Raw genomic sequence first — 56,311 nt, 5'->3', positions numbered from 1 at the left:
GAATTCACGTTTGAGCTCGAGCCCTGCCACAAAGAAGAAAATCGCCAGCAGGCCGTCAGCGGCCCAGGTGGCCAGGCTCAGATTCAGATGGAGCGCTTCGGGCCCGAAGCGGACGTTGCGCAGCGTCTCATATGCGTCCCCCCAGGGGGAGTTGGCAAAGATGATCGCCGCCATCGCGCCGACCAGCAGCAACACCCCGCCGACGGTCTCCTTGCGAAGGATGGCGCCGATCCTGCGCGCCTCGCCCCAGGAGCCCCGATCAAGCAGGGCCGGCTTATGTGGCGAGGCAGGGTTCGTCATGCGGCGCTCCAGGCTTTCCGGGTACAGATCGGCCATTGCCGACCAGGCTTCCCGGCGCACCCCAGGTCACTCTACTAACACGTCGGTGGCATCTGTCGATCGGAGCCCCAACAAACCCAGGCGCCTGGCCGGCCCTCGGGAAGCACGTCGGCAGCCCTGCTCGCGGCGATCCACCCACGACCGCCCTTCGGAGTGAACAACGGCTCCGGTACGGCGGGCTCGATCAGCACGAGCGATCCGTCGGCCAGGCCGAGGATCCGCTCCGGTGCCATGCCGGCCACGCATAGCAACCACTCTGACTCGCAGACCAGCCCCTGCCGGTGCCCGAACTCACCGGCATTTCCGCCTGCCAAGATCCCTGAGCGGTGCTCATAGCAGCACGCAGATGGCGTTCCGCTTGCCTGCATAGCCACCGAGCTGTGAGCCGGCGTGCCATCGTTCGCAACGGTGAGCGAATTGTCGGGAGTTCACCTGACATCGGCGTGGCACGGTCTTCTCTAGCCTGGGTACGGCTTTGGGGCCGTTGTTGCCGAATGCGGGAAAGCGGGCGGCACCGGCTGTTGTCGGCTGTGGCAAGGCGCTCGCCGGGCGGGCCCCCACCGGCCATCAGCGGGGGAATCCTGATATCAACCGGAAAGGGACATATCGATGTTCAAGGTTAGAGGCGGCACGTCGTTGGCCAAGATCTGTGTCACGGCCGCGATCGTGGCGGTGGCGAGCGCGGCGATGCCGGCGGCTCAGGCTGCGTCCGCACCGGCGCGATCCACCGGCGCCCCGACCAAGGCCACCGGCGTCTCCAGTTACAAGCAGTACAGCGGCTCGCTGGGAACCCTGCAGCTGCGCACCGGAACGTACGCGGGTCATAAGTACTACTGGGCCCGAGTCACCAGCCCGAGCAGCACCATGAACTCGAAGTACAACATCAACCTCATCGTCAGGGGCCCCAACGGCTACAAAAAGGTCGAGACCAAGGACATCAGCGGCACCAGCTACACCGCCGCCTACTCCATCAAGCGCGGCTACACCTACTACGCCTGCTACACCAAGAAGACCAACGCCGTCGCGGAGAAGTGCTTGAGCACGACTGCCTGACCGCGGCGGGGCTCTCGCGGCCGAGGCGGTGGATCAGACCTCCACGTGGTGCCGCGAGCTGAGCGACCGTCAGCCTGCCATGAAGGCCGCCGTTCCTCACGCAGGAGGGGCGGCGGGCCGCAGGCCGGCTCTCAGGACGGCGCCGCCCCGTCCCCGCCCGCCGGCGACATCCGCCCGCACACCGGGCCGCCGCGCCCGCCCGGGCTACGACCGCGCCCGCGTCCTGCTGGACAAGTACGCTCACCGGCCTGGGCTATGAGAACCTCAGCCCGGCCCTGCGTCACCCGGTCAAGAAGGTGTCGTGACCGGACTCACACCCGCTGACCCGCTCGTTCCCGGGGACAGGCGGCAGGGTCATCTGACGATCTGGAGCAGGGCCTGGTTCCGCGCCTTCGCCGGCTCGGCGAGCCGCTGCAGTTCCCGGCCGGTCGAGTCGAGCACGACCAGGGTGTTGTGCGTGCGGCCGCGGACGCGGACCACGAGACGGCCGTCGGGGAGGTAGAACGCACCCATCTTCGTCCCCTTGACCGGGATGGGGACCCGCTTGCCCGTGACGGTGTCGACGATCGTCGGGGTGGACCCGATCGGCCAGACGTAGTCGCCTTCCGGGTCATTCCCCGAAAACGTGTGCACAACGACCTTCCTGGCGTCCGGCGACAGGCTGTGCACGTGGTTCGCGTACTTGATGCCCTTGACCCGGACCGACCGCCCGGTCTTGATGTCGAAAATGAAGACGCCGTCGCCGGCCGCCCCCGCGAGGTGGCGTCCGTCCGCGGACCAGGCGAGGTGGCAGGCGCCAAGCGGTACGCCGACCTTGCGTACGCCCGTGCCGTTCGCGTTCATGACCATGAGAGGTGTCCCGGTCTTGGCGTTGGCGTGCTTGCCGAAGAAGGCGACCCTGGTGGAGTCCGGGGACCAGACCGGGGTGAAGCAGGGGAAGTTGGCGGCGATTCCCTTGGCCACGACCTTCGACGTGCTCCCGTCCCCGATGTGGAGCTTGCCCTTCGGCAGGCGGTCCAGCGTGACCCAGGCGAGCTTCGTGCCGTCGGGCGAGGCGGCGACCTGGAAGGTGAGATCCGGTGCGCTGCCGAGCTTGATGAACCCCTTGCCCGGTTCGTAGCGGCTGATCGGATAGCCCTTGCCGTAGCTCAGGTAGACGGCGACACCTGCGAGCGGCTTCGGCGTCGCGCTCACGGACCTGGTGGCCGTCGTGGTGCCGGCGGCGGCCGCGGAGGGGAGGACGGCGAGGCCGGCGATCGCGGTGACGGCCAGACCGAGTGCGGTGCGCTTCATGGTGAACTCCTGGGTGCGTTGCTTCCCGGCGTGATCGGCGCCGGGAATGATCGCGCCCAGTGAAAGGTCGGCCGCTTGCACGTCCCTTGATTACGACATATCGGGGCGCTGCAATCGGCCTGCAGGGGCGGCCGTGCACGGCCCTGACCAAGAGTTTCGTTGCCGTGGTCCGGCACGCCCACGCCCCCTCGTCCATGCCGGTGCCGCTCTCGGGGCGGCACCTCTTCGCATTACGTGACGGTCGGCCGTTCGCCCGTGAATTCATGAGGTCGGCGGTAATCGCCGATCAAGAGGTCTGCAAGGGGTCCGTCTCAGACTGCGTCTGTCCCACCGCAGACGAAAGGACCCCTGCCATGGACATCCCTCGCGCCTCGGCCCGCGTCACGCTCGCCGTCGCCATCTCGGTCGTGACCGTCCCGGTAGCCGGCTTGACGATCGGGGCCGGCACCGTGCAGGCGGCCCCGGCGCAGTGGCGGGTCGTCAAGGGCGCGGCCCTCGGGCCGAACGGCAGTGCCCTGCTGGACGTGACGGCGACCGGGGCCCGGGACGCGTGGGCCGTCGGGTACGGCTGCGGGCGGGAGAAGGCCGTGAGCTGCCCCGCCGTCGCACGGTGGAACGGCACCCAGTGGAAGAGTGCGACCATGCCCGCCTATCGGCCGCCGGCCGGGTACGACTCGGACGTCCACCATTTCGACGCCGTCAGCGCGACCTCCCCCGACGACGTGTGGACGGTCGGCAACGGCCTCAACGTACGGGTCGGGCACTGGAACGGCAGGAGTTGGAGCATGTACCGGCCGTTCGGCAAGACCGGGAACAGAAGGCTGTCCGACGTCGAGGTCGGCCGGGGGCGGGTGTGGTTCGCCGGGAGTCTCGACGAGACCGGTGACCGTGCGGTCGTCCTGAGCTGGAGCGGCCGCGCCGGGTTCGTCAGGGAGTACACCCACAAGGGCTCGCTCGCCGCGCTGTCGGCCCGCCGCGGGACGGGTGAGGTCTGGGCGGTGGGCGCGCAGAAGACCGGACCGTTGGTCGTACGAGGGACCGAGCGGGGCGGTCGGGTCCGCTGGGAGGAGAGCCGGACCCCGGCGATTCCCGAGGGGAAGCTCAACCAGGTGCGGGCGATCGGCGCCGACGACGTCTGGGCGGTCGGTCAGATCGGCAATCCGTACGACTGGAGTGACTTCAAGCCGCTCGCGCTGCACTTCGACGGCAAGTCGTGGCGCCAGGTGCCCCTCCCGGTGGCGAAGGGCCGCATCACCGGCCTCACCGCCGACGCCTCCGGAAACATCTGGGTGAGCGGCGTCGACCTCTCCCACCCGAAGCAGGTCCTCTTCATGCGGTATGTGCAGGGCGCCTGGACCACGTCGTACGGCCCCAAGCTGAGGCTTCCGGTGCGGCACGCGACGATCAGCGGGATCCCCGGTTCGAGCGGCATGTGGGCGGTCGGCCGAATGATGGGCGACAGCGAGGACTCGGAAAAGGACTTCATCCTCCGGTACGGCTGACGCCGCCCCACCGGGGTCACCTCGCGGCTGCTCAGGGCGACTTGCGGTACGCCGCCTCTAGCGTACGACGATCGCCGGTGTTTTCCTCCTGGCGGCAATCGCTGCGGTCGTCTCGTTCAGGCACATGCACGAGCTTTGCCTGCGCCACGGTGAGGATCACCTGGCAGCGGTGCTCATCCCGCTCGCGCGACGGCCTGATCGTCCGTCGCCTCGATGTCCATCCCCCTGGCCAACCGATACGGCTCGCGCGGCGGCCTCCTGGCCTGGGACCTGCTCGTGGTCGGCAGCTTCGCCGGCCTCGGAGCGGACGTCTCCATTGCGGAACTCAGCCTGATCGGCCGAATCATCGCCGCGTGGCCGTGGTTTGATGAATGCGGTGGTGCCCACGGTCGAGGCGATAGCCCCTGTAGGCCGTGATCTCCGCTGGAGATCAGCGTGCGAAGTTTCAAGATGGGTTTGGCACCTGGTAATCCCCAGCGGGCGCCGGCGATGTCGAGGCGGTAGCCGAACGGGTAACGTCAGGCTCCTTCGATGACATCTCGCAGGTCTCCCGCCTGATCGCGGTTCTGATCGCGTGTTGACCGGGGTGGTGGGGGAAAACGGTGCGGGGAAGTCCACGCTGCTGAAGATCCTCGTTGGGGAGCTGCGCCCGACGCGCGGCACGATCCGGCACAGCGGCCGGGTCGGGTACTGCCCGCAGCAGGTGGTGCTCAATGACGCGCTGACCGTGCGGCAGCACCTTGCTTTCTTTCAGGCTCCCGGTTGCGCGGCGGCGGATGGTCAGGGGGCCACCAGGGGCCGGATCGGCAGGTAGTGCGCCCCGTCATGGCGAGTGCCTGGGGCATCGGCGCAGGCGGACGTGCGGCAGGCGCGGGTGACGGCCGCGGGGTGCGCTGCCTGAGATACGGGGGGTGGGGCGTGCGGAGCTGCGCGGAATGCTGCTCATCCAGGCGGGTAGCGGCGGGGTGTGCGTATCACGCCGCACGTGTGCTAGGTTAGACACAGTTGCAGTTGTGGTACCCATAATGAACTTGTGTGCACCTGACGGTATGTAGCCTCAGGTGCATTTTTGTTTGCCGGTCTTCTCCGGGTGTGGGCCTATCGCGGCAACGCGGAATTCGTGACAGTGCGGATTTCGGCTACACCTATCAAGAGGAGATCGACATGGCTTCTGGCACCGTGAAGTGGTTCAACGCGGAAAAGGGCTTCGGCTTCATCGAGCAGGACGGCGGCGGCGCCGACGTCTTCGCACACTACTCCAACATCATCTCTCAGGGCGGCTACCGCGAGCTGCACGAGGGCCAGAAGGTGGCCTTCGATGTCACCCAGGGCCAGAAGGGCCCTCAGGCCGAGAACATCGTTGCCGCCTGACAGAATAGCGCCACGTATCAGGGCTCACACCTTCACAGGTGCGGGCCCTGATTCGTTTCCGGCTGCTGCATCACTGCCGCACGAGAATCGACGGCCCGGGATGTCGACCACAGCCGCGCAGCTCTTGATACCGGTGATCGACAGCGTATGAAGCGTCATCACACCTGGTAGGAGGTACGTCATCCGGGAGATATGAGGCCGGTGACAAAAAGCGCGACCAAGCGCGACCACGTCGCCACGCTGCACGCCAAGACCCGGTCAGCTTCACGCTGCCGGGCCTTCTCTCTACCGGTGTTAGTGTCCGGCCGGGCGGTCGCGCGCGTTGTTGATGCGCAGTGCCTCGGCGAGCTGGTCTTCCAAGGTGATGATCCGGCAGGCGGCTTCCACAGGAGTGCCCTGATCGACGAGTTCCCTGGCGCGTGCGGCCAGCCGCAGCTGGTAGCGGGAGTAGCGGCGATGGCCGCCGCTGGAGCGTTTCGGCTCGATCAGTTTCACGGCGCCCAGAGCTCGCAGGAACGCGGGGCTGACACCGAGCATCTCCGCGGCCGCGCCCATGCTGTAGGCGGGGTAGTCCTCATCGTCGAACCGATCCTCGAACCGGTCTTCGGCCCTGGATCCAGCTTTGGACCCGGTCGTGTCCGCATTCCTGCCGTGAGCGAGCGTGTCACCTTCGGCGGCCGAGTGAGGTTGATCCATGCATTCCTTTCCATCACGAGCACAGGGGGCCCCGGCACCTGTCGTGCCGGGGCCCCGAAGAGTTCAACACCATCTACCGGCCATATCCGGCCGGCTCACTGTTTTCCGCATCCGCCGTACTGAGCGGCGGTGATGCGGGGATCGCGGATGCGTGACCGTAGACCACCTTCCTATCTGTGGAGCTGCGGTACCCGAGCGGCGAGACTCAGCCGGCAACGGGCGATCCTGATGGCGTCAAACACTCCCTTCATTTCTTTCCCGGACCCCTGTCCGGCTTCACCTGCGGCAGCGCGTCCACGATCAGGGCCTAACCACTGCGCCGGCCCGTCACGTCCGACCTTCTGCCATCAACTTCCAACTTCATCTTGCTCCGGGCAGTTCATCGTGGTGCCAGTACTTCCGCTGCCCGGCCGAACCGTTCCTTACGATGTGAGAAACACTAGCCCCAGCGGCCTCAATTGTCTACTGCGGCGAACATAGATTTTCGGGGGTCGCCGGTTCCTCGTCGGAAGGCGTGCCGTGGTCCACCTGCGGCTTGTCTGCGGAGAGTTCCGCAGGCGTCGGCTGCCGTACGGTGTGGGCCCGCCGGACGTCGGGGTAGGCGGTGGCCAGCAGCCGGAACGAGGTCGAGGACTCGGCCGTTTCGCGGTACGGGGATGCGGGTCTACTCTTGCGAGGCTTCGGCCAGGAGTGCCGCAGCGGCTTGGGGTCCATGAGGTTCGACCAGATCACCTCGCCCGACGCGAAATCGCGGCGAGGCATGACATCGGGATACCAGCTGTCGCGATCGCAGCCGGGCACCGCGTCGAGGATGGCGGCCTGATTGGCGATGGTCACTTGGCCGATGACGCGGACGCCTACGTAGGTTTCATGCCCCTTGTCGGCTCGGACCAGGACGGCGAGCGTGTGACCGGCGAGATCGTCCCGCTGTTCATGCCCTTCCCCGGCGAACTGAGCGGACGCCTTGCGGACGCGATCGGTTTCGGAGTCGACCTTCAACCACGGCCTGCTCACCCATGTCGAGCAGGACGCCGGCATCCTGACCATCCCTGTCCCACGCCGCTCACCGGATGAGCCCGAGCAGCACGCCGGCTACCGCATCACCGGCGAACGGGTGCGCTACTGGGGTCAGGCCACCTCGTACATCGCCCTGCGCTGGGCCGGCCCGCGAGCGGCCACGGCCGTGTCGTAGCTGCCGCGTTGCGGCGGCATCAGCTGCGACACGGCGGTGGCCCCTCGGCCAGTGAAGGTCGCCGAAGGCGGCGCGGTAGCGCCGACGGTCGCCGCCGTGGTGGCGATGAAGCGTCGACGCTTCAGTGGCATTACATCGCAACTCCTGAGGCCAGGTAGATGATGATTGCGGCCTAATGCCACCTTGTGCCGCCACGGCTGGTTCATCGCCCCGGTAGGGGCATGCGGGCAAGACGTCGCTTCTGGCCGCGAGACAAACGATGTGGTTTGTCAACGCGATGAGGCATTCGACAAGTCACGGGCTGCTGCAGGTGAGCGTGGGCGATGTCGGTGATCCGCTGGACAGGAACCCGAACGTGGCGGAGGCGTTCGCGCCCAGCGAGCCGTTCCAGCTCATGTTCTTCACCGTTACCTCGGAACCGCTGATACTCAAGGTGCCGTTCCAGAGCTGGCTGATCGTCTGCCCGCCGGCCAAGGTCCAGCGTGCCGTCCAACCGTTGATCCCTGAGGCCCCAGTACGCACCGTCACCTCGCCCTGGAACCCGCCGGGCCAGGAGCCGACCGTCGTGTAGGTGGCCGAGCACACGCCGCCGACCGGCGACGGGCTCGTGGACGGCGAAGGCGAGGGTGATGGGCTCGCGGACGGCGAGGGCGAGGGTGATGGGCTCGCGGACGGCGAAGGCGAGGGTGATGGGGACGTTCCCTTGTACTCCGCGGCCACCTTGGCCAGGTCCGTTCCCGATCCCCTCATGTAGGTCTGGTTGACCCATGAGGTGAAAGCGGTTTGGACGGCCGATGACGAGGTGCCCGACCACCGCTCCTCTTTGTCCTGGTCGAAATAGACGACGTTCTTCAGGTCGGGGTAGCGGCCTGACTGCAGGGTGGACGCCATGTCGTTGATCCACTGGGCCTTGTTGCCGCCGTCCTCGCTGGAGCCGACCTCGCCGATCATTACCGGGCGCCTCGGGGCGACGGCGCGTGCCTTGGCGTAGGCGCTGGCGAACAACGAGTCGAAGCTCGTCCAGTAGTTGCCGGCCGGGTCCCAGGACGGGCCGAGGCCCCAGTTGTAGCCGTCGATGCCGACCCAGTCGACGTAGGCGTCACCGGGGTAGGACTGCGCGGGGTCGTTGAAGGAGGAGTTGGGGGTGGAGCTGTTGTTGAAGCACCACACCCACTGGACGTTGGTGGCGCCGGCGGCGACGGCCAGGTCGTGCACCCGCCGGTAGGCGCTTATGTACAGAGCGGGGTTGCCGCCGTTGTTGACGATGCCCCAGGGGTACCAATCGCCGTTGAACTCGTGTCCCCAGCGGACCATGATCGGCGCGCCGACCGATGCGAACTCCGCGCCGCGGGCCTTGATGTAGCTGTCCCATTTCCCGTCGACGATGTCTTGGAGGTGGATCTGGCCGGGATCGTTCACACTGAGCGCCGGATTCCAGGGTTCCCAGGTGAAGTGCGTCATGACGCCCTGGTCCCACAGGGCCCTGGCCTCGGCCGCGTTGAAGGCGTTGCCGGTGGCCCAACTGTCGAACCACTCGACGCTGGCCGGGGTGACCCCGTACCTGCTGACGGTTCCCGAAAGGATCTGGGTGGGACTCGTCTCGCGGAACACCCCGAGGTACTTGGTTGAGGCATCCGCGGCGGCGGCCCGGGCGGGGATGGTCAGCGCCGCGCACATCAGGAGACTGACGACGAAGATGACCGTAGTTCGGATGCGCCCGAACTCGATCGGGTGTCTCATTTGTCCTCCATGGATTTGACGCGATCCGATCGGGTCATGCGAGATCCGGGCGATCAGGTCGGCCGGCCTGCGCCACTCGTGCCGTCGGTCGCTCGTCGGCGGTTCGGTTCTGGTTCGGGCGGGGGCGGCAGCCGCGACGGTGTCGTCTGGAGAGAGGGCCGGTGTGGCTGCTGCTCCCTGTCGGCGCTCTTTCGACGGCTCCGATGGACGACCAGGACCGCGGATGCGGACTACCGGCGGGGACGTTGATCTGTCCACCATTAACCCCTTGGGCGTTCCGGGCGAGTTTGCGCCTAAATGGTGAATCAGAGGGCTATGCGGCGGACACCCCAGGTCAGGCTTTTTGATTGTTTCCGCAGGTGAACACGGTTAATGGAATGAATGATTCTGAAATTTTCAGGAAACACTCGCTCCTGAGCCTTTCACCGAGGGCCGGCTCCACGCGGTCACCGACCGCCATCCCGGTGTCTTGTCCTCCCGGCCCTGGCGCCGGGTCGAGGAACACTGCGGGGCAGGACGGCGCGCCGACCGCGACAGGATTGAACTCGTCACCGCGCTCACCGGGCGCCAGAGCACCGGCCCCGCAGTTCTGCCGGCCCTCGGGATGCCATCGCCGCTGATCCGTCTGTCTCTGCACCGGGCCGGCACAGTCTTATCCGGCTCGTCCGAGTGCATGGCACGCGTCGGGCCCGCCGCAGCGGGTGCGTGCGAACCGGGGGGCGGCGTCTCAGCCGCGTGCCCGGACGAAATCTACTGACCCTGACCTTATGGCGGCCGGCCGGGAGCGCGGGCGGGTCCTCTCGGCCGGTCCCAGGAAGCCGACCCCACGGTGGGCAGGCGAACCAGGGTTAGCCGTGAGAAGCGGTGCTGGAGCGCACTTGCAGCCGGGTGGCCAGCTCCACCCGGTCCGCGACCGGGGCTCTGCGGGAGGCCAGGGCCATCACCATCTCGGCGGCGGCGGTGCCCATCTTCTGCAAGGGCTGGCGCACGGTGGTCATCGGCGGGTCCGCCCACTGCGCGAGGGGCAGGTCGTCGAACCCGACGACGCTCAGGTCCTCGGGAACGCGCAGCCCGGCCCGGTGGGCGGCCTGGTAGACCCCGAGGGCCTGCAGGTCGTTGGCGGCGAAGATCGCGGTCGGCGGATCCGGGAGCGCCAGCAGCGCCTGGGCCTGGGTGCGGCCGCCCTCCACATACAGCGGGCCGGTGCACACCAGGTCGGGATCGGCCGGGATGCCGGCTGAGTCCATGGCCGCCCGGTAGCCGTCCAGGCGGGCCCGGCAGCACATCAGTGTGTTCGGCCCGTTGATCATGGCGATCCTGCGGTGGCCCAGCTCCAGCAGGTGGCGAGTGGCGGAAAGGCCGCCGTTCCAGTTGGTGGCCCCCACCGAGGGGACACCGTGGTCGGGCTCGCCGCGCGGGTCCAGGGCGACCAGCGGGATGGAGCGGCTGGCCAGCCGGGCCCGCTGGCGTTCGCTGAGGTCGGTCGAGACCGCGATCACGCCGACCGGACGGCGGGCCAGCACCTGGTTGATCCAGCCCGAGTGCGGGGAGCGCCGACCGCGCATGTCGGTGAGGCCCAGGATCATGCCGCAGGACTGGACGACCTCGTCCATGCCCCTGATCAGCTCCAGCGCCCACAGGCTGTCCAGGGACTCGAAGATGACCTCCACCACCGCGCTGGAGTCGACGGTGTCCGGCCGACGCCGCCAGCCGTGCTCCCGGACCAGTTCCTCGACCTTGCGGCGGGTGCCGGCCGCCACACCGGGATGGCCGTTGATCACTTTGGAGACGGTCGGGGCGGACACGCCGGCCAGCTTCGCGATATGTGCCAGCGTGACCTCCGGGCGGGTACGCGGCGCCGCGTACGGGTCCTGGGGGGTAGCGGTCACACCGAGATTCTACGAAGCATGGCAGCCATCACGTATCAGAGCACGGTGAACAGCCGGCTGTATCGAGAGCAGCGCCGGAGGCGGCCGTCGAAGCGATCACCGACCTGCCGCAGGGCGTCGAGGTGCGCGGCACCACCACCACCACCACCGACGGCGGCCGTCTTCGGTTCGGCTGCGGGCCATGCCGCGCCATCTCCACGACGTCTCCCAGGCGGCCGAGGTACACGGCGAGCGTTGCCACCATGCCGGAGTGATGCCGCTGGTCGAGCATCGTCGTCATGTGCCCGCCGCGGATCCGCTTCCGGGCGTTGACCTCGGCACGACGTCGCAGCAGCGCCAGCGCTGACGTACCATCCCGGCAAAGCAAAAGTGAGAGCCGAGGTGAATCTCAGCCCTCACATAGTGGAAAGTACGTGTCCGAGGGGGGAGGCGAACCAATTGCACATCCCTTCACCCTCACCACCCGCCTCCTGCTCGCGCAGAGGTGAGCGGCTGTGGACACCGATCTTGCCCGGCCAGACCACCGCATCCAGCGTACGATGATCGCCGGTATTTCATTCGTAGTGGGTGCGGCAGGCGACGATCTGGACGATGTCGGCTTCGATGGCGTAGACGATGCGGTGTTCGGTGGTGATGCGGCGTGACCAGAAACCTGACAGGTTCTGCCGGAGGGGTTCGGGTTTGCCGATGCCTTCATAACCGTTGCGGCAGATGTCTTCGATCAGTCGGTTCAGCCGTTTGAGGGTTACGCGGTCGTTCTGCTGCCACCAGAGGTAGTCGTCCCAGGCCTCCGGCGTGAAGAGGATCTTCACTCGGTTTCCTGGTCGTCGTCTTCGATGAGTTCACGAGGCTGGGCCTGGCCACCGCGCAGGCTTTGTATGGACGCGGCGAGGTGACGGGCGTTGGCGGGAATGCCGAGGAGGAACGCCGTCTCCTTCAGGGACTCGTACTCGCGCAGACTGATTACGACGGCGGGTTCGCGGTTGGGCCGGGTCACTACGATCTCGTCGAGATCTTCGGTGACGCGGTCCAGGGCCGCTGCTAGGTTCGAGCGGAACTCGCTCGCGGACATCGGGTGCATCGTATCCTCCCTATCTCTGGAGTGTACGTAATCACGTACATCAGGTGCAAGGCTGTCGTGTGGGCACGCCGGAAGATCTCCACCCTGAGCGGGGAGAAACCCAGCGGGCCGGGAAGCAGCTCGTCTGTGTAGGTGTCAGTGGCAAGTGCCGGCGTGTGCGAGCTGTTGTAGGTCTTCCTGGCCTGCCGCGCTCGTTCGGCGAGTGCCGCATAGAAGTCGTCTGCGCTGCCGTCCTCGCGACGTCCGGCTGCCATCAGCCACGGGCAGCGATTGTCCGGCCACACCGCTCCCGCCAACGCTGGATCTTGACCTTGAACAGGACGTTGTCATCCACCGAGACGATGCGCTCCCGGGCGGTGCTGACCTTCCCGCTGTTCGCCCACTTCGGCGTGCCGCTGTGGGTTCCGGAGATCGGCGGTCCCATCGATCCGGACTCCGAGGCGCACAACCTCATCATGTCCATGTACGCGGGAATCTCCAAGGCCGAGCGCCGCCGGATCCAGGTCCGGGTCCGCGCCGCGATGACAGCCCAGACCGAGTTCGAAGGGCGCTTCCTGGGCGGGCGTCCGCCGTACGGGTATCGCCTGGCCGACGCCGGACCCCACCCCAACCCCCACCAGGCCGCCGCAGGAGCGCGGCTCCATCGGCTTGCCCTGGATCCGCCGGCGGCCGCCGTGGTGAAGAGGATCTTCATGCTCAGGCTCGACGGGCTGGGCGCCGGCCGGATCGCCGCCACCCTCAACGCCGAGGGAGTGCCCTGCCCGTCCGCCCATGACCGCGCGCGCAATCCCCACCGCTCCGGCGAGATGTGGACGGACGGCACCGTGCTGTCGATCCTCCGTAACCCCCGCTACACCGGCTATCAGTGTGGAACAAGCAACGCACGACCGAGGTGCTGATCGATCCCCATGATGTCGCCCTGGGTGTTCATCAGGTGAGGCAGAGCAATCCCGATTCGGCCTGGGTGCGGTCACGGCGTCCCGCTCACCCGGCCATCGTCATCCTGGAGGACTTCGATCGTGCCCAGTTCGCTCCGGTGGTCATCGGCACGCCGCGGACCTATGTGTTCAGAGGGCTGCTGCGCTGCGGCTTCTGCCAGCGGTCCATGGAAGGGTCATGGATCAACAACCAGTCCAACTATCGGTGCCGTCAAGGGCATCATCGGAACGTCTTCATCCGGGAAGACAAGGTGGCCGAGCACCTGGGCGCACTGCTCATACGAGCGGTCGCGGAGTCGCGGTACGCCGAATTCAACGTACGACAATCGCAGGTGTTTTCCTACTGGCGGCGATTGCTGCTGTCGTCTTGTTCCGTCACATGCACGAGCTGTGCCTGCGTCACGGTGAGGACCACCTGGCGGCGGTGCTCATCCCGCTCGCCGTCGACGGCAGCCTGATCGTTGTCGCCTCGATGTCCATCCTCCTGGCCAACCGGTACGGCTCCCGCGGCGGCCTCCTCGCCTGGAGCCTCCTCGTGGTCGGCAGCCTCGCCAGCCTCGGCGCGAACGTCGCCGTCGCCGAGCCCAGCCTCATCGGTCGAATCATCGCCGCCTGGCCGTCCGCCGCGCTGATCGGCAGCTACGAGCTTCTGATGACCCAGATCCGCCGCTGCGCGGGAGAACGAGCAGAGGCCGAAGTCCTGGCGGTTCTCAGTCCTGATTCGGCCACCGATGCGGAAGCCGACCCCGTGGAGCCACAAGACGATCAGGAGGAATACGCCGACTTGCCCGCTGGGCGCGACGTGAACGGTCGGGTGCTGCAGCGAGAGGCATGGCGGTGGGCACAGCAGAACCGCCAGGCCGATGGCGACATCCCCAGCGGTGTTGCCATCGCCCAAGCCTTCACCCGCAGCCCCCGATGGGGCCGCCTGGTCAAGAAGGCCGGCCTCGCCGGCGAATTGGGCTGACATGTGGAGCAATCCCGACCCCACTTGGTTGCGGTTGTGTTACCCGCCCGGTGAGCTGAAGGACCGGTATGTCCGGATACGGAACGGAGTTGTTCAATCGCACTACGTCCTCTTTGGGTGGTAGTAGCCTACCGTCCATGTTAAGGCTACCCTTGATTTCGAGAGGGCTCTCTTGGTGTGGACGGTGAAGGTCACAGACGAGTACGCCGCTTGGTTCAGGACGCTCCTCAAGGAGGATCTCGACTCGGCGGTTCAGGTCGCTCAGGCTGTAGCCGCTCTCCGGGAGGAGGGGCCGACGCTGGGTAGGCCGCTCGTCGACCGGCTCAAGGGAAGCTCCCTGCACCATCTCAAGGAACTGCGTCCGGGATCGCGGGGGCGATCGGAGATCAGGATCATCTTCGCCTTCGACCCCACCCGGGCGGCGCTGCTGCTGGGTGGCGACAAGGCGGGCAACTGGGAACGGTGGTACAAGGAGAACATCCCCCTGGCCGTACAGCTCTACATCGACTACACCAGTGACGACGAGGAGTGAACATGCCGAAGAGGACGCCGGGGGACTGGGCCGACCTGGAGCGGGAACTACACGAGGCCGGTGTCTCCCCTTCCGTGATCGAGGAGGGCGCCAGGAAGCTCCTCGCCGAGGCGCGCGGTCATCAGCTTGCCGAGGCGCGCAAGCAACTCGGGCTCGGACAAAAGGACGTTGCAAGCGCCATGGGTGTGAGCGTTGCCCGTGTCTCACAGATCGAGCATGGCGAGGTCACCTCCCTTGAGGTCATCGCCCGCTACGTGGAGGCGCTCGGGGCCCGCTTGGATCTGGTCGTCGACTTCGGCGATCGGACGGTGCGCTTGCCTGTCAGCGAGAAGTCGCTGGATGCCGCTTGAGGGGCCTTAGCGGTGGGTGGTCGGATGGGTAGGGCTCACTTTTCCGCCACGTCGCCGAGTTCTTCGATCTGCCCCTTGGTCAGTCCGGAGACGAGTGCCACCCGGGCTGTGTGCGTCCTGTCCAGCTGGGCCATCGCCTCCTGCGCGGCCGCATGCGGCTCGGCCTGGCGGACCTTGAAATATGCCTGTACGGCCTGGGCCACGAACTCCTTCTTCGTCATGTGAAGAGAGTGAGCCCCTGCGAGATCAGCGATCGGTTCGGAGTCCACCTTCAGCGGTGCCATATTCGAGCCAGCCACGACCTACCTCCATTACCCAAAGACATCCCATGAGCTTGAATGTCAAGCTGCGAGCTTCTCTGCATGATGCGACCAAGCGTTTGCTTCGTTGTAGAGCGTGCCGGTCTTGAGGCAGCCGTGCAGGATGCCCACGAGACGGTTGGCGAGTTGACGCAGCGCGGCGTAGTGGCCGACCTCGCGGGCTCGCAGCCGGTCGTGGTAGGCGCGGGCGCCGGGCGAGGCCTGCAGCGCGGAGAACGCCTGGGTGCCGAGGGCGTCCACGAGCCGGTCGTTGTGGACATACCGCGCCAGGACCACCTTCTTCTTGCCCGAGGCCCGGGTGATCGGGCTGGTGCCGGCGTAGTTCTTGCGGGCCTTGACGCTGGCGTACCGCTTGGGGTCGTCGCCGAACTCGGCAAGCACCCGGGCGCCGAGGATCGGTCCCAGTCCCGGCTGGGAGCCGATGATCTTAGCGGCCGGATGCGCGCCAAAATGCTCCTCCACCTGCCCTTCGAGCACCTTGATCTGCTCGTTGAGCACGGTCAGGATCGCGGTCGCCGAGCGCACCGTCGCGGCGTAGGCGGCCGTCACGACTGCGGGCTGGTCCAGGTGCTCACTCCGCAACGCCGCCTGGATCGCAGCGGCCCTATCGGCCACATCGCGGCGGCGGGCCCGCTTGAGCGCCGCGGTGATCTGCGTGATCGTCAACCTCGCGGCCGAGACCGGATCCGGTGCCCGGGTCAGCAACTCCAGGGCGTCGGCGCTACCGCAGAGAGCGGTGCCGGAAGCATCGCCTGGCCGTCCGAGGATATCTGGACCTGCCCGATGCGCGTCATGAACTGCCCCGAGCGGGTGGTATCGGAAGAGCTCGGCCGGCCATGGTTCAGGGCGGAGTGGCTGATTGCTGCGCATGGCCGGATCATCGGGGAACCTTCCAGTTCTCCACGAGCCAGGCCAGGTCCGCTTCGCTGCGTTCGCGAATGAGGTGCTCTCGTTTGAAGAGGGCCTCGGTTTTGGTCAGCACCAGGGTGTACGGTCGGCCCTGTCGTCTGGTCTCGTGGCGGACCGGCAACTCGGCACCATCGATCCGGGAATGGACATGTCTTCGCTTCTCCTGCGCGAGCGGCCACTCGAAAGCACGCCGCTGCGGGTCGCGGAGGAACGCGCCGAGTGTCCCGCACAGATCACATGCGCAACCGGCGGGCAGCTCGATCGACCAGTCGTCTGAGGCACGCTGCGGACGGGAGAGCACCACCCGGATCCGTTCGGCGCAGCCGAGGGCCAGGTCGCCGAAACCTTCGCTGTGCGGCCCCGCGGCCCGCAGCGCGGCTATCAGAAGCGGGATCACTTCGTCGCCGCCCGTTCGCCCGAGCTTGACGACATTGTCCAGCACGCCGGCGGATCCGGTCTGGGCCGCGGCCGCGGTGATCCCGGCGAGCGGCGCTCCGAGGCCGGTCAGCCACGTGTTCAGCCTGCTGGTGGACGGCCCGGTGAGCATGGGACGGACCCCGTCGGTCAACCACGTCCATGACAGGTCCAGGATGCGGTGGGCGGTCGCGGTTCCTTCGCTTCCCGCGGCCGTCAATGCTGTGCACAGCCGGGGGAGACCCGTGAGCCATTCCAGCAGCTCCGGGACATGGCCGTAGGCTCCCGGCCGCCACGCCGCAGTCCAGTCGCGGAGCAGGCCGGTGATCCAGGCGTCGCCATAGTGCGCGGCCAGGGCGGCGAGCGCCGGGGCATGGTCGGGAGCCAGTCGCTCCAGCTGGAACGGACGCAGGAGCATGGCCGCGGTTTCCGCGTCGTCCAGTCCCTTGGCGGTTTCCAGTGCCCGGCCGAGGAGATCGATCTGGGCGGAACGGATCGAGGCGTTCCAGAACGGCTCCAGTGACCGCGCCGCCTCGCGGGCCTTGGTGACCTCTCCAGCACCGACCATCTCGCCGAGTGCGTCAATCGCCCAGGCCGAGGAGGCCTGGGCTCGGCTGGCGAAGTCGCGGCTGTGGGGCCAGATGATCAGCGCCGCCCGCCGGTACCAGCGGTCCAGGGTGTTGCCGTAGTTGCCCATGTAGCCCTTGTACTGGGAGGTGTAGGGCGTGAGATCGGCCGTCGGGGTCGTCGCGGCCACCTCCGCATCGGTGAGGGTCAGCGAGATCTCCTCGGGGCGTCCGCCTTCTGGGCCGACCCAGTGGGCGAGCGTGATAGAGGAATCGATCAGATCCTGAAGGACGTACTGCCCGTCGTCCGTGCTGTCGGAGTCCTCCTCCGCGTCGTCGTCAGAGTCGTCATAGCTGTCGTAGTCGTCGTACCAGGAATCCTCGTCGTCGGAGTCGTAGGCGTCCCAGGTTTCCTGAATCTCCGCAAGGGCCAGCGTCACCTCACAATCCGCCCGGTCCGCTGCGGCCCGCAGCAGCGCCGCACGGGCGGCGTCGGAGCCTTTCAGCCGGGACCAGCTCAATCCCCGGGCGGTGTACTCGTGATCGAGCAGGTACGCCAGCCGCATCGGCGGGTCGGCCTGGCCTCTGCCATAGGAGAGGGTGATCGGAGTGGCGAAGTGCTCGTCAAGACAGGCCGCGAGCTCACCGGCCAGCGCATCCTGGGCTGTGGCGTCCTGGCCTGCGGGGCCGCTGTCTCCAGTCAGGATCAGGTTGTAGGTGAGGGTGATCCGATTCCCCGTCGTCACCGGTAGGACCTGGTGATGGCAGTCGGCGTAGAAGGCGACCAGCGAGACCGCGACCTTCGATCCGCGGTATTCCTTCCGCCGGCCGCGGTGCTCGATGACGAGCTCACCGCCGGTGTGGTCGGACGGCAGCGTCACCACCAAGGTCCCGACCATGGAGTCGTCCTTCTCGGAATCTTGATGGGTGACGAAGAACTGGCCGGTTTCGTACAGGAGCATGGAATGCAGGTCCGGCGTGAGCTCGCAATGCGGCGGCAGTCCCATCTCATCGCGCATCACCTGTAGGACGGCGTCGAACCGGGTGGTCCACTCGATGTGCACCAGCTCTTTGGGGATCTCCCAGGTGTCACGGATCTCCGGGTCGGTCAAGGTCTGCTCGCCGCGCCCGAACCGTGCCCGGCGGCCGAGCCCGCGCAGCAGTGCGGACTGCTCGTCGGAGACGGGGAAGTGAAGCGGGCCGACTCCGTCGACCGTCACCGACAGATCGGTCATGAAGAGCTTCTGGTAGACGCTCCACGCGGCCTGTTGCTCCAGCTCTCCCAGCTTCCCTGGCTCGCCGAGCAGCTCAGCCAGTCGCTCGCGGGCCGTCCCCGGCACGAAACACCACTCCCTCTCACGCGAAACCCCTAAATTACCGGGCTTACGGCGCACCGACGGACGAAATCAGGCGTCATGAGCGAAAGGAAAACTCTCAGATGGGACAGGGGCATGACCGCGACCCAGACCGAACTGCAGCTCGACACCTGGATCGGACAGGCTCGCCGGGGAACCCGGAGACGCCCGGCCAAGCGCCGTGAGGCGGAGCCGGGGTTGCGTTTCGCGTTCTACGGCCGGACGTCGACGGAACGGTTCCAGGACCGGTGGACCTCGCAGGGCTGGCAGCGGGAGGTGGCTGCGGAGCTGGTGTCGGGGCACGGGCGGATCGTGCGGGAGTTCTTCGACGTCGGGGTGTCCCGGAGGGTGCCATGGCAGGACCGTCCGAAGGCGGCGGAGCTGTTGGAGCTCATCAGCGGGCCGGATTGCCCGTTCGACGCGATCGTGGTCGGCGAGTACGAGCGGGTGTTCTTCGCCGACCAGATCAACGAGTTGCTGCCGTGGCTGGACGAGCGCGGAGTGCAGGTGTGGCTGCCCGAGGCGGCCGGCGCGGTCGAGATGGGCAGCCCGACCCACCAGGCGTTGATGACCGTGCTCGGCGCGCAGGCACAGCGCGAGGTGGTCCGGGCACGCCACCGGGTACTGGCTGCGATGCGGGTGCAAGCGGCCGTGCAGGGCCGATACATGGGCGGTCGTCCGCCGTACGGGTACCGGCTGGCGGACGCCGGCCCGCATCCGAACCGGGCGCATGCCCGCTGGGGGCGCCGGCTGCACCAGCTGGAACCGGACCCCGCCACTGCCGCCGTCGTCAGGTGGATCTTCGCGGTGCGGCGGGCCGGGTGGAGCATCGCGGCGATCGCCCGGCAGTTGAACGAACGGCGCATCCCGTGTCCGTCCCGAGTGGACAGGGCACGAAACCCACACAGGTCGGGGGAGGGCTGGACGGTACGCACCATCGCATCGATCCTGGAGAATCCCCGTTACACCGGCCGCCAGGCGTGGAACCGGCAGCGCACCGACCATGATCCTCACTCGGTGAGCAGCCGATCCTGGAATGACCACTCCGACTGGATCATTTCGGACGATCAGGTGCATCCACCCCTGGTCAGCGAGGCCGACTTCGTGGCAGTGCAGGCCGTACGCGCCACGCGAGCGACCGCGGACGGCGCCTTTCGCCGCTACCGGCTGTCCGGGCTGCTCATCTGCGGGCTGTGCGGGCGGCGCATGGAAGCGCACTGGGCCAACCAGCGGCCCGGCTACCGGTGCCGGCACGGCCACACCAGCGCCAGGGCCCGGACACCTGATCAGCCCAGGAACCTGTACATCCGCGAGGACCGGCTCCTCGACATCCTCTCCGCTCGCCTGAACCTGACCGACCACGAAAAGATCAGCCCATACCTGAAGGCCCGTACGATCACGATCGTCTGCGACCCCGACGGGGTACACAACCGTCCGGCCGAAAGCACAAAGCCCGGTCCGTAGGCCGGGCTTCAAACCCATGGGGTAGTTGCGTGTCCGAGGGGAGACGAACCAATTGCACATCCCTTCGCCCTCACCACCCGCCTCCTGCTCGCGCAGAGGTGAGCGGCTGTGGACACCGATCCCACCCGGCCAGACCACCGCATCCAGCGTACGACGATCGCCCGTGTTGGACAGGCCGTGCTCCTCGGCCACCAGAGCCGCCAGTGTCCGCGCTTCCTCGCAGCAGACCGCGCATGCCGACAGGTGAACTCGGAGCTCCTCGCTCATCGGCACAGTCGAACCGACAAGCATCTTGTCGATGGCGGCATCGATCTGCTCGAAGCAGTCGTCGCAGGACAACCACGGCTCGGTGGCTGCGATCGGGCGTTCGACGGCCTCCGGGCTCAGCGGTCCACGTTTCGTCATCGGTTCACCCCCTTCGTGGTTCGCGCCGGTAGAAAGCCCTGGGCGGACAGGTGGGTCCGCAGTCGTTTCCGGGCGTCGTGCAACGCCTTGTACAGCGCGCTGCGGTTGGTCCCGAGCCGCTCCGCCAGCACGTCGATCGACACCTCGTCGACCAGCAACGCGACGGCGATGCGTCGCTGGTGCGGTGTCAACACCTGGAGGACTCCGTCTCGCACGGCCTCGGCCAGGTCGTGGCGGTCTCCCGCGGCTCCGCCACCTCGTGCAGCTCGATCTCCCGCCCGTCCCATGCGGCACGTCTCACCTCGACACCCGCGTGGAGGATCCCGAACTTGTACGCCCACGTCGTGAACCGGCTGCGGCCCTCGAACGTGCTCAGCCGCGCCAGGACCGACAACGTGGCCTCGTCCGCTGCCGAGGGCACGGTCTCCTCCCGGCGGGCCGCGCCGAGTCCGGCCGCCTCCGGCATGCGGCTGACTTGATGCCGGGCTGCGCGCAGCATCAACCCGTGTAGGCGTGCCACCGCGTCCTCGCGCACCGGTCCGGTCGTGGACAGCCGGGTGACCCACTCGTCGCCGAGAGGCGGGTCTCCGGTCCGCAGATCCCCCGGATCGCGGTAGTGGATCACCAGTCCGTCCGCCTCGCTCACGTCGTCCACCCCTTGGCCGGCCCTTCCGGGCCGGTTTCGATTCATGGCAGAAGGCGTCATTCCTGCCTCACCACCATGGCATGGATGTCAACCGTGCTGTCGGTGACGGCGGCCAGGCGATGAGTCGAGATCTCGCTGCACCCGGCGGCGACGAACTACTCGCGGCGCCATCGCAACACCCGGCCTCGAGGCTGAGGCCGCGCCAACACCGGGATGCCGCGCAGGTCGTCAGAACCGCTCATATGTGGTCAGTGCGTTTCGACCGCGGGGTCCGCAAGCCGGGTTCCCCCATCTGGGCAAAGGGCGGCCCGCGTCCCGAGCAGCCGGCCTCCGCTGCGCGGGTGGTCACGTCTCCGTGACCCGCGACAAGCATGCCGAGCGGTTCACCCTGTTGCGTCCGCTGCTGTTCTTGATCGTCTACGAAATATGTTTGTCGCCTCGATATGAGCGCCGTCCTCCGCAGACTCTGGGCAGCCTGCCGCCGCGCGCGTGCCAGGATAGATTGTCATGGCCACCGCCTCTCCTCGGCTTTCATCCCGAACCGAAGAAGAGACGGTGGCCGCTGTGCTTGCCGACGAAACGCCGTACCAGGCCAAATGCTGTGGCGAGTTGAAGGACCGTCCATTCCCGTTCCGCCCTCGACTCAACCCTCCCTGGAGACATGATGTCCACCGACCGTCCGCACGCCATTGTCGTCAATGCTGCGAAGACCTACCCTCCGCGGGAGTTGGCGCGGCTGAATGAATTCGGCACTGTGTCGGTCATCACAATGCCGGCATTCGCCCACCGCTATCGGGAAATTGAAGATGTGCGCCTAGTGGACTCCTTGTACCACTTCGACCAGGTGAGGGAAGCCGCCCGTGCGGTATACGAGGAGCGGGGCATTGACTGCGTGATCAGCCCCGCCGAGCGCAGTGTCCCGGTCGCGGGCCTGATCCGCACCTGGTTCGGGGTGCCGGGCATCGGCTTCGATACGGCGATGCGTTTCAGCAACAAGCATCTGATGAAGCAGGCGCTGCGCGCGGACGGGTTGCCCGTGACCGATTGGATGGCGGTACCGACTCTGTCCCATCTGCCTGCGGCCTTCGACGAGTTGGGCTCGGGGGCGGTCGTCGTCAAGCCCGTCTTCGGCGGCGGCAGCCAGAACACCTTCGTGGTCCGCACTCGCGAGGAGGCCGTCGCGCTGGCCGGGAAGGAGGAGGCGGCGGGGCTGCGGGCCTCCGGCTTCCCGGTGATCGTCGAGCGGTACGTGGAGATCGACACGGAGTATCACTGCGACGGCGTCACGCACGAGGGCAAGGTGCTGTTCTCCGGCGTCTCCCGCTACCTCGTGCCGCCGCTACAGGAGCAGTACGGCGCCGTGGCTGGATCCATCGCGCTGTCCCCCACCTCCCCGGAGTACGCGCGGATCCAGGAGTTGCACCTGCGTGTGGTCGAGGCGCTCGGCCTAGACTCCGGTGTCACGCATCTCGAAGTGCTCGGCACAGGCGACGATCTGCTGATCGGCGAGATAGCCTGCCGGCCCGGCGGAGACGGCGTGACCGACCTCGTGCGGCTCCAGCACGGCGTCGACCTGTGGCGGGCGTTCACCGATACCTCTGCGGGCCGCGCCCCCCATGTCGACCCGGTCACCGACCCGCGCACCGTGCTCCTCGTGGACTTGCCGATGCGCTCCGGCGTAGTCACCGCGGTCAGCACCGCGCAGAGCTTCGCGGATCTGCCTCAGGTCGTTGACGTCGAGGAGTTCGTGTCCGTGGGCGACACGATCCGCGACTTCCGCCGGGGAACAGCGGCCGTGCGTGTCTTCGCGCTGCTGGATGACCCAGCCGAGGCGCCCGGGCTGATGGACCGCCTGATGGACCGCTTCATCCTCCAAACGCGACCGTCCGGGTCCTGAGCATCCGCGGCGCCGGGTCGGTCAGGCCAGTGCGCGCAGGCGGCGGGCGTCCGGCTTGCCGCCGCTGAGCCGGGGCATCTCATCGAGCACTGTGAGCGAATCAGGGTTCATGTACGCCGGTATCCGCCGCAGCAGTTCCCGCCGGACCTCCGCGGCCTCCAACCGAGGGGCGACCACGAAGGCTCGGATCAGCGTGCGGCCCTCGGGACGGTCGACGAGGGATACCGCGTCTTCGACGCCCGGCACAGCGAGCAGTGCCGCGGTCACCTCGGTCATGGAGATCCGGTTTCCGCTGCGCTTGATCACATCGTCGGCTCGGTCTAGATAGACGTAGAGCCCGTCCTGAGTGCGCTCCACAAGGTCACCGGTGAGGTACACCGTGGTACGGGGCACCAGGTCGTCCCTAAGCACCTTCCCCGAGACCTCGGGGGCACCCCAGTACCCCGCCATGACCTGAACGCCGCTCACGCACAGCTCACCGGGGACACCCGGCTCGGTGACCAACTCTCCCTGGGAGTCCATGATGTGGAAATCGACGCCGCAGTCGGGGGTACCGATGGGGATTTTGCGGCCGGACTCGCACCACTCGCGCGTCACCAGGTGCGTCGCGACCACCACCGTGGTCTCGGTGGGCCCGTAGCGGTTGAACACCCGCAGCTGCGGTCGGTGTTCGAGCAATTGGGCGATCTGCTGCGGGGTGCAGTCCTCGCCGCCGAGGCCGACCGTGCGCAGCCGCGACTGCGCGAGCTTGGGCAGGTCGCGGCTGGCGGTGAGCAGCCGCAGCAGGCTCGGCGAGAACGAGGTGTGGGTGATGCCGTCGGACAGCAGCAGCCGGAAGAAGTCGCTTGGCAGCAGCGGCCCGTGGCCGGCCACTACGAGAGAGCCGCCGACGGCGAGCACCGAGAAGATGCTGCCGAACGAGCCGTCGAAGTGGAACGGAGAGACGCACAACGCCCGCGTCTCGTTGCTGAGTTCGAAGGACGCGATGGTGTTAGCGACGAAGTTGCGCAGGCTCCGTCGGCGGATCATCACGCCTTTCGGCTTGCCGGTGGTGCCTGAGGTGTAAACGAGGTAGACGATGTCGTCCTCGCACGCTGGGGGCTCCCCCGCTGGCTGTGCGCCGGGTGCTGTGTCCAGCTCGTCGAGGCGTACGGGACGCAGCTCCTCCTCGGCGGCTTCCGACAGCCGGTGGCCGGCGGGCACGATGGTGAGCGCGATGCCGCAGTCGCGGGCAAGGCCCTGGACGCGATCCACCGGGTCGGAGAACGGGAGGGGCACGAAGACCGCGTCCACCGTCATGCAGGCGAGGATCGCGATGATGTACTCGGCGGAGTTCGGCAGATGGATGCCGACTCGGTCGCCGGGCGTAACGCCCCTGAGAGTCAAGGCCCTGGCACTGGCGTCGACGCGCTCGCGCAGCTCCGCGTAGCTCAGTGTGGTCGTGGCGTCCTTGACGGCGGGCCGGTCCGGGGCCTGCGCGGCGTGCACACGCACGGCGTGGGCCACGTCGAGGAGCCGGGGGCCGGTGAGGAGAGCGAGCTCGACGGGGCGTCCGGCTTCGACGGGCGACGGGGCGGGGTCTGACGGCAACGTGGCTTCCTGATTCCTGAGCAGGTGGTTCCAGACCGGCCTCGTGGCGGGCAACTGGACTGACTGATGTGGATGGGCGCGTCCTGTCCAACGGGCCCTTTTCTGTGGTGGCTCCAGCCCGGCGCTCCGGTAGCCAATGAGGGCCGCCCGGCGCCCACGCCGTCCGGTGGCCGCCAGGAGAACTGCGGTGACAAGCGCCGCGAGCAGCAGCGGGCGCCAGGGTAGGGGCACGGTCGGCGCCAGAGCCGCGAAGGCTGCGGTGGCCGGCCATGTGACGGCGGTGTCGCCGAGGAGGAACCCGCGTACGCCCGTGACATCCCGGGCCCGGTGCGGCGGCGGAGCGGAGCGGAGTCGCAGCACGGCCAGGGTGACGGCGGCGGCCGCCGCCGCGCTCACCCACCATTCCGCCGGTGCGGCGGCCGCCGCACCGGTGGCGGTCAGCGCGAGGGCGAGGACCGCCTTGGGGATGCGTTGCGGCGGCCCGGGCAGCGCACGGTGCGCGATGAGCCCGGCCACAGCCATAAGAATGACGAAGCCCCACCCGCACAGCGCCCAAGCCGCGGCGGGCGTACCGGCTACGGTGGCGAGCGCGACGCAGGCGAGGGCGGCCTCCACGGCCGCCGCGAGGACGATGGCGAATGCCGTGCGCCCGCCGCCGGGCCGGGGACCGAGCAGTCGCAGTACTGCGCGCACCAGCCACTGCAGCCCGATGAGCAGGACGACCGCCGCCGCGGTCACCCGCGTGGCCCGCACCGGCAGCACAGCTGCCACGGCGAGGAGTACGGTCAGGCAGAGCAGGGCGCCGCCGGCCGCGACCGCAGCCGCTCCCCACGGTCGTGGCCGCCGCCGGGAGAGCAGGGCCATCGCCTCGCCCCCCTCGATCAGGCAGAGCAGCGCGGCCGTGCAGGCGGCCGGAATCATCACGGGCAGGAGAATGTCACAGGGCCAAAATGAGATCAATCCCTGATCCACCGCGGCGGGTAGCGCTCGCACGCGCGTTTTCCGGGCAACTTATCTCATATGGTGAGGTATTGGTCAGGGGGGCATTGACTCTGGGCCGCCTGATCCATCAGTCTCACCGAATGCGCGTACTGGTCCTGCAACAGCCCAGCTCTGTCGCCCCATTCGAGACCTGGCTCCAGGAGGTGGCGCCCGGCATCGACGTACGCTTGATCAGTGGGTCCGGTACGGCCCGCGCCGACGACGACATCGCGCGAGGCGTGCGCCGTGAGGTGCTCGAGGACTACCACTCCCCTGCGACGACTCGCCGGATCTTCGAGGTGTGCGCGGAGTGGCGGCCGGACGTGGTCTTCTCCAACGCGGAGGCGGATGTGCTCAGGGCCGCCGAGGCGCGCACCCTCTTCGGCATCGAGGGCATGCTGTCGTCGGCAGCCGTGCTTTACCGCGACAAGCTGCTGATGAAGCAGCTCTTCGACGGCATCGAGGTCGACGACGCCGAGGTGCCAGCCGTACCGCATCGCCTGCCGAGCAGCGGCGAGGACGTCCTCACGGCCTGCGCTGGGCTGGGGCCCGTCGTCCTGAAGCCACGCGACGGCTCCGGCGCCATGGGCGTGCAGACTCTCGCCTCGCCCGCGCAGGCGGTCGAACGGCTCGCCGCGCAGCCCGAGGTGCTCACCGCGCTGCACTGCTCCCAGCTGATCCTAGAGCCATTCGTCGAGGGCGACGTGTACCACGTGGACATTCTCGTCAGGGACGGTGCGCCGATCCTGGTCTCGCCCTCGCGCTATCTACACCCGCCGCACCTGTTCACGCGGCACAACACCGGCTCCGTCATGGTCGACGCCGATTCCTCCGAGTACGTCTTCCTGCGCCGCTACGCCGAGGCGCTGACCGCCAAGGTCGGCAAGGCGCACCGCCCGAACATCCTGCACCTGGAGATGTACCGCACGCCGGACGGCCGCTTCCTCGCCGGCGAGGTCGCGTGCCGCGGGGGCGGCGGTCTGATCAAGGAGTCCATGCGGCACACGTACGGCGTCGACCAGGCGAGGGCCGCCTGTCTGCTGAGCGCCGGGCTGCTGTGCGAGGACACCTTCCTGGAGCGGATCGGTCCACAGTCCGGTTGGATCCTGGAGACCGCCGTGCCACTGGGCTACGACCGCTCCGCCCCGCCGTCCTGGCTGGCGTACACGAAGGAGGCGCCGCGGCCCGGCACTCCTTCTTCCTCCGGGGACGCAGGGTTGCGGTGCGTCGTGGAGGGCGGGAGCCGGAAGGAGATCGAGGAGCGCATGGCGGCCCTGCACACGACGATCTGACCGCTCCGGGCACCCACCGACGGCATCACTCACGCCCCGATCTCGCTGCTGGCACGGCCAGTTGGGTGCGAATCGCCTCCAGCAGTTCCTCCGGTGCCCCATTCAGGTAGAAGTGCCCGCCGCTGAATTCTCGCTGATCGAACGGACCTTGGGTCACCTCGGCCCAGGCCGCGAGGTCTGCGGGGGCGGTGAGCGGGTCGTCCGTGCCGGTGACCGCCAGGACGGGGCAGCGGACGCCGGGCGGAGGGGTGCTCGGCGCATAGGTCTCGTCGACCGCGAAGTCGGCCCGCAGCAGGGGCAGAAAGAACTTGTACGTCTCCGTGCGGCCCAGGAACACGCGCGGCACGCCCCCGAGCCGCACCAGCCACGCGACGAACTCGTCGTCGCTCAGCATGTGGCTGCGTGTAACCCGCCGTGGGGCATAGGGGGAACGACGCCCGGAGACGATCAGCGCGCGCGGGCCGGGCACACCCTCGGACCGCATAGCACAGGCCACGTCATAGGCGATGGCTGCGCCGAGGCTGTGCCCGAAGAAGGCGTACGGCCTGTTGCCCTGCTGGCAGGCCGTCAGTTGTGCCGTCAACTCCCGTACGAGTAAGCGCGCTTCGGTGTACGGGGGTTCCGCACCGCGCTCTTCCCGGCCGGGCAACTGGACGGTGTGCACGTCGATGTGAGGCAGGAGCCGGTCCCGCCACGGTGTGAAGAGCGACGCGGCCCCACCGGCAGGCGGGAAGCAGAACAGCCGTATCGCGTCGGGCGCCGCACGGGGCGTCGCGCGAAACCAGTCAGGCACTGGCGTGAATCGCCTCCACGGCCTTGGCCAGCTCCGCGATGGTGGCCGCGGTGGAGTACGGCAATTGGTCACCCTGGAAGGAGATGCCCAGCTCATGCTCCAACCACACATAGCTGGTAACGAGTTGAAAGGAGGTGATGCCCTGCTGCTCGAGCGCAACGTCGTCCTGAAGCGACTCCACGGGGATTTCGGCAGCCTCGGAGAGCGCCTTCTTGAGTAGCTTGACCATGTCCATCGGTGCCTTCCTTCTCTGCGATCAAGGGAAGCTGAACAGCTCGAAACCCGGTCGGACTTTCTTAGGGACCGGGGGTTTTGGCAGGGGCACCGCAGCTTAATGCTTACGCGATCTCAACCGCAAGATCAGAGCTGACGCGCGGGCAATCCCGCCGACGTCCCACGGTGCGTATGCCACCCTTGAGAGATCCGCGATGGCTAGGTCGTGTTTGAAAAGTCGTAACTGGTTAGGTCACCAAGATCGCTACGTATGAGATTACGTTGCGGCAGGCAGCGCCGAATTGTCGGCGGGGGCGCGAAGACCGTCGAGGAGTGTGAGCCCTGGGATGGCGGGCAGCCAGGGGCGGCCCTCGGCGAGTTCGACGAGGGCGTGGAAGAAGTCGACGCCGTGTTTGCGGACGGTGGCCAGATAACTGCGGATCGCGCAGAACTGCTCGGCACCGGCCAGGGTGCGCAGGCAGCCGGAGACCTTCTGCCTCAGTTTGATCATCCTGATCTCGCGTTCGGCCGCATTGTTGTCGAAGGGCACCCGTTCGTCTCGGGTGAACCGCAGATAGTCGTCGTGACGGGCCAGCATCCGGGTCGCGAGGGCGTTGTGCTTCTTCATCAGCATGCCCGACCGCGCGGCCGTGTCGTTCTTGCCGACCAGGGCGGCCGAGCGCCACAGGCGAACCTGCTCGGCCAACGCCACCTGGTCCAGATGCTTCAGCCCGCCCGCCTTCAGGGCCGCCTCGACCAGGGTCTTCATCTCACACAGCGCGACGGCGGCCTGCTCGGCCCAGCACCACTGTCCGCCGGGGGCAGTATCGATGACCTGCTGCAGCTCACGCAGGAGATGAGAGTTGCACAAAGCGTGGGTCGCGCTGGTGTAGGTGTCATAAGGCGCCCAGGCGTCGTGGATGGCCACGCCCGCAAAGCCCGGCAGCACCCCCGCGGCGTCCATCGCCTCAGTACCGCGCTTGCGATGCACGGTGATCAGGCTCCACTTCCCCGTGGAGGCCGAGTGCACCCAGTGCAGCCTGCCGTCGACGCGGAACCCGGTCTCATCGAAGTGCGCGATGGGGGCGGCGGCGATTTCCTCGCATGCGCGGGCCAAGAACCCATCCAGCCGTCCGGCCGCCCGTTTGGCCGCGGTCAGCACGCTCGCGCCCGAGATCGGCACGCCGAACAGGTCTTCCAGGGCCTTGGCGGTGCGGTCCTTGGACAGGAACTGCCCGATGTACAGGTACACGATGATCGCGGTGATCCGGGAGCCGTATTGCACCGGCGCGGTCACGCCCTGCGGAGCGCTGCCGCGGGTGACGACCCCGCACGCACACAGCCGCTCAATCAGCTGATGCTCGATCACCTCAACGGTGACCGGCGGGATGTCGAACACCTGCCGCTTTTCCATGCCGGCCTCGGGCGCGCCGGCCAGGTCATGCCCGCAGCCCCGGCACCGCTCAGGCTCGTGCCGCTCCCGTCTGTCCGGCCGATCGACCTGCATCAACGTCGCTCCCGGCGTCCCCTTCGGGCGCCCCGGCCTGCGCTGACCGCTCTTGCGTAGCGATTTCGGCGAGGGCTTGGCCAGACCATCGGAGCTCGGCGGCTTGGAGGAGTTGCCCGAGTTCAACCCCAGCCGGGCCTCCAGATCCGCGATCCGCGCGTTCGCCTTGTCCAGCGCGGCCCGTGTGTCCGCCAGCTCTCTTCGCGTCGATTCCAGCGCCGCATCCAACCGCACTACCAGCGCTGCCAGCTCGTCGTACGACGGCTTCGGCGGGGTGGGAGCGGACACCCGACAGATGATCGCGGATCACGCACTGCTGATCAAATCGGACAGCCTCGCAAAGGGCCTAACCAGTTACGAAAAGTCATGCCTTGCTACGCACGGTCCAGATGGCGCCTCGCTGCGTTGTCGCCGCCCACGAAAGTTGCTCGCAGGCTCGGAACTTCCGCGGGGTCCGGGAAGGTCGCCCGTAGGTTCCGCCACGGGCTCCTCCTCCGCTTCGCTATGCATCCATCTGGGCCCGCGCTCGCGACGGGCGCACTTTTCCACACTCCCTAGCTCGCGTATGACACTCCCTGGCCTGACCTGATCGCGGGTTCTCACCCGCGCAAACGACGTGATCGGCGGCGGTGAAAGTTTCATCGCGTCGGTGGTGACCACGGCCGATTGCCCTGGCAGACACAGGAGTCCCTCACCGAGCACGCACGCGCCACGGGATCGCCGAACACTTACCGGCAAGCCCCATCCTTCCAGTTCAAAGGCGATTTTCTCATGTCAACGAGCAGTGTTGACGAAACTCGTCGCGAAAGCACGAGGCTAAACCGGTTGATTATCGTCCGCCAGGCTGTCATATTCTCCTCACGGCATGGTTTGCGCTGGAGCGAGGCGGGGGACGCATTGATTCTTACCGGTAGCGAGATCGTGCGGGAATACGCTGCGGGTCGTATCACCATCGAGCCTTTCGAGCCATCGCAGGTGAACCCCAACAGCTACAACTTCCGGCTCGGCAAGCGGCTACGGATCTACACAAAGATGCTGCTCGATCCCCGTTTCCCCAATGACTACGAGGAGTTGGAGATTCCGGACGAGGGCTACGTGCTGGAGCCCGGACGGCTGTATCTCGCGCATACCGAGGAAGTGCTCGGCGGACGCTGCTACGCGCCGACGTTCGCCGCCCGGTCCTCGGTGGCGCGCCTCGGCCTGTTCATCAACCTCTCGGCGAGCCTGGGCGACATCGGCTACGAGGGCCAGTGGACGCTGCAGCTGTTCACAATGAACCGCGTCCGCGTTTACCACGGCATGAACATCGGGCAGATGATGTGGTGGCGCCCGCAGGGCGACGTGGAGCTGTACGACGGCAAGTACCAGGGCTCGGTCGGCCCGCGCTCCAGCGACATTCACCGAGACTTCGAGAGGAAGCAGGCCCGCCACCGCCTGCCGGGACTCGACACGGTCCCGGACCCGGCCCACGTCGGCGCCAAGTTCGTCTCCCTCGCGAAGGCGTCCCGCTCCTTCTCCGTACCGACGGCCTTTGCGGTGCCGGCCATGGAGCTGGCCGCGGCGATGGACGCCGATGCCCAGGCTCGGATGGGGGAGCTCTTCAACGAGATGCGCGCCACCGTCGGCGCATTCTTCACCGAGTCCATGGACCGCATCGGCGAAATCGCCGCCGCGACAAGCCTGCCGGAGGGGACCCGGCGGCTCATCCGTGAGCGGCTGCGCGACCTATTCGGGGATCGCATCGAGGGACTCCGGTTCGCTGTGCGCTCCTCCGGGCTGGACGAGGACACCGCCGCCGCCAGCCTCGCCGGGGTGTACCAGTCTGTCCTCGGCGTCAAAGGCGTCGAGGACGTGATCGAGGCCGTGGAGGAGTGCCGCCGCTCCTACTACGCGCCGCCGGCTGTCGCCGCCCGGGTGCGGGCCGGTGACTTCGACCCGCTGCCCCGGCTCGCCGTCTTCGTCCAGGAGATGGTCGCTCCCCGCATCGCCGGCGTGGCCTTCACCGGTCTCGACGGCCCCTCCGACGACGTCGCCTTGGAGTACGTGGAGGGCCTCGCCCACACATTGGTGTCCGGCGCCGCAGAACCACTGCGCGCAACGTCGGACACCGTTGACGAGCTGCCCGCCGAGCACCGCGACGCGATTGTCGAGATCGTGCGGATCATCCGGGAGTTGCGTGCTGGGCGCGGCCACGACGTGGATGTGGAGTGGGCCGTCGACGACTCGGGCGTCCGCATCCTGCAGGTCCGCCCGGTCACCGCGCGGCGCAGCCCGGCACCGGAGGCCGGAGCCGACGGCCTGTGGACCGCGCGCCTGTATTTCGACGACATCCCCGCCGGGGCCTCGCTGCACGAGGTGGAGGAGGTCTACGTCAGCTACACCGCCAAGCGCGGTCCAGCACACCGGCTGGCCGCCTCCCAGGACGTCCCAGTCGGGGCGGGCTGGGTGGTCGGCTTCTCACCCCGGGCGCTGAAGGACCCCGAGGTCGCCGCGCGCCTGGCAGGGACCCTCGCCGAGGGGCGCAGCGCCGAGTGCGTCCTCGACTTCGGCAACACCCTGCGCCAGATCGTCGTCCCCAAGGACCAGGTGGTTCGCCGCCTCCTCCAAGTCACCTCGGGGGGTCCACCGGACGACGGACACACCGTGGTGGTACGGGACTTCGTCCGGGGCGACCTCGGCGTCATCTCGCGCTTGGCGGATCGGGAGCTCGTGGTCGAGTACACGCCGGAGGGACTGCTTGCCCTCAACCGCGGCACTGCCGGCGCCCAGGCCGTCGTTGTCGGCGAGGACGGCCGGTTGACCGCCCCCGACGACGCCGAATCCGTCGTGCGCCACCTGGACGCGATCCGCCGCCTGACCGCCGCGATGCAGGAGAGATACGGAGACGTCACCCTCGAATGGGTGCTCAGCGAGGGCGAACTGCTGTTCGTTGACTACTCGGTGCTCGGTGCCGACGGCGTCGTCGTCGGCACCGACGGTGTCTGCATCTCGTCGGGCAGCGCGAGCGGCCCGCTGTTCACGATCGACGAGGACGAACTACTCAGGCGGCTCTCCGTGGGGCCCGCCGTGAGCATCAACAAGTCCCGCGACGTCTCGGAGTACGAGGGGATCGCCCGACTCCTCGACAAGGTGGCGGCGTTTGCCGAGCCGCCCGTGGTCCGGGTCAGCCGGCCCTACGCGGTGCTGTCGGTGCTGCTCGACCGCGTGGCCGGGTTCGTTTTCGAACAGGGCTCGACCCTGTGCCACCTTGCAATCCTACTGCGCGAGGCCGGGGTGCCCGCCGTGGTCGGGACCGGGCTCGCCGGGTTCCCCGACGGCACCCAGGCCGTCATCGCGGACGGATCCGTCGCTGTCGCGTCGGCATCGAGGAGCGAGCATGCCTGAGACCAGCCTGACCATCGGCGGCGACCAGGCGTGGCTCGCCGTGGGCGGCATCCACCTCCTCAACGGCATCACGCCGTTGCGCGAGGACGAACCGATCGTGCTGGTGCGGGTGCCGCCCCAGCACCCCGCCGGGGTGGCCAACACCGTCATCGTCCGCTGGGCGGACCTCGGCCGCTGCGAGGCCCTCGCGCCCGGTACGGGAGGCTCGGCCGTCCTCGTCGCAGAGGAGCTGTTCCCGCACGCCGTGGCCTGCGACGTTTTAACCGCGCTTGCCCCGGGCAGCGCCTCCTCGCTCGTCCCGCTGGCCTACGTGACCGGCTCGCCCGACGCCGGATACCACGTGTACACGCAGATCCGCTTCCTCGCCGAGGACGCCTGCTTCATACGCATCACCCCGCAGCCGGTCGGTCCGGGCCCCGTCGAGGACCTCGGCTGGCTGGTCCCGGCACTCGCCGCGCACGCCGAGCATGCGCTGTTCCTCAACAACCACCAGCGCTACTACCGCAGGTGCTTCCCCGGCCAGGAGCTGGAGTACAAGTACACGCTCGACCCGGCCCCGGACATCTGGGGGCTCACCGTTGAGCTCAACAGACGTATCCATGCAGGCGAGTTGACAGGCTTCGTTCCCGAATACCGCGACGAGTTCCAGGCCTGGGACTACGCCAACCACCTCTTCGAGGTGACCGGGCCTGAAGAGGAAAGGGGCTACGTCTCCTTTATCCCCACCACGGACGGCAAGCAGCTGATGAAGCGGAAGTGGTACGCGGAGGACTCCTTCTCACGGCGCGAACAGCACACGTACGGCCTGGACATCGAACCCGGGAAGTACGCGCACTACATCCGCACTGAACTGGGCGTGGAGATCCGCCCGCTGCCGCCGTTTCGCCGAGTGCGCTACGACGTCAACTTCGAGTCAGTGCGCACCGGGCACGTCTACGGCATCTTCTTCGACCACTGCTCCTTGTACGGGGCCGAGGACATGGTGCTGTCCCAGTGTGAACTGGAGTACCTGCGAACCCGCAGCCCGCTGGAGCCCGACGAGGCCACGGCGATGGAGGAGCTCGAGGCGCTCGCCCAGTGGCTGGAGGGCTATCTCACCGAACACGGACTGTCCGCCGATCGGTCCTTCTACTCTAAGCGCACCTTCCTCAAGGAAGCGGTGGCGCGACGGCCGGAGCTCGCGCGACTGGCGGATCCATGCTGAGCGGCGCGTACCGTGCCGTGCTGATCGACCTCGACGGGACCGTGCACGCCCGCGGCCAGCTGCTGCCGCAGGCGGTCGAGGCGATCGGCGAACTGCGTGCCCAGGGACTGCGGCTGCGGTTCTTGACCAACACCGACTCCAAGCCCCCGGCTGCGATCCTCGCCGACCTCGCCGGGATCGGCCTCGACATCGACGCCGCGGAGCTGTTCACGCCCGTCGCCGCGGCCCGGCTGGTGCTCGCGGCCTCCGACGCGTCTGCGCTGCTCGTGGTCTCCGACGCGGTGCGCCCCGTGCTCGCCGACTTCACGAGTGACCGGCCACCGACCCACGTGGTCGTCGGTGACTGCCGCGATGTCCTGGACTACCCGCTGCTCGATTGCGCCTTCCGCGCCCTACGCGCCGGCGCGGAGTTGATCGCCCTGCAACGTGGCAGGTACTTCAAGCGGGCCGACGGAGACCACCTCGACACCGGGGCTGTCGTCGCGGCCCTGGAGTACGCGACGCGCACTCGCGCGCGCCTGGTGGGCAAGCCGTCCCCCAGCTTCTTCGACCTCGCCGTGCGCTCCGTCGGCTGCCTGCCGGAGCTGTGTGTCGTGGTCGGCGACGACGCCGCCACCGATATCGCGGGCGGCCGAGCCATCGGCGCCCGCACCGTCCAAGTGCGCACCGGCAAGTACGCCGACCAGCGCGCCGAGAGCGGCCTGCCGCAGCCCGACGACGTGATCGACGGCATCGCCGACCTGCCCGCGCTGCTGGCCGCGACTTCCCGCCCGGGGGAGATGGGGTGACCGTCTACTGGATGGTGTGGGACGCGGCGGCACCCTGGATCGTGGACCGCTTGGACGCCGAGGGGCAGCTGCCTGCGGTGCGTCGGCTCCGTACCGCAGGTGTGTTCGCGGCGGCCCGGCCGCCGGCGCCCAACTGCCAGACGCCGCCGTCGCTCGCCACCTTGTTCACCGGAACCTGGCCCGACGAGCACGGTGTTACCGGCTTCCGCGTGCCGAGCGCGACCGGGCGCCTCGGGGACTCCGTCTCCGGCTTCGCCCGCTCGGCGTGCCGGCGGCCGGCTGTGTGGGAGACGGCCGGGCGGTCCGGGCTGCGTACGACCGCTGTGCACGTGCCGTGGGTCGCCGACACCGTCACTGACACGGGAACCGTGCCTGAGTGGCTCGACGCGGCGACCGAGGCCTACAGCAGGCGCCTGGCCCGGCACGGGGCGCACGAGCTCGGTGTCGCACCGCTCACCTTTCCCGTCGCCCACCACGAGCTGGTGGCCGTCGCCGATGGCCCGGGCGTCCGGGTGCGCGGCAGGCACGGCGAGGCCCACGTCACCGACGTATGGACGCCGCTGATGCTGGACGCCGACACCGGGATCTGGCTGCGCCAGGCGCAGCTGCGCGACAGGCGGCTGCTGCTACACACCGGCGCTTGGTCGCCCAGAACCGTCGGGCACGACATGTCCGTCGTCGCCGCGCTGCGCGAGGCGCCGCCGTTCGCGGGTGAGGCCCTCGGTTCCTGCTACCGTGCCGGCACGTTCGGGTCCAGGCTCGTCGACGGCGGTGACGGCAGCGCCGAGGACTTGTTCCTGTCGTCGGTCCGCCTGGTCGGCCGTGGTTTCGGTGCCGCCATAGAACGGGCCCTCGCCCACCACAGCAGCGACCTCGTGGTGCTCTACCTGCCCACCACGGACGATGTCGGGCACGAATTGCTCGGCTGGTGCGACGAGCGCAGCGCAGCGTACCGTCCCGACGAGGCACCCGAGGTGTGGCGCCGTATCGCCCGCTGCTACCGCCAGGCCGATGGGCTGCTCGGTCGGGTCCTCAACCGCGCGGGCGAAAACGACACCGTCGTCCTCTGCGCCGACCACGGCATGGCGGGCACGGCTTGGACGCTGCACCCCAACCAGCTGCTGCTGGACGCGGGCCTGGCCGTCACCGACACCGCTGGTCGCCTCGACCCCGAGCGGTCAGCCGCGTATTACCACCCCGTCAACAACGGCTCCCTATGGATCAACGGGTCCGCCGGCCGCCGAGGTCCGCCGTCCCGAGAGGAGACCGACGCCATCGCCGCGACCGTGCGCGGCCTGCTCACGGCCGTGTGCACGCCGGGCACGGACCGGCCCCTGGTCCAGCGGCTGCTCCCCTCGCCCGATGGCCGCCGCATGGACCTGCTGTTCGACGCGGACTGCCTGCCTTCGGCCGACCTGTCCGGTGGTGCGAGCCCGGTGCACGGCGCGGCCAAGCCGGGCGCCCACGTCACCAATGGCGGCGACGACCGCCTGCATGCCCTGTTCGCCGCGGCAGGACCCGGGCTGCCGGGTGGCTCCGACCTGGGCGTGATCGACAACACCTGGCCGGCAGAACTGGTGCTGCAGCAGCTGACGGCCACTCACACCGACCGGAGTGCGAGCCACGTATGATCCTCCATCTGACCTTCATAGGCACGACCGTGGAGTTCCAGGTCGACGATGCCGCGCAGCAAGCCTTCGAACCCATAAGTCGGTTCTTCCGCCACCTGCTGGCCGACGGCCCCGCCCAGCAGCCGGACTACCGGATCCGAGTGGAGGCGCTTCAATCCGTCCGCGGGGAGCCGGAGGGTGAGCCGGTCGTCATCCGGCGAAGCAGCGCACCAGAGTTCACGTTCGACGCGCTGATCTCCCGGCACGGCGACCGCTTGATCTACCGCAACGACAACGCCGTCGTGAATGTCCCAGTGGACGCGGCCACCGACCGTGACTTCGAGATCGCGATCGGCGAGGGGGCGGCGGTCCAGATCATCGACTTCGTTCGCGACCTGATCATCAGGACGGAGGAGACGGCCGGCACCGTTGTCCTGCACGCCTCCGCCGTACGCCGCGACGGCGAGGTGCATGCCATTGGAGGCCCCAAGGGCGCGGGCAAGACGACCACCATGCTGTCCGTGCTGGACCACGGCGGCTGGGACTACTTCACGGGCGATAAGCTCTTCTGCACCCTCGAAGCCGACGGGTTCATCACCGTACGCGCCTGGCGCGACTACCCGTACATCGGAGTGGGCACCCTGCGCGCCCACCCGGACCTCGCCGCGGCAGTCGAGGCTAGCCTCGACGCGCCGCTCGGCGACCTACCCGACCGGCAAAAGATGCTCCTCGACCCGGACGTCTTCGAGGAGTGGATCGGCGCCGAGTTCGACCCCGCCCCTCACCGCCTTGCCGGCCTGTTGCTGCCGCAGGTGAAACCGGGCGAGCCGCTGCGAGTGACCCCTGTGATCGAGCCCGGGGCCCGCTGGTCCGCTCTGAACACCATCGTGGACCGCTCCGTCGACACCACGTTCTTTGGCTGGCAGCACTATCTGGTGCCGGACTACAAGGAGTTCTACGCCACGCTGTCCGCCATGCGCCCGCTGCTGGCCGGCCTGAACGTGATCCGTCTCACCGGTACGCTCGACGTCGACCTCGATGCCGTACTGAAAGACCTCGCATGAGCGCGGGGGCTACGGCCGCGCCGCTGCAAATCGCGGTGATCGGGCTGTCCGGGTCCGGTAAGTCCACCTGCGCCAGGATCATCTGTGAGTGGGCCGCGGAACGCGGCCTGACCGTCGCCCGCATCCCCCTGGCTAGGCCTCTTTACGAGCTGCAGAGGAGGGTGTATGCCGCCGCCGGCGTGCCCCTGCGCGAAGGCGACCAGGACCAGGTGCTCCTGGAGGAACTGGCGACACAGCTGCGCCGGATCAACCCGCGCTCCCTCGTCGACGACTTCCTCGCGCGCGCCGCTGGCGCCGTGCGCGACGGCGCCGACGTGCTGATCAACGACGACCTGCGTGACCCGCACACCGACGCTCCTCTGCTGCGTGCCCAAGGCTTCCGGGTGGTGCGCGTCACCTGCGCCGAGCAGGCGCGACAGAAGAGGCTCGCGCAGCGCGGCGACATCTCCCGTGCTGACGGCTCCACGTCGGCCCTGGACCTGATCGAGCCCGATGCCGTGCTGGACAACAGCACGGACGGCCTGACCGCCTACCGCACGACCATAAGTGACCTGATGGGAAGTTGGCTGTGATCCTGACCGGACCCGAGATAGCCCGAGCCGTCGCCGCCGGCGAGATCCACATCGATGACTTCAGCCCGGCCCGCCTGGAGCCCAACAGCTACGGATTCCGCCTCGCGCCGGACATCCTGTGCTACGAGGAGGCCGAACTCGACAGCTACGAGCAGCCCAAGGCCACCCAGGTCGTCATGGGTCACAATGGCATGGTCCTGGAACCCGGCCGCTTCTACCTCGGCAGCACCATGGAGGCGATGGGCAGCCCGCACTACGCGGCCACTCTCTACGCCTGCCGGTCCGTGTCCACGCTCGGCATGTGGATTCAGTTCTCGGCACCGCTCGGCCACTCCGGGGCCATCTTCCCGTGGACCCTGGAGATCAGCGTGGCCAACGCGCTGCGCGTCTACTCGGGCATGACCATCGGCAAGCTGTCCTTCTGGTCCATGCAGGGCGAGCCGCACCAGTACGTCGGCAAGTACACCGGTTCCACCTCCGCGGTGGCCTCCCGGCTCAGCGAGGACGTCGGTCCCGCGCCGCTCACGACCGGATCGGCGGGCTGAGATGTCGCCGGCGCCGAGCACCCGGTTCATCGACAAGGACGAGTTGCGCGCCCTGTCCCGCAGACGGCCGTTGCGGGCCGCGCTCGCCATAGTCCGGCAGTGGGCCGTGATGATCGCCGCCGGGGCGGGCGCGGTATGGTGGGGGCACTGGTACGGCTATCTCCCGGCGATCGTGGTGATCGCTACCCGGCAGCACGCGCTCGCCGTGCTGATGCACGACGGGGCGCACCGCTCGCTGTTCGCCAACCGCAAGGTCAATGACCTGGTGAGCGATCTGCTGCTCGCCTTCCCGTTGTTCGTCAGCACCAGCCTGTACCGGCGCCACCACCTTGACCACCACCGCTACCTCAATACCGAGCGCGACCCAGACCTCGACGCCAAGGCGCTGACGCACACCTCGAAGGACTGGGTGAGGTTGTTCGCCGGCGATGTGACGGGTGTCAACCTGCTCAAGACGGTCGACACGCTCGACCAGTTCTCGCTGCTGCCCGTGCTGCGCGGAGACCGGACGGTGGCCCGTGCCATGGGGCGCGGCCGACGCAACCTGTTCCTGGCCTACATCGTCGTCCTCGCCGCGGTGCTGACCCTCACCGGTGGGTGGCTCGTCTATCTGCTGCTGTGGATCGTGCCGTCGTTGACGGCGCTGAGCATGATCCTGCGGCTGCGGGCCGTCGCAGAGCATGTCGGCTGCGACCCGGATGGCGGGATCGGCGGCACCCGGACCGTCCTGGCGCATCCGCTGGAGCGGCTGCTGTTCTCGCCTTGCGCCATCAACTACCACCTGGCGCACCACCTTTATCCGACCGTCCCCTTCTACAACCTCGGTCTGCTGCACCGAAGGATCATGCAAAACCAAGAGGTCCGCATCCGCGCCCACGTCTCCCGCTCCTACTTGTTCGGCCGGGCCAGCGTGCTCAGCCATATAGCCCGGGCGCGCCAGAAACGCGTGGCCGTCTGAGCCAAGCCAAGCCCGCATCCAATGACGAGGAAACTCATGCTGGACCCGACATTCCTGCCCGTTGCCCCCGAAGAGCTCGCCGCTGCACGACTGCGCAACGTCGACGCCTTCCTGGCCACGCGCGGCCTGACCCGGCAGGGCCTGGACGTCCTGATGCGCGCCAAGACGGGCGATGCCCGGCACCTGCTGCTCACCAGCTCCCCGGTGCACGGCATCGCCAACTCTACGAGCGACATCGACTTCATCCGCGTTGAGGAGCAAGCCGTGCAGGGCGCCCGCATGGCCACGCAGCTCTTTGAACAGGAACAGCACCTGGAGGCCGTCTCCTACGGCGAGGCCGAGGTTGAGGAAGCGCTCGCCGACCTGGCGAAGGCCGCCGCGCTCGACCCGGCGGGTGTGGTCGCGGCCCACCGAGACTGGGACAAGAGCCACGAACTGCGCCGCAAATACCTGGAGCGCCTCGTCAACGGCGTGAGCTTGGATGGCGGTTCGCCCTACCTGGACCACCTGACCCACCTCGCCCGGATGTGGAAGTGGTCCTCGCTGCACACAGCTGTACGGCACGTTTTCCACCTGCGGCTGGCCGAGGCCGCGGGCGAGACGCGCGGCAGCGCCGGATATGCGATCGGCGCCCTGCTGCACATGGTCGACGCGACCCTGTCGCATGCCGGTGACGTGTACTCCAACCGCAAGTGGTTCCTACTGCGCTGGCAGCGGTTCCTGGACCGCGGGGCTGTCGACGGCACAGGCCTGGCACCGTTCGCCGACCGCTTCGCCAGCCTCGACGGCCGCCTGCGGGACGCGCTGCGCGGCTGCGGCGGAGCACCGCTGGGCCCCGAATTCGCGGCGGCCCTTGGGGAGGTCTTCCAAGTCGCCGGCGAGGGCCGCGAGCCCGCCCTCGTCCTCGAGGTCGCGGACGGCGCCCGCCCGTTGCCGTTCCTGCCCGGGTCCTCCATGGTCATCGGCGCGAGCGCACTGTTCGTCGAGGCGGAGCTGCCCACAGGCCAGGTCGCTGTCATCCCCGACGCCGCGCCGCCCGGCGACCCGGCCGGCCTGCTGAGCGCTTCGCGCGCCGGCGTGCTTCATCTGCTGCCCGCTTGACCGGATCACGGTCTGATCGTTCACCGGCGAAAGTGAACAGGAGAATCATGCAGTCGTCCCACGAGACCGTAAATTTACTCACCGCCGTACGGCTGTTCCCGTCGGCGCGGTCCGGACGCGGGCTGCCCGGGGCACAGGCCGTGGAGGCCTGGGCCACCGCCGCGTGGCTGCTCGCAGTCGAGGGGCGCGCCTACCTTGAGGACCTTGAGGGCGGCGCGGATCAGCCGCTGCTTCGCCGCGTGGTCCGGATCAAGCTTCTCGAACTGCTCTACGACATCGACACGCGCCTGTCCGGCACCGTGACGATCGCCGAGGAGCACCGGCTCGCCCTGGCCCTGGAGTACGGCCTGCACGATCTCGCCAGCCTCGATGGGGAGAGTTTGGTCGAGGTGTTCGCGCTCGCCCCCGACGATCCGGACCACGCCGACGGTCTGGTGCCGCAGCTGTGGGAACGCCTGTGCGCCGCGTTCCCCGGCGAACTACCCGACCCGCTCAAGGCATCGGGGCAGCGGGAGATCCTGCGCGCGCTGCGGAACTGGTCGAAGCTCTGCACGGCGGCCGGCACCGAAGCCGCGTTCCTCGAGCCCTTCCTCAAGGACGCGTGAGTACGGTGGCCGCAACGGGATTCGTCGACCGGTACGCCGCCGCGTTCGGCCGCAACAAGGCGCTGCTGCTGCGCATGTCGGGCCTGACCGCGGGGGAGGCGAGCGCCGAAGGGCCCTGGATCAGGGACGAGAAGGGTAGGCGCTGGCTCGACTTCGGCTCGTTTGGCGTCCACCTGATCGGCCACCGTAACCCCGAGGTGGTCGCGGCGGCCGAGCGGCAGCTAGGGCGGATGGGCCTGTCCGGCAAGATCCTCGGCAACACGGAGGCCACCGCGTGCGCTGAGGCCCTGGTCGCCGCCACCCCCGCGAACCTGAACCGGGTGTCGTTCGCCAACACCGGCTCGGAGGCGGTGGAGCTGGCGATGAAGATGGCCGCCCTGGCCACGGATCGTACGGAATTCGTCGCGCTGCGCGGCTCGTACCATGGCAAGACCGCCGGTGCCCTGCACATATCCGACTCGTTCGCGGACCGCTCCCTGCTCCCGCTGGCCGCTCCAGTGCACTTCGTGGATCCTGAAGTGCCGGGAGACGAGGCGCGGCTGCGCGCCCTGCTCGACACCGGCGCCGTCGCGGCCGTCTTCGTCGAACCGGTGCGGGGCGAGGGCGGCGTACGACCGGTGGCGCCATCGTATCTGGCGTTCCTGCGGGAGCAGACGGAACGCACTGGGACGCTGCTGGCCCTCGATGAGATCCAGACCGGTCTCGGCCGCTGCGGTCGGCTGTGGCGCTCGGCCGCCGAGGTCTGCCCCGACCTGCTGCTGGTCGGAAAGGTCCTCGGCGGCGGGCTGCTGCCGCTGGCGGCGGTCGTCCACGCATCGGGCCGCGTCAAGGAGTCCGCCGCCGACCCGGTCGTGCTCGCCTCCTCCTTCGCCGGCGGCGCGCTCGCGGGTGCCGTCGGCCGGGCCGTACTTGACCTGGTCTCCCAGGATGCGTTCCTGACGAATGTACGGGAGCTGGGCGACCATGCACGCACCCTCCTCGACGAGATGCGCGCGCGGGAGCCGAGGATCGCGGCGGTGCGCGGCGAAGGCCTGATGATCGGCCTGGAAGCCGCTGACGCGTCGGTCGCGGGCCACATCGTTCTGGAGGCGGCCAAACGTGGCGTCCTGGTCAGCTTCTGCCTCAGCGACCCGCGGGTGCTGCGCGTCTATCCGAGCGCCGGTATCGACAAGTCCGATCTGGAGGACGGTATCGCACGCCTCGCCGAGGCCGTCGCGGCCTCCCCGATGAAACCCTGAGCGGCGTCGTACACCCGCCGCGCCCAACCGCCACTGTCGCGACGCCCCCTGAGAAAGGCCTTTCATGCCTATCGTACGTACCTCCGTGGACATCCCCGGCGTCAACATCGAGTACGTGTGGAATGTCGTCTGTGATCTCGAGAAGCACCCGGAGTACATGGCGGACGTCCTGGAGATCCGCTACCTGGAGCGGAACGCCGAGACCGCCCTCAGCTCCTGGCGCGTGCTGCTCAATGGCAGCGAACTCACCTGGGAGGAGAAGGACGTCTTCCACCCGCCGTACCGCATCGACTTCGACCAGACCGATGGGGACCTGGAGGTTTTCCGCGGGTCGTGGACGTTGAAGGAGATCGAGGACGGCGTCAACGTCGTCCTCGAGATCGAATTCGACCTGGGTATCCCGTCATTGGCGGCGGTTCTCGACCCGGTGGGCATCCAGGCCATCCACTCCAACTCGCGCAGCATGCTCACCGCCATCAGCGAGCGGCGCCCGGAACCGGCGGCCCGATGAGCGCGGGCCGGATACTCATCACGGGCGTGGGCGGCGCCGTCGGCAGCGAGTTCCTCGCTCGCCTCGCCGAGCGCGCGACGGGCGCCCCGCTGATCGGCGTCTTCAGCTCGCAGGAGAGCGCGGACGCCTACCTGGCCAGGGCGCCGCGTGCGGTTGCGGCCGTGCTGCGCCCCGAGGTCTGCGACCTCACCGACGAGCGTGACACCCGCGCGCTCGCCGAACGGCTCGGCCGCGCCCGGTCCACGGTCCTGGTGCACGCCGCCGCGAACGTCAGCTGGTCGGCCAGCCACGAATCGGCCCACCTGGGCAACGTCGTGGTCACCCGGAACACTGCCGAGCTCGCCCGGGCGCTGGGGGACACCCGCTTCCTGTACCTGTCGTCCGCGTACACCGCGGTCGACAACTGGGAGTACCGCAACACGTACGAGGAGTCCAAGGCGGAGGCCGAGCGGATGCTCAGACGGAACTACCCGGACCTCGACCTGTCGGTGTTCTCCTGCAGTCTCGTCGTCGGGCACAGCGTGACCGGAGCGATCTCCCGCTTTCACGGCATGTATCCGCTGCTCGGGCTCGTCGAGCGCCACGAGCCGCCGTTCTTGCCCGGGGAGCGCGACGCCCTCATCGACATCGTCCCGGTCGACTGGGTCGCCGACGAGCTGTGCACCCTGACCGAGGAGCTGGTCTCCGGCGGTGCCGCCCGTGACGTGGTGGCGTCGGCGGGCGCGCAGGCGCCCCGGCTCGACGACCTCGTCACCGCGGTCGTCGACGCTCTCAACCGGGGCCGCCGGGCGGACGGCCGACCCACGCTAGCCGAGGTCCCACTGGTGCCCTACCGCCGCTGGGACTTCCTGCGTCGCTCGGTCGACGCCTGGCAGGTGACCGATATCCACATGCCCAACCGGCGGTTTCTGGACCGCTTGGTCGGCATCTACCGCCCTTACTTCGAGAACGCCCAGGCCCGGCCGCCTCTGGGCACAGCGTCGATGACCCCGCACTGGAGTGGCTACATGGGCAGCGTCGTCGAGTACTGGCGGGCCTCCAATGTGCAGCGCTCGGCGCGGGTCGCTCCGGTCTCGTGAGCACCACCGGACAGGACGCAAGGATGGATGAGATGCCCCCCGGGAGCAGGGTGCCCGTCGCACCGGGCCGACTGGAGCACCGCCGTGCCATGTTCGAGCGGATTCGCGCGGAGCGGGACGCGGCCGTAGCCTATCTCAGGGACCGGTACCCCGAGGAGCGGGAATACCTGGACCGTGCGCAGGAGAAGGTCCGTGACGTGGCCGTCGTCCTCGGCAGCCCGCGGGGCGGCACAAGCGTTTTCAAACAGGTGCTCGGCGGGCTGCGCGGTGCCCTATCGCTGCCGGGGGAGCACCGTCTGTTCTTCACGCTGCTCGGGCTGAACCACCCCGACCACGGGTTCGCCGACGAGTGCGTGGAGAGCGGCCGGTTCGACTCCGGCGAGCGCGCGTTTCTGCTGCGGAGCCTGTTCTTCGAATGTCGAGGCGAGGAGATCCACGAGCCAACCCCCGCGGAGTGGGAGCGGTACGCCTGGGACTGGGCCCTGCGGCTGCGCCTTCAGTGGCCCGACGTGGTAGACGCCCCCTTGGAGGAACTGGTCGCGGTCGTCAGGGACGCCGCGCTCGGCGAACGTCGAGGCCCCGAGCCCGCGTACGACGTGCTGCGGGCGCTGCGCGCGTACGGGCTGCCGATCGATCCCTATCGCTACGACCTCGACGACGACATGGTCCGGAGGGCGTTCCCCGGCCTTCCCGTGCCCACGGGGCCACCCGGCGGCGCCATCGTGGAGATCTCGCCGTTTCTCGCCCTGCGGCCGCAGCGTCGCCCGAGGCTCGATGACGAGCACCACGTCCTGGTCATCAAGGCCTCGAGCGACGCTTACCGAATCCCGCTGCTGCGCGACCTGTTCGCCGGCTGGACCATGCGCGAGCTGCACCTCACGCGCAACCCGCTGGCCTCGGTCAACGGGCTCATCGACGGCTGGGAGCACCGCTCGTTCTGGCAGCACGACATGTCCGCGTACGGCGACGCGGCGGGCCCGTACGCACACTGGAATTTCGATCTGTGCGAGGGCTGGCAGGGCCTGGTGCACGGCTCGCTTGCAGAGCTGTGCGCTCGCCAGTGGTCCGACCCGCACCGGCGCGTCCTTCGGCACGCGAAGGACGCGGTCCTGCTGCGCTTCGAGGACTTCCAGGTTGGCGGCAACACCCGCCGGGCGCTAGTGGAGCGGGCCGCGAAGGAGATGGGGCTGTTCCTGACCGAAGACCAGTGGGGCTTCGCCGACGAGCCGCGGCGCGTGAACACGACCTCCGCGCCGAGCCTGGGGCGCTGGCGCAGAGAACGGCCCGAACTGCACGAGTTGCTCGACCTTCCGGAGGTCTCCGAGGTGTGCGGGCTGCTCGGCTACGACGTACGCGACTGGCCGCGGTGGCCGTGAGCGGCTCCTGAACCCGGCCCCGTGGGCGCCCCCGCGGTGTGCTGCCCCTTAACCGTAGTGAACTGTGAAAGGACCCAAGTGACCATGGTGACTCAGCAGCAGGTGGACTTCTTCCGGCTCTTCGGTTACCTGCCCCTGACCGGCTTCTTCGACGCCGCCGAACTCGCAGTCATTGAGAAGGAGTATGCGCTCGGGCACGCCGCCGCCTCGAAGGTGTACTCGTCCGCGATCGGCGTACGCGGCCAGATGAGCTGGTCGAACATGCGTGAGGAGACGCCGTACCTGTCCAACGCCCTCGAGTCGGACAAGTTGCGCTCGGCGGCCGAGGCGCTGCTCAGCCCAGAGGCGGTTGGTGTGATGTCCAACGGAAACGTTTTCTCGGGCAACCTCACCGAGTGGCACGCGGACACCAGCGTCCCCGACTTCCATTCCCTGAAGTTCGTCGCGTACCTCGACCCGGTCGACGGCCAGAGCGGTGCCCTGCGAGTGCTGCCGGGCTCGCACAAGGACCCCTGGCACGACGAGCTGATCGCCATCTCCCTGAAGGAGAAGCTGAACACGGCGGGCAACCCGGAGAATGAGGCGGCGGCCGCGCGGACCCGCTTCAACATCCAGGACGTGCCTGCCCAGATCTGCGCGACACGGCCGGGGGACGTGATCGCCTTCGACCTGCGGGTCTGGCATGCGTCATGGAACGGCTTTCCCAACCGGCGCATGTGCAGCTTCACCTACTTCGACGTGCCGCGCAACGAGGCGCAGGAGTACGCGATCCGCTCGGTGGTCCAGCAGCTCGGCCGGGAGGCCCAGTTCCGCGAGCTGCGCCGACAGCGGGACTGGATCGCCGCGGGCGCGAAGCCCAGCAGCATCCCGCGGCGCGAGAGCCAGTACTCGCAGCAGTGGCTCGCCAACGCCGAGGGCAGCACGACGCGCGGCCGCTGGATCGAGCGGCTGCGTGCCTGGGGGATGGCGCCGGCCGCGTGACGACGCGCCGCGGGGCCGGGCGGTGCCCGGCCCCAGTTGCCCCGCTGGGATGAAGACGAAGGGGAGATCCCTGATACCTGACTCGCTGGCCGTTCGGCTCCGCACCATCGCCCGCCACTACCGGCTGCCCGATAAGCGCCCGCACCGGGTGCTGGTCGGCTTCATCCTGATCAACACCTTCGGTCAGGGCATGTACGTGACCGCCGGGTTGCTCTACCTCACGCGCAGTGCGGGATTGTCGGTCGGCGAGGTGGGTCTCGCCCTCACCCTCGCCGGGGTGGTGGCGCTCCCCTCAAACGTCCTCATCGGCAAGCTCTCGGATCGCACGAGCCCGCGCAACCTCGCGATGGTCCTGCTCGTGGTTGAGGGCGTCGCCATGCTGGCCCTCGTCGCGGTCCGCTCCTTCTCATGGCTGCTGGTGGACGCCATGGTGGCCGCCATCGGTGTGCAGGGCAGCAGGGCCTTGCGCGCGGTCCTGGTCAGTCGGGCCGGTGGCGCCTCGCGCGTATATCTCCGCTCCTACCTGCGGGCCGTCTCCAACCTGTCGATGGCCCTGGGCTCCGCGGCGGGCGGCGTTGCGATCCAACTGGACAGCCGCACGGCCTACTTGACGGTGGTGGTCTTCAACGCTGTTACCTTCTTCATCGCCGCGGCTGTACTGACCTCGATGCCCCGCTACGAGCCGGCCCCCGCCGCGGCCACGGGAGCCCGGATGCCGGTCCTGCGCGACGGCCCGTTCATGGCGGTGACGGCCCTCAACGCCCTGATGACGCTGCAGTACTCGGTGCTCACAGTGGCGCTGCCACTGTGGATCTCAGAGCGCACCGAGGCACCGCGGGCCATGGTCTCGGGCGTCATGATCGTAAACACCGTGCTGGTCGTACTGTTCCAGGTGAGGGCAGGGCAAAGAGTCGTCGACGCCAAGAGTTCCGCACGGGCGATGCGCAGCGCGGGCGTCATCTTCATGGCCACCTGCGCGGTGTTCGCGCTGACCGGCGGCCTCTCGCCAGTGTGGGCGTCGGTGGTGCTACTCGCGATGATGGCGCTGCACACACTAGGCGAACTGTGGCACGCCGCCGCCGCATTCGAGCTGGCTCACGACCTGGCGCCAGAGCACGCCTATGGCGAGTACCAGGGGATGTTCTCGTTCGGCATCAGCGGCGCGATGGCGGTGGCGCCCGGTCTGCTGACGCTACTGTGCATCAACTGGGCACCGCAGGGGTGGTTCCTGCTCGGCGCACTGCTGCTGGCCTCCGGCCTGCTGACGGGACCGGCGGCGGCTGCAGCGGCGGCACGGGCGGCCGCGGTCGAAGCGAAGGCAAAGCAGGCGTCGGCGGCTGTGGCGGACGGGGCGGGCTGACCGAGGGGGCTGCCGCTTGCCCACGCACTGCCCGGACAGGTCTACTGGGGGGCCTTTCGAATCACGGCACCAAAGGTGCCCTAGGCGGGGGACACCCCAGGAGCCGCAGGCCCCGCGCCCGAGCGGATGGCCTCGACGCTGGCCCGCGCCACCAAGTCCTCCACGGGAATCAGGGCGAGGGCTTGGTCGCACAGCGCCGTCACGGAGTCGAGGGTGGCTACGGAGTCGAGTGCGGCGCCCTGAGAACCCAGCGATGTGGCCGCCGACGTCGAGGAGGCGGCGTCGGCCGTGGTCGTGAGAGCGAGGAACTCCTGCTGTTGGAGGGCCTGGGCCAGGGCCTTGCAGGTGTAGCCGAGCCCAGCCCCGGAGCGCAGGGTGGCGGCCTCGCGCAGATGCCCCTCGGCGGTCTTGAGGGCCTCGTGCGGCTCCGGAAGCCCGGCGAGGGCCGCCTGTGGACACAGGCTGAGCCAGAGCCGGTGCTCCTCCCACCACAGGTCTTTGGCGCGGGAGAACGGGTCCAGGTGCAGGGTGCCGAGGCGATAGAGCACCTGCCCCGCGAGGTCATCGCTCAGGCCGCGGGCGGCGGCGAGGGCGGCGTGACCCGCGCGGACGCCGGAGGCGAACAGGGCGCCGTCGGGCCGGTGGATGACGCATAGGTGCACGAGTTCCGTCCAAGCCGAGCGGCACCGGACACGGTCGTACGGCGAGGTGGAGGCGGGCAGGGCCTCGACGGCTGCCGTGAGCAACCTCCCCAGCAGCAGGGCCCGTTCCCATAGGCCTTCCCGGTGCGCAAGCCACTCTGCGGTCTTGAACCAGCAGATCAGGTCCTGCCCCGTCACCGCCCCCGATGCAGCCAGTGCGGCAGCGGTCCGTTCGCCAGAATCGAGGCTAGTGCGGCCGTCCGCCACGTCGAGGGCGAGCTGTTCAAGGGGGTGCACATGGGCCTCCAGCGGAATCTATTGATCGACCTGAATTGCATGTTAATGTAATGCCCTACATGTTTATAATCGCGCTCCCAGGGGCTGTACGTGGGTGTACCGCAGCCAGTGCAGGCCAAGGCTGCCGATGCTGATCAGCAGGGTCGATAACACGATCGGAGGAAGTGCCGTGGCGATTTCGGGACTCAAGGGGCGCAGCCTGCTGTCTCTGCGGGAGTTCAGCGGGGACGAGATCCGCGAGCTCCTGAACAGGGCGGCCGACCTCAAGGAGCGCTCGACCCTAGGTCAGAACGCGCCCGTCCTCGCCGGCAAGAACATCGCCCTGATCTTCCTCAAGCCGTCCTGCCGTACGCGCGTCTCCTTCGTCGTCGCGTCGACGCAGTCTGGTGCGCATGCGGAAATCTTCAACCGCGAGGACATCCGCTTCGGCATCAAGGAGTCCGTGCGCGACATCGCCCGGGTATTCGGCCGAGTTTTCGACGGGGTCATGTTCCGTGGCTTCGAACACGCGACGGTCGCCGAGTTCGCAGAGTACGCCGGCGTCCCCGTGTGGAATGGCCTGTGCGACAGCTACCACCCCACGCAGGTGCTCGCGGACCTGCTCACGCTTCAGGAGAACTTCGGCGACCTGGAGGGCCTGCCGCTCACCTACGTCGGCGACGGCCGCAACAACATGGCGATCACCCTGGGCATCGCCGCCGCCAAGGTCGGTCTCGACCTTCGCATCCTCTCCCCGAAGGAACTGCAGCCCGCCCCCGGCGTGATCGATGAACTGCTCGTCAACCGCGAGTCCGAGCAGGCCCGCGTGCTCGTCACGGACTCGCTCGAAGAGGCCCTGGCCGGCTCGGCCTGCGTTTACGGCGACGTGTGGGTCTCCATGGGCGAGGAGGACCAGACGCAGGAACGCATAAACCTGCTGCGCGACCTGAAGGTGACCAACGACGTTATGGCCCTGAGCGGCCGCAAGGACACCATCTACCTACACTGCCTCCCCGCCTTCCACCTTCTCGACACCGAGACCGCGAGGGCCTACCCCGACATCTGCGAGGTCGACGACGACGTCTTCGAGGGCGACCGGAGCCGCGTCTTCGATCAGTCTGAAAACCGCATGCACACGGCCAAGGCCCTCATGCAGTTGACCATCGCGGGGTGATCGCGACGGCCTCAGGCCGCGCGGCTGCTCGCCGCGCTGGACGACTCGGGCGCGGTTTCGACGCCGTTGTCATCGGCGAACCGCAGCGGGTCTTCTATGACAACCAGTACGCCCTGACCTTTCCGTTGTTCGCCCACTTCGGTGTGCCGTTGTGGGTTCCGGAGATCGGCGGTCCCATCGATCCGGACTCCGAGGCGCACAACCTGATCATGTCCATGTACGCGGGGATCTCCAAGGCTGAGCGCCGCAGGATTCAGGTCCGGGTCCGCGCCGCGATGACGGCCCAGACCGAGTTCGAAGGGCGCTTCCTGGGCGGGCGTCCGCCGTACGGATATCGGCCGGCCGACGCCGGACCCCACCCCAACCCGCACCAGGCCGCGACAGGAGTACGGCTCCATCGGCTTGCCCTGGATCCGCCGGCGGCCGCCGTGGTGAAGAGGATCTTCATGCTCAGGCTCGACGGGCTGGGCGCCGGCCGGATCGCCGCCACCCTCAATGCCCAGGGAGTGCCCTGCCCGTCCGCCCATGACCGCGCGCGGAATGCCCACCGCTCCGGCGAGATGTGGACGGACGGCACCGTGCTGTCGATCCTCCGTAACCCCCGCTACACCGGCTATCAGTGTGGAACAAGCAACGTACGACCGAGGTGCTGATCGATCCCCGTGATGTCGCTATGGGTGTCCATCAGGTGAGGCAGAGCAGTCCCGAGTCCGCATGGGTGCGGTCACGGCGTCCCGCCCACCCAGCCATCATCGGCATCGAGGACTTCGACCGTGCCCAGTGCGCTCCTGTGGTCGTTGGCACGTCACGGACCTATGCGTTCAGAGGGCTGCTGCGCTGCGGCTTCTGCCAGCGGTCCATGGAAGGGTCGTGGACCAACAACCAGTCCAACTATCGGTGCCGTCAAGGGCATCATCGGAACGTCTTCATCCGGGAAGACAAGGTGGCCGAGCACCTGGGTGCGTTGCTCATCCGAGCGGTTGCGGAGTCACAGAACCGGAGCGATCTGGACATGATCGAGATTCCGCGCGTCCTCGCCGAACAGGTCGCTCTGTGTCGCTCGATGGGTCTGACGCTGACCTACCAGGCGGACATCCCGGCGCTGGTCACGGTCGTCCGAGGCGAAAGGATCACCATCAGGACGTGACAGACGCCTCCCCAGCGACTCGAACCCCCATGGAGGACGTATGCAATACGTGCGCAACTGAGCTGATGGATAAAAGCGAAACGCCCGGACAAGCCTGTCCGAGCGTCGGCTCAATCCTGCATATCTATACGTTCCCATGAATAATCTTTGTGTCCGAGGGGAGACACGCTCGATACGTACATACCCTTCGCGGCGTCCACCACACTCATTCTCCCTGGTCGGGAGGGCTGAGCCTTGGTCGGACCACACGACACTCGCACGGTACGCCGCATCCAACGTACGACAATTGCAGGTGTTTTTCTACTGGCAGCGATTGCTGCTGTCGTCTCGTTCCGTCACATGCACGAGCTCTGCCTGCGTCACGGTGAGGACCACCTGGCAGCGGTACTGATCCCGCTCGCCGTCGACGGCCTGATCGTCGTCGCCTCGATGTCCATCCTCCTTGCTAACCGGCATGGCTCCCGCGGCGGTCTCCTGGCCTGGAGCCTCCTCGTGGTCGGCAGCCTCGCCAGCCTCGGCGCGAACGTCGCCGTCGCCGAGCCCAGCCTGATCGGCCGCATCATCGCGGCGTGGCCTTCGCTGGCTCTGATCGGCAGTTACGAACTCCTGATGTCCCAGATCCGCCGCTGCGCGGGAGCACGGGCAGAGGCTCAAGACCTTCCGGTTCTCAGCCCTGATCCTGCCGCCGACGCGGAAGCTGACCCCGTGGAGCCACAAGAGGATCAGGAGGAAGACACCGACTTGCCCGCTGAGCACGACGGGAACGGCCGGGTGCTGCAGAGAGAGGCCTGGCGGTGGGCACAGCAGAACCGCCATGCCGACGGCGACCTCCCCAGCGGTGTCGCCATCGTCCGTGCCTTCGCCCGCAGCCCCCGCTGGGGTCGTCTCGTGAAGAAAGCCGGCCTTGCTGGCGAGCTGAGTTGACGTCGACAATGAGGAAAGGCGAAGCGTAGATTGCCGCCTGTTCCAGCCCCCCACATTGCCGACAGAAGGCATCGATCTATCCCTCGTCGATGCCTATCTGGACAGGTTGCTGCTACTCAGGCGTGCGGAACGTCATGAACGCGCTCATGAACGGAGGGAACGCCCACGGCTGCTCGAGGTTCTCCACCTCAGCGTCAGGGATCTCTGCCAAGACCCGCCGCAGTGCCTCTCGCTGGAACAGCAGCATCAGCGCATCGAGCGCGGTCTTCCCCGGGCTCTGCTCAGCGCTGTCGAGTGCCGTGATGAGTAAAACCCGGGCGGGCGCGCACATAGTCTGGGTCCACTCGCTCAGCGCCTCTGCAGACTCGCGTGCGGCCAGAGCAGCTTCGACGCGATCGCATAGATCGACTGCCCACGTGGGCATATAGGAGGCAATCCGCCATGCCTGCAGAAGATCGGGCAGGGGCGTCGCCCATGCGAGTTCACGGATGACCTCCTCCAAGCTGCCGGTAGGTACGAAGGCGAGACCACCTTCCGGTGTCAGCAGTCGTTCCGCCTCCTGCTCGCTGCCCGGCCAGCCGAGTTCCAAGTCCTCGGCAGCTGGTGCCGGCACCCCCAGCGGGGCCAGGCTCCGACCCAGTGTTCCCAGGTACCTCACGTCCACGGTGTCGGCCCCCTCGATCGCCGCCATCGTGCTGCCGTGCGCCCAGTCCCGCCGCGTCACGGGTTCCGTCTGAGCAGGTGGGGCCTGCCGCCCGAACTGGGCGAGAACGGCCCGCGTTATGTCGGCGACGCTGGTTCCCGCATCCTCCAGTACGGTCGCGAGAGCGGCGTCGATGCGTCGAATCCGGGCTGGTACGGGATCGCTACGCCCACGCTTGGCGGCATTGGCATCCGCGACATTCACCGAAGAACCCTCGGGCGGGATATCGTCCGGCGAAGGAATCCTGACGGCCTCGGCGAACACCTTCCGAACGGTCGCTTCCGGTACAGGCAGGCCCTCGCCGAACGCTATGAGCGCCAGATCACCGGGCCGTTTGCCCGGGCCTGCGTGCTGGCCGAGCCACACCACCATCTCCTTCGCCTGGTCGGTCGGAGCGGAGGTGCTGCCCCGACCTCGGCCAAGCGTTCGCACGTGATTGGGTGGCAGGAGGCTGTTGGCTCGCCAGCGCTCAATTTGACGAGCTGAGACGGTGACCCCCTGAGCGGCGGCGTGTTGGATCAGCGCGTGGTCGGCAGGGGAGGGCGGAGTTCGAGGCATCCTGCCACTGTAGGGATGGAACCCCCCGAGCTTGGCAGGAACAACGGGAACTGCTGGTGCTCCCCTTGAGGTCTGGAGCCGCCAACTGGAAGGCGGCCTCAAGTGAAACGGAGACACCCCATGTCCCTGCTCACCCCGGGCAATCACCGCCGCAACTTCATCTCGTGGCCGATGGCGATTATCGCTGTCGTAGAGACGCTGCCGCTGCTGTTGCTGATCGTCTTCCTGTCCCCAGCGCTACTGGTCGGCCCACTCCTTCCGAGAAGACAGAAGTTCACGCTGCGGCTCGTGGCGACCGTGAAGAAATGGAACCACCGCCCGCCGCAGATCTGACAGGTTGTGCCGCTGCCGTCTCCGCGGGACCAACCTCCTCGTATCCGAGCGCGAAGGTGGCTCGGGATGCGAACTGTGACCGAGTTCAACGACGATCGCGAGTTACGCGGGGCACCAAAGCTGGGTGCCTCGCGGCACTCGCTTGATCATTAGCATGTGACCCACATAGTTTCGCGGGGAGGCAAGCAAGCGCCACCTTTGATCGGCAGTAGAGGCTGGCCATCCCGAGGAGGTCCAAGGAGGCGAGGGCCAGCCGACAGGTGATCAGGACGTTGTGGTGGTCTATACGGTGATTCCATCCCTTGAACAGCGAATACTACGGATCGCCCCCGCGGCGTCACCGGAGCCTGTCAGACTGTGGCCGGATGGTCATGGTCAGCAGAGATGGAGCCTGCACGGCATGAGCGTGGAGACTTTCGGCATCGAGAAGAAGTTCCTGCAGGAACTCCTGCGCCAGGTCCGTGACGGAAGGGTCCAGTTGCCTGAGTTCCAGCGTGGCTGGGTCTGGCCGGAGCGCAACATCACCGCCCTGCTGTCCTCAATCTCGCTCGGCTATCCGGTGGGCACGCTGATGATGCTCAGGACCGGAGGTACGGCGCGCTTCAAGCAACGTGCCGTCGAAGGAGTCGAACTTTCGCCGGCCGTCACCGCGGACAGGCTCCTGCTGGATGGCCAGCAGCGGCTGACGTCGCTGTTCCAGGCGCTGATGCTCGGCGAAGCGGTCTCTACCCCCGACGGTGACTCCGGCGGCTGGTTCTACGTCGACATCCGGATGGCCCTCGACGAGACCGTCGACCGTGAGGAGGCGTTTCGCTTCGTTCCCGCGGATCGCGTCGTCCGCAGCGGCTTCGGCAAACAGATTGAACTGGACCTGTCGAGCCCGGCAAAGGAGTACGAGGCCGGTCTGTTCCCCCTAAAAAAGGTCTTCGACCCCGACGAGTGGGCGGAGGGCTTCGAGGAGCACCACGACTACGACAAGGACGTTCGCAAGCTCTGGAACACGTTCAACCGTACCTTCATCAAGCGTTTCGAGCAGTACCTGATGCCAGTGATCGAGCTGGCCGCCTCCACTCCTCGTGAGGCGGTCTGCCAGGTGTTCGAGAAGGTGAACACCGGCGGTGTGACCCTGACCGTTTTCGAACTGCTCACCGCGACCTACGCGGCGGACGAGTTCGACCTGCGGCAGGATTGGCGGGAAAGGAGGAGTGCCTGGGATGATCCCGCCCTCCAGGTGCTCTCGACGGTGTCGGAGACTGATTTCCTGCAGGCCGTCACATTGCTGGCGACATACGAGCGCAAGCTGAATCATGCTGGAGCCGACAGCGACAGGGCGTCGAGAGTCGGTTGCCGCCGTACCGAAATGCTTCGGCTCCCGCTCCAGGACTACGTCCGCTTCGCTCCAGAAGCGGTCACCGGGTTGTTGGAGGCCGCCCGGTTCCTACATCGCCAATACATTTTCGACGTGAAATACCTGCCGTACGGCACGCAGCTCATTCCTCTGGCGGCGATCCTCGCGGCCTTAGGGCAGGAGGCGGAGCCGTATGAGGCTCAGCGGAAGATCGCACGTTGGTTCTGGTGCGGTGTGTTCGGGGAACTCTACAGCGGCACGACCGAGACCCGTTTCGCCCGGGACCTGCCCGAGGTCGTTGACTGGGTCCGCGGCACCGGCGAGGAGCCCAGAACCGTTATCGAAGCGCAGTTCGCCCCCAGTCGGCTACGGACGCTCCGCACCCGCAACAGCGCCGCCTACAAGGGTCTGCAGGCCCTGCTGATGGCCGACGGCGCGAAGGACTGGCTGACCGGCAACATGATCAATGCGGCCGTCTACTTCGACGACAACATCGATCTGCACCACATTTTCCCCAGAGCTTGGTGCGTTAGGACTGGCCTCCCGCGTGGTGACTATGAATCGATCGTCAACAAGACCCCTCTTGCTGCCCGCACCAACCGTGTGCTGGGCGGAGCAGCTCCCTCGCAGTATCTGAATCGCTTGGTCCGTGAGACGAAGATCAGCCGAGGCTCCCTGATGAGCCTGATCGAGACCCACTTCGTGAACGCCGGCACCTTGACCCTCGACGACTTCAAGCGGTTCTACGCCTACCGCGAGGCCGCCCTGCTGTCCCGTATCTCGGACGCCATCGGCAAACCCATCCGCACGGAGTAACCGTTTCTCGCCCTCTCCGGTTGGCTGCCGTAGGGTTGAGTGCTTCTGGCCGCAGACGGAAGCGTGCATCCCGATCCTGTAGAGGGGATCCCGGGGGCCGACCGCTACGCCGACCTTCTTCTGAGGAGTTGTGCCACTTTTGCAACGGAGTGGACGGTCTGTTGGGCTGGCGGGGTGCCTTAAGCCGCCGACTCCGTTCCGGCTGCGGGTTCGACCAGTTCGGGTAGGCCCCAAGGTGTGGGAACCACAGGGATATGGTCACCAGGCCATTTGGCTGGGATGAAGGCATGAAAGTGTTCTTCTCCCTCGGGCCGGAGCTTGAGGACACAGCCTTCTGCCGACCCGGCATCAAGCGCCTCCAGGACTTGGCCCGCGTTCACTGCGATGACACGGGTGTGGAACAACGTCACATCGCCGATCAGGAGTTCATGGCCAGCAATCTCCACCGTGCACACGGATAGATCCAAACGAAGGCACTGGGGGTTCCCCGAGAGGATGAGGCGCAGCTCTTCGCTTTCAGAACCGCTGAGGGTGGCCGTCAAGAGCCGTGCTGTCGGGTGAACGGCGCACTTGCCCTCCATCAGGAGCCTCACCATGCGTAGAGCTGCTCGTTCAACGCCGGGCAATTCGGCAGGCACTGGAAAGAAGATGTCGCAATGTCGTTGGACAATGTCCAGATCCTCAGCCAGCTGTTCGCACCGGCGGACCTCGCCCAGTGTC

Annotated in this window: 57 protein-coding genes and 1 pseudogene (1 of these 58 cut by a window edge); 37 read left to right on the top strand and 21 right to left on the bottom strand. The window is 67.8% G+C overall.

The annotated features are described in order from the left end of the window. On the bottom strand, positions 1 to 300 hold the start of the coding sequence (gene nhaA / locus AP234_RS14335) for a Na+/H+ antiporter NhaA (protein ID WP_055480415.1). 1,023 nt of this gene lie to the left of the window's left edge; 300 of the gene's 1,323 nt are visible here — the first part of the coding sequence; the start codon lies at positions 298 to 300; its stop codon lies off the left edge, out of view. Positions 301 to 948: 648 nt separating this feature from the next. On the opposite strand from nhaA, the gene AP234_RS14330 reads away from it, so the two are divergent. After that, the gene (locus AP234_RS14330; RefSeq protein ID WP_055480153.1) at positions 949 to 1,392 is read left to right on the top strand and encodes a hypothetical protein; all 444 of its coding nucleotides are present in this window, start codon (positions 949 to 951) and stop codon (positions 1,390 to 1,392) included. Positions 1,393 to 1,746: 354 nt separating this feature from the next. Here the strand turns inward: AP234_RS14330 and AP234_RS14325 are convergent, their stop codons facing one another. Continuing rightward, positions 1,747 to 2,685 (bottom strand): hypothetical protein, encoded by a 939-nt coding sequence (locus AP234_RS14325; RefSeq protein ID WP_152990413.1) that lies wholly within the window; start codon positions 2,683 to 2,685, stop codon positions 1,747 to 1,749. Positions 2,686 to 3,038: 353 nt separating this feature from the next. On the opposite strand from AP234_RS14325, the gene AP234_RS14320 reads away from it, so the two are divergent. From AP234_RS14320 to AP234_RS14310, 5 genes and pseudogenes are all read left to right on the top strand, one after another. Continuing rightward, positions 3,039 to 4,187: a hypothetical protein gene (locus AP234_RS14320; protein WP_055480151.1), complete on the top strand. Its 1,149-nt coding sequence runs from the start codon at positions 3,039 to 3,041 to the stop codon at positions 4,185 to 4,187. Between the two features lie 70 nt (positions 4,188 to 4,257). Continuing rightward, positions 4,258 to 4,359, top strand: a pseudogene (locus AP234_RS39520) (DUF2637 domain-containing protein); the annotation flags it as partial. 41 nt (positions 4,360 to 4,400) lie between these two features. After that, positions 4,401 to 4,604, top strand: a complete 204-nt coding sequence (locus AP234_RS38625) for a hypothetical protein (protein ID WP_235558174.1) — start codon at positions 4,401 to 4,403, stop codon at positions 4,602 to 4,604. Positions 4,605 to 4,773: 169 nt separating this feature from the next. Continuing rightward, positions 4,774 to 5,001 (top strand): ATP-binding cassette domain-containing protein, encoded by a 228-nt coding sequence (locus tag AP234_RS39175; protein WP_431998650.1) that lies wholly within the window; start codon positions 4,774 to 4,776, stop codon positions 4,999 to 5,001. Between the two features lie 350 nt (positions 5,002 to 5,351). Further along, positions 5,352 to 5,558, top strand: coding sequence for a cold-shock protein (locus tag AP234_RS14310; protein ID WP_055480149.1), 207 nt, complete (start codon positions 5,352 to 5,354; stop codon positions 5,556 to 5,558). A 294-nt stretch (positions 5,559 to 5,852) separates the two neighbouring features. Here the strand turns inward: AP234_RS14310 and AP234_RS38615 are convergent, their stop codons facing one another. Together AP234_RS38615 and AP234_RS36250 are read right to left on the bottom strand one after the other, a co-directional pair. Then, positions 5,853 to 6,254 (bottom strand): MerR family transcriptional regulator, encoded by a 402-nt coding sequence (locus AP234_RS38615; protein ID WP_235558173.1) that lies wholly within the window; start codon positions 6,252 to 6,254, stop codon positions 5,853 to 5,855. A 462-nt stretch (positions 6,255 to 6,716) separates the two neighbouring features. After that, positions 6,717 to 7,091: a hypothetical protein gene (locus AP234_RS36250; protein WP_062414236.1), complete on the bottom strand. Its 375-nt coding sequence runs from the start codon at positions 7,089 to 7,091 to the stop codon at positions 6,717 to 6,719. Between the two features lie 127 nt (positions 7,092 to 7,218). Between AP234_RS36250 and AP234_RS36245 the strand changes: the two genes are divergently transcribed. Further along, positions 7,219 to 7,446 carry a hypothetical protein gene (locus AP234_RS36245; protein WP_062414237.1) on the top strand — a complete coding sequence of 76 codons (228 nt, stop codon included), beginning with the start codon at positions 7,219 to 7,221 and terminating at the stop codon, positions 7,444 to 7,446. Positions 7,447 to 7,740: 294 nt separating this feature from the next. Here AP234_RS36245 and AP234_RS14290 read toward each other — a convergent pair whose 3' ends face one another. The 5 genes from AP234_RS14290 to AP234_RS14270 form a co-directional block, all read right to left on the bottom strand. Further along, positions 7,741 to 9,186, bottom strand: coding sequence for a cellulose binding domain-containing protein (locus AP234_RS14290; protein ID WP_055480146.1), 1,446 nt, complete (start codon positions 9,184 to 9,186; stop codon positions 7,741 to 7,743). Between the two features lie 848 nt (positions 9,187 to 10,034). Then, positions 10,035 to 11,075, bottom strand: a complete 1,041-nt coding sequence (locus AP234_RS14285; protein ID WP_055480145.1) for a LacI family DNA-binding transcriptional regulator — start codon at positions 11,073 to 11,075, stop codon at positions 10,035 to 10,037. A 28-nt stretch (positions 11,076 to 11,103) separates the two neighbouring features. Further along, positions 11,104 to 11,355: a hypothetical protein gene (locus tag AP234_RS14280; protein WP_055480144.1), complete on the bottom strand. Its 252-nt coding sequence runs from the start codon at positions 11,353 to 11,355 to the stop codon at positions 11,104 to 11,106. Between the two features lie 274 nt (positions 11,356 to 11,629). After that, positions 11,630 to 11,887 carry a Txe/YoeB family addiction module toxin gene (locus AP234_RS14275; protein ID WP_055480143.1) on the bottom strand — a complete coding sequence of 86 codons (258 nt, stop codon included), beginning with the start codon at positions 11,885 to 11,887 and terminating at the stop codon, positions 11,630 to 11,632. Continuing rightward, positions 11,884 to 12,147: a type II toxin-antitoxin system Phd/YefM family antitoxin gene (locus AP234_RS14270; RefSeq protein ID WP_308440851.1), complete on the bottom strand. Its 264-nt coding sequence runs from the start codon at positions 12,145 to 12,147 to the stop codon at positions 11,884 to 11,886. The genes AP234_RS14275 and AP234_RS14270 overlap by 4 nt, the downstream gene beginning before the upstream one ends. Positions 12,148 to 12,461: 314 nt before the next feature. Between AP234_RS14270 and AP234_RS14265 the strand changes: the two genes are divergently transcribed. The 5 genes from AP234_RS14265 to AP234_RS14250 all read left to right on the top strand — a co-directional run bounded on the left by AP234_RS14265 (position 12,462) and on the right by AP234_RS14250 (position 14,943). Then, entirely contained in the window at positions 12,462 to 13,055 is a 594-nt protein-coding gene (locus AP234_RS14265) for a recombinase family protein (protein WP_200926518.1), read from the top strand. Further along, entirely contained in the window at positions 13,022 to 13,552 is a 531-nt protein-coding gene (locus tag AP234_RS38610) for a zinc ribbon domain-containing protein (protein ID WP_235558172.1), read from the top strand. The genes AP234_RS14265 and AP234_RS38610 overlap by 34 nt, the downstream gene beginning before the upstream one ends. Then, positions 13,474 to 14,061 carry a DUF2637 domain-containing protein gene (locus tag AP234_RS14260; protein ID WP_235558171.1) on the top strand — a complete coding sequence of 196 codons (588 nt, stop codon included), beginning with the start codon at positions 13,474 to 13,476 and terminating at the stop codon, positions 14,059 to 14,061. The genes AP234_RS38610 and AP234_RS14260 overlap by 79 nt, the downstream gene beginning before the upstream one ends. Before the next feature lie 184 nt (positions 14,062 to 14,245). Further along, a complete protein-coding gene (locus AP234_RS14255; protein ID WP_235558170.1) occupies positions 14,246 to 14,593 on the top strand; it encodes a type II toxin-antitoxin system RelE/ParE family toxin in 348 nt (115 codons plus the stop codon). A gap of 2 nt (positions 14,594 to 14,595) precedes the next feature. Beyond that, entirely contained in the window at positions 14,596 to 14,943 is a 348-nt protein-coding gene (locus AP234_RS14250; RefSeq protein WP_055480139.1) for a helix-turn-helix domain-containing protein, read from the top strand. Positions 14,944 to 14,978: 35 nt separating this feature from the next. Here AP234_RS14250 and AP234_RS14245 read toward each other — a convergent pair whose 3' ends face one another. From AP234_RS14245 to AP234_RS14235, 3 genes are all read right to left on the bottom strand, one after another. Beyond that, positions 14,979 to 15,164, bottom strand: coding sequence for a hypothetical protein (locus tag AP234_RS14245; protein ID WP_152990412.1), 186 nt, complete (start codon positions 15,162 to 15,164; stop codon positions 14,979 to 14,981). Between the two features lie 120 nt (positions 15,165 to 15,284). Next, entirely contained in the window at positions 15,285 to 15,929 is a 645-nt protein-coding gene (locus AP234_RS14240; RefSeq protein ID WP_235558169.1) for a transposase, read from the bottom strand. 211 nt (positions 15,930 to 16,140) lie between these two features. Further along, positions 16,141 to 18,492 (bottom strand): 2OG-Fe(II) oxygenase, encoded by a 2,352-nt coding sequence (locus AP234_RS14235; RefSeq protein ID WP_055480137.1) that lies wholly within the window; start codon positions 18,490 to 18,492, stop codon positions 16,141 to 16,143. Between the two features lie 111 nt (positions 18,493 to 18,603). Between AP234_RS14235 and AP234_RS14230 the strand changes: the two genes are divergently transcribed. Continuing rightward, positions 18,604 to 19,971 carry a recombinase family protein gene (locus AP234_RS14230; protein ID WP_055480136.1) on the top strand — a complete coding sequence of 456 codons (1,368 nt, stop codon included), beginning with the start codon at positions 18,604 to 18,606 and terminating at the stop codon, positions 19,969 to 19,971. A 401-nt stretch (positions 19,972 to 20,372) separates the two neighbouring features. Here AP234_RS14230 and AP234_RS36240 read toward each other — a convergent pair whose 3' ends face one another. Both AP234_RS36240 and AP234_RS36235 read right to left on the bottom strand, forming a co-directional pair. After that, on the bottom strand, positions 20,373 to 20,570 hold the full coding sequence (locus tag AP234_RS36240) for a helix-turn-helix domain-containing protein (protein ID WP_152990411.1): 198 nt from the start codon (positions 20,568 to 20,570) through the stop codon (positions 20,373 to 20,375). Beyond that, complete coding sequence (locus AP234_RS36235; RefSeq protein ID WP_152990410.1) at positions 20,564 to 21,022, bottom strand: hypothetical protein; 459 nt, start codon at positions 21,020 to 21,022, stop codon at positions 20,564 to 20,566. The genes AP234_RS36240 and AP234_RS36235 overlap by 7 nt, the downstream gene beginning before the upstream one ends. A 661-nt stretch (positions 21,023 to 21,683) precedes the next feature. Between AP234_RS36235 and AP234_RS14220 the strand changes: the two genes are divergently transcribed. Next, entirely contained in the window at positions 21,684 to 22,919 is a 1,236-nt protein-coding gene (locus AP234_RS14220) for an ATP-grasp domain-containing protein (RefSeq protein WP_083502098.1), read from the top strand. Between the two features lie 21 nt (positions 22,920 to 22,940). On the opposite strand, the gene AP234_RS14215 is transcribed toward AP234_RS14220, so the two are convergent. After that, a complete protein-coding gene (locus AP234_RS14215) occupies positions 22,941 to 25,430 on the bottom strand; it encodes an amino acid adenylation domain-containing protein (protein WP_235558191.1) in 2,490 nt (829 codons plus the stop codon). A 161-nt stretch (positions 25,431 to 25,591) separates the two neighbouring features. Between AP234_RS14215 and AP234_RS14210 the strand changes: the two genes are divergently transcribed. Next, complete coding sequence (locus tag AP234_RS14210) at positions 25,592 to 26,782, top strand: ATP-grasp domain-containing protein (protein ID WP_055480133.1); 1,191 nt, start codon at positions 25,592 to 25,594, stop codon at positions 26,780 to 26,782. 25 nt (positions 26,783 to 26,807) lie between these two features. Here AP234_RS14210 and AP234_RS14205 read toward each other — a convergent pair whose 3' ends face one another. From AP234_RS14205 to tnpC, 3 genes are all read right to left on the bottom strand, one after another. Then, the gene (locus tag AP234_RS14205) at positions 26,808 to 27,575 is read right to left on the bottom strand and encodes an alpha/beta fold hydrolase (RefSeq protein WP_055480132.1); all 768 of its coding nucleotides are present in this window, start codon (positions 27,573 to 27,575) and stop codon (positions 26,808 to 26,810) included. Next, positions 27,568 to 27,810 (bottom strand): phosphopantetheine-binding protein, encoded by a 243-nt coding sequence (locus AP234_RS14200; RefSeq protein ID WP_055480131.1) that lies wholly within the window; start codon positions 27,808 to 27,810, stop codon positions 27,568 to 27,570. The genes AP234_RS14205 and AP234_RS14200 overlap by 8 nt, the downstream gene beginning before the upstream one ends. 255 nt (positions 27,811 to 28,065) lie before the next feature. Next, on the bottom strand, positions 28,066 to 29,583 hold the full coding sequence (gene tnpC, locus AP234_RS14195) for an IS66 family transposase (RefSeq protein WP_063842919.1): 1,518 nt from the start codon (positions 29,581 to 29,583) through the stop codon (positions 28,066 to 28,068). A 483-nt stretch (positions 29,584 to 30,066) separates the two neighbouring features. On the opposite strand from tnpC, the gene AP234_RS14190 reads away from it, so the two are divergent. The 16 genes from AP234_RS14190 to AP234_RS14115 all read left to right on the top strand — a co-directional run bounded on the left by AP234_RS14190 (position 30,067) and on the right by AP234_RS14115 (position 47,671). Further along, positions 30,067 to 32,679, top strand: a complete 2,613-nt coding sequence (locus tag AP234_RS14190) for a dCTP deaminase domain-containing protein (RefSeq protein ID WP_431998577.1) — start codon at positions 30,067 to 30,069, stop codon at positions 32,677 to 32,679. Next, positions 32,672 to 33,883 carry a hypothetical protein gene (locus AP234_RS14185; protein WP_055480129.1) on the top strand — a complete coding sequence of 404 codons (1,212 nt, stop codon included), beginning with the start codon at positions 32,672 to 32,674 and terminating at the stop codon, positions 33,881 to 33,883. The genes AP234_RS14190 and AP234_RS14185 overlap by 8 nt, the downstream gene beginning before the upstream one ends. After that, positions 33,877 to 34,671 carry a TIGR01458 family HAD-type hydrolase gene (locus AP234_RS14180; protein ID WP_055480128.1) on the top strand — a complete coding sequence of 265 codons (795 nt, stop codon included), beginning with the start codon at positions 33,877 to 33,879 and terminating at the stop codon, positions 34,669 to 34,671. The genes AP234_RS14185 and AP234_RS14180 overlap by 7 nt, the downstream gene beginning before the upstream one ends. Next, positions 34,668 to 36,302: an alkaline phosphatase family protein gene (locus AP234_RS14175; RefSeq protein ID WP_055480127.1), complete on the top strand. Its 1,635-nt coding sequence runs from the start codon at positions 34,668 to 34,670 to the stop codon at positions 36,300 to 36,302. Before AP234_RS14180 ends, AP234_RS14175 begins: the two co-directional genes overlap by 4 nt. Continuing rightward, positions 36,299 to 37,345, top strand: coding sequence for a hypothetical protein (locus tag AP234_RS14170; RefSeq protein ID WP_055480126.1), 1,047 nt, complete (start codon positions 36,299 to 36,301; stop codon positions 37,343 to 37,345). The genes AP234_RS14175 and AP234_RS14170 overlap by 4 nt, the downstream gene beginning before the upstream one ends. Further along, a complete protein-coding gene (locus AP234_RS14165) occupies positions 37,342 to 37,917 on the top strand; it encodes an ATP-binding protein (protein ID WP_055480125.1) in 576 nt (191 codons plus the stop codon). Before AP234_RS14170 ends, AP234_RS14165 begins: the two co-directional genes overlap by 4 nt. Further along, positions 37,914 to 38,462: a dCTP deaminase gene (locus AP234_RS14160; protein ID WP_055480124.1), complete on the top strand. Its 549-nt coding sequence runs from the start codon at positions 37,914 to 37,916 to the stop codon at positions 38,460 to 38,462. Before AP234_RS14165 ends, AP234_RS14160 begins: the two co-directional genes overlap by 4 nt. 1 nt (position 38,463) lies before the next feature. After that, the gene (locus tag AP234_RS14155; RefSeq protein ID WP_055480123.1) at positions 38,464 to 39,420 is read left to right on the top strand and encodes a fatty acid desaturase family protein; all 957 of its coding nucleotides are present in this window, start codon (positions 38,464 to 38,466) and stop codon (positions 39,418 to 39,420) included. A gap of 36 nt (positions 39,421 to 39,456) precedes the next feature. Further along, positions 39,457 to 40,521 (top strand): DUF6001 family protein, encoded by a 1,065-nt coding sequence (locus AP234_RS14150; protein WP_055480122.1) that lies wholly within the window; start codon positions 39,457 to 39,459, stop codon positions 40,519 to 40,521. A 47-nt stretch (positions 40,522 to 40,568) separates the two neighbouring features. After that, on the top strand, positions 40,569 to 41,126 hold the full coding sequence (locus tag AP234_RS14145; protein WP_055480121.1) for a DUF6031 family protein: 558 nt from the start codon (positions 40,569 to 40,571) through the stop codon (positions 41,124 to 41,126). Positions 41,127 to 41,131: 5 nt separating this feature from the next. Then, positions 41,132 to 42,364 (top strand): aspartate aminotransferase family protein, encoded by a 1,233-nt coding sequence (locus AP234_RS14140; protein WP_055480120.1) that lies wholly within the window; start codon positions 41,132 to 41,134, stop codon positions 42,362 to 42,364. A 64-nt stretch (positions 42,365 to 42,428) separates the two neighbouring features. Then, positions 42,429 to 42,875: an SRPBCC family protein gene (locus AP234_RS14135; protein ID WP_055480119.1), complete on the top strand. Its 447-nt coding sequence runs from the start codon at positions 42,429 to 42,431 to the stop codon at positions 42,873 to 42,875. After that, positions 42,872 to 43,954, top strand: a complete 1,083-nt coding sequence (locus tag AP234_RS14130) for an SDR family oxidoreductase (RefSeq protein ID WP_055480118.1) — start codon at positions 42,872 to 42,874, stop codon at positions 43,952 to 43,954. The genes AP234_RS14135 and AP234_RS14130 overlap by 4 nt, the downstream gene beginning before the upstream one ends. Before the next feature lie 23 nt (positions 43,955 to 43,977). Then, complete coding sequence (locus AP234_RS14125; protein WP_055480117.1) at positions 43,978 to 45,330, top strand: hypothetical protein; 1,353 nt, start codon at positions 43,978 to 43,980, stop codon at positions 45,328 to 45,330. An 84-nt stretch (positions 45,331 to 45,414) separates the two neighbouring features. After that, positions 45,415 to 46,311 carry a phytanoyl-CoA dioxygenase family protein gene (locus AP234_RS14120; protein ID WP_235558190.1) on the top strand — a complete coding sequence of 299 codons (897 nt, stop codon included), beginning with the start codon at positions 45,415 to 45,417 and terminating at the stop codon, positions 46,309 to 46,311. A 49-nt stretch (positions 46,312 to 46,360) separates the two neighbouring features. Then, positions 46,361 to 47,671 (top strand): MFS transporter, encoded by a 1,311-nt coding sequence (locus tag AP234_RS14115; RefSeq protein ID WP_055480115.1) that lies wholly within the window; start codon positions 46,361 to 46,363, stop codon positions 47,669 to 47,671. A gap of 80 nt (positions 47,672 to 47,751) precedes the next feature. On the opposite strand, the gene AP234_RS14110 is transcribed toward AP234_RS14115, so the two are convergent. Next, entirely contained in the window at positions 47,752 to 48,609 is an 858-nt protein-coding gene (locus AP234_RS14110; RefSeq protein ID WP_055480114.1) for a hypothetical protein, read from the bottom strand. Between the two features lie 169 nt (positions 48,610 to 48,778). On the opposite strand from AP234_RS14110, the gene argF reads away from it, so the two are divergent. The 4 genes from argF to AP234_RS14090 all read left to right on the top strand — a co-directional run bounded on the left by argF (position 48,779) and on the right by AP234_RS14090 (position 51,833). Beyond that, positions 48,779 to 49,762, top strand: coding sequence for an ornithine carbamoyltransferase (gene argF, locus AP234_RS14105; RefSeq protein ID WP_200926515.1), 984 nt, complete (start codon positions 48,779 to 48,781; stop codon positions 49,760 to 49,762). Next, entirely contained in the window at positions 49,759 to 50,415 is a 657-nt protein-coding gene (locus tag AP234_RS36230) for a recombinase family protein (RefSeq protein WP_055480112.1), read from the top strand. Before argF ends, AP234_RS36230 begins: the two co-directional genes overlap by 4 nt. Beyond that, on the top strand, positions 50,409 to 50,909 hold the full coding sequence (locus AP234_RS36225) for a zinc ribbon domain-containing protein (RefSeq protein WP_152990409.1): 501 nt from the start codon (positions 50,409 to 50,411) through the stop codon (positions 50,907 to 50,909). Before AP234_RS36230 ends, AP234_RS36225 begins: the two co-directional genes overlap by 7 nt. A gap of 234 nt (positions 50,910 to 51,143) precedes the next feature. Beyond that, complete coding sequence (locus AP234_RS14090; protein WP_063842917.1) at positions 51,144 to 51,833, top strand: DUF2637 domain-containing protein; 690 nt, start codon at positions 51,144 to 51,146, stop codon at positions 51,831 to 51,833. A 112-nt stretch (positions 51,834 to 51,945) separates the two neighbouring features. Here the strand turns inward: AP234_RS14090 and AP234_RS14085 are convergent, their stop codons facing one another. After that, complete coding sequence (locus tag AP234_RS14085) at positions 51,946 to 52,908, bottom strand: hypothetical protein (protein ID WP_152990408.1); 963 nt, start codon at positions 52,906 to 52,908, stop codon at positions 51,946 to 51,948. Positions 52,909 to 53,214: 306 nt separating this feature from the next. Here AP234_RS14085 and AP234_RS14080 point away from each other — a divergent pair, with 306 nt between their 5' ends. Continuing rightward, positions 53,215 to 53,427 (top strand): hypothetical protein, encoded by a 213-nt coding sequence (locus tag AP234_RS14080; RefSeq protein WP_055480108.1) that lies wholly within the window; start codon positions 53,215 to 53,217, stop codon positions 53,425 to 53,427. A 400-nt stretch (positions 53,428 to 53,827) separates the two neighbouring features. Next, entirely contained in the window at positions 53,828 to 55,591 is a 1,764-nt protein-coding gene (locus AP234_RS14075; protein WP_055480107.1) for a GmrSD restriction endonuclease domain-containing protein, read from the top strand. A 179-nt stretch (positions 55,592 to 55,770) separates the two neighbouring features. On the opposite strand, the gene AP234_RS36220 is transcribed toward AP234_RS14075, so the two are convergent. Further along, positions 55,771 to 56,311, bottom strand: a 541-nt coding sequence (locus tag AP234_RS36220; RefSeq protein WP_235558168.1) for a hypothetical protein, incomplete at its 5' end; no start/stop codon positions are given.

The sequence above is a fragment of the Sphaerimonospora mesophila genome, assembly GCF_001417795.1.
Taxonomy (GTDB): Bacteria; Actinomycetota; Actinomycetes; order Streptosporangiales; family Streptosporangiaceae; genus Sphaerimonospora; species Sphaerimonospora mesophila.
This window is presented reverse-complemented; position numbering and strand designations above follow the sequence as displayed.

What these genes read in the sequence shown, in the direction of transcription:
- AP234_RS14325 (WP_152990413.1), bottom strand. Translation starts at nt 2,685, where the DNA reads ATGAAGCGCACCGCACTCGGTCTGGCCGTCACCGCGATCGCCGGCCTC.
- AP234_RS14125 (WP_055480117.1), top strand. Translation starts at nt 43,978, where the DNA reads ATGGATGAGATGCCCCCCGGGAGCAGGGTGCCCGTCGCACCGGGCCGA.
- AP234_RS14130 (WP_055480118.1), top strand. Translation starts at nt 42,872, where the DNA reads ATGAGCGCGGGCCGGATACTCATCACGGGCGTGGGCGGCGCCGTCGGC.
- AP234_RS14215 (WP_235558191.1), bottom strand. Translation starts at nt 25,430, where the DNA reads ATGATTCCGGCCGCCTGCACGGCCGCGCTGCTCTGCCTGATCGAGGGG.
- AP234_RS14170 (WP_055480126.1), top strand. Translation starts at nt 36,299, where the DNA reads ATGATCCTCCATCTGACCTTCATAGGCACGACCGTGGAGTTCCAGGTC.
- AP234_RS14180 (WP_055480128.1), top strand. Translation starts at nt 33,877, where the DNA reads ATGCTGAGCGGCGCGTACCGTGCCGTGCTGATCGACCTCGACGGGACC.
- AP234_RS14085 (WP_152990408.1), bottom strand. Translation starts at nt 52,908, where the DNA reads ATGGTGGTGTGGCTCGGCCAGCACGCAGGCCCGGGCAAACGGCCCGGT.
- AP234_RS14165 (WP_055480125.1), top strand. Translation starts at nt 37,342, where the DNA reads ATGAGCGCGGGGGCTACGGCCGCGCCGCTGCAAATCGCGGTGATCGGG.
- AP234_RS14120 (WP_235558190.1), top strand. Translation starts at nt 45,415, where the DNA reads ATGGTGACTCAGCAGCAGGTGGACTTCTTCCGGCTCTTCGGTTACCTG.
- AP234_RS14250 (WP_055480139.1), top strand. Translation starts at nt 14,596, where the DNA reads ATGCCGAAGAGGACGCCGGGGGACTGGGCCGACCTGGAGCGGGAACTA.
- AP234_RS14185 (WP_055480129.1), top strand. Translation starts at nt 32,672, where the DNA reads ATGCCTGAGACCAGCCTGACCATCGGCGGCGACCAGGCGTGGCTCGCC.
- AP234_RS14115 (WP_055480115.1), top strand. Translation starts at nt 46,361, where the DNA reads ATGAAGACGAAGGGGAGATCCCTGATACCTGACTCGCTGGCCGTTCGG.
- AP234_RS14330 (WP_055480153.1), top strand. Translation starts at nt 949, where the DNA reads ATGTTCAAGGTTAGAGGCGGCACGTCGTTGGCCAAGATCTGTGTCACG.
- AP234_RS14135 (WP_055480119.1), top strand. Translation starts at nt 42,429, where the DNA reads ATGCCTATCGTACGTACCTCCGTGGACATCCCCGGCGTCAACATCGAG.
- AP234_RS14075 (WP_055480107.1), top strand. Translation starts at nt 53,828, where the DNA reads ATGAGCGTGGAGACTTTCGGCATCGAGAAGAAGTTCCTGCAGGAACTC.
- AP234_RS14320 (WP_055480151.1), top strand. Translation starts at nt 3,039, where the DNA reads ATGGACATCCCTCGCGCCTCGGCCCGCGTCACGCTCGCCGTCGCCATC.
- AP234_RS14145 (WP_055480121.1), top strand. Translation starts at nt 40,569, where the DNA reads ATGCAGTCGTCCCACGAGACCGTAAATTTACTCACCGCCGTACGGCTG.
- AP234_RS14230 (WP_055480136.1), top strand. Translation starts at nt 18,604, where the DNA reads ATGACCGCGACCCAGACCGAACTGCAGCTCGACACCTGGATCGGACAG.
- AP234_RS14150 (WP_055480122.1), top strand. Translation starts at nt 39,457, where the DNA reads ATGCTGGACCCGACATTCCTGCCCGTTGCCCCCGAAGAGCTCGCCGCT.
- AP234_RS14260 (WP_235558171.1), top strand. Translation starts at nt 13,474, where the DNA reads ATGCACGAGCTGTGCCTGCGTCACGGTGAGGACCACCTGGCGGCGGTG.
- AP234_RS14280 (WP_055480144.1), bottom strand. Translation starts at nt 11,355, where the DNA reads ATGACGACGATGCTCGACCAGCGGCATCACTCCGGCATGGTGGCAACG.
- AP234_RS38615 (WP_235558173.1), bottom strand. Translation starts at nt 6,254, where the DNA reads ATGGATCAACCTCACTCGGCCGCCGAAGGTGACACGCTCGCTCACGGC.
- AP234_RS14245 (WP_152990412.1), bottom strand. Translation starts at nt 15,164, where the DNA reads ATGACGAAGAAGGAGTTCGTGGCCCAGGCCGTACAGGCATATTTCAAG.
- AP234_RS14310 (WP_055480149.1), top strand. Translation starts at nt 5,352, where the DNA reads ATGGCTTCTGGCACCGTGAAGTGGTTCAACGCGGAAAAGGGCTTCGGC.
- AP234_RS14080 (WP_055480108.1), top strand. Translation starts at nt 53,215, where the DNA reads ATGTCCCTGCTCACCCCGGGCAATCACCGCCGCAACTTCATCTCGTGG.
- AP234_RS14155 (WP_055480123.1), top strand. Translation starts at nt 38,464, where the DNA reads ATGTCGCCGGCGCCGAGCACCCGGTTCATCGACAAGGACGAGTTGCGC.
- AP234_RS14190 (WP_431998577.1), top strand. Translation starts at nt 30,067, where the DNA reads ATGTCAACGAGCAGTGTTGACGAAACTCGTCGCGAAAGCACGAGGCTA.
- AP234_RS14270 (WP_308440851.1), bottom strand. Translation starts at nt 12,147, where the DNA reads ATGTCCGCGAGCGAGTTCCGCTCGAACCTAGCAGCGGCCCTGGACCGC.
- AP234_RS14200 (WP_055480131.1), bottom strand. Translation starts at nt 27,810, where the DNA reads ATGGACATGGTCAAGCTACTCAAGAAGGCGCTCTCCGAGGCTGCCGAA.
- AP234_RS14290 (WP_055480146.1), bottom strand. Translation starts at nt 9,186, where the DNA reads ATGAGACACCCGATCGAGTTCGGGCGCATCCGAACTACGGTCATCTTC.
- AP234_RS14220 (WP_083502098.1), top strand. Translation starts at nt 21,684, where the DNA reads ATGATGTCCACCGACCGTCCGCACGCCATTGTCGTCAATGCTGCGAAG.
- AP234_RS14210 (WP_055480133.1), top strand. Translation starts at nt 25,592, where the DNA reads ATGCGCGTACTGGTCCTGCAACAGCCCAGCTCTGTCGCCCCATTCGAG.
- AP234_RS38625 (WP_235558174.1), top strand. Translation starts at nt 4,401, where the DNA reads ATGTCCATCCCCCTGGCCAACCGATACGGCTCGCGCGGCGGCCTCCTG.